This is a genomic window from Pseudomonas sp. SWRI154 (assembly GCF_014268645.1).
GTDB lineage: Bacteria > Pseudomonadota > Gammaproteobacteria > Pseudomonadales > Pseudomonadaceae > Aquipseudomonas > Aquipseudomonas marvdashtae.
Map to the genome: position 1 here is coordinate 173,014 of NZ_JABWQW010000009.1, position 43,351 is coordinate 216,364.

Annotated in this window: 41 protein-coding genes (1 of these 41 cut by a window edge); 24 read left to right on the plus strand and 17 right to left on the minus strand. The window is 57.8% G+C overall.

Annotated features, from left to right (window positions below; translation table 11 throughout):
• Positions 1-1,872 carry the 5' portion of a type VI secretion system Vgr family protein gene (locus tag HU806_RS10950; RefSeq protein ID WP_186611389.1) on the minus strand. 198 nt of this gene lie to the left of the window's left edge, so 1,872 of the gene's 2,070 nt are visible here — the first part of the coding sequence; it begins with the start codon at positions 1,870-1,872; its stop codon lies off the left edge, out of view.
• 432 nt (positions 1,873-2,304) lie between these two features.
• Here HU806_RS10950 and tssA point away from each other — a divergent pair, with 432 nt between their 5' ends.
• The 16 genes from tssA to HU806_RS11030 all read left to right on the plus strand — a co-directional run bounded on the left by tssA (position 2,305) and on the right by HU806_RS11030 (position 22,490).
• Positions 2,305-3,861 (plus strand): type VI secretion system protein TssA, encoded by a 1,557-nt coding sequence (gene tssA, locus HU806_RS10955; protein WP_186611390.1) that lies wholly within the window; start codon positions 2,305-2,307, stop codon positions 3,859-3,861.
• Positions 3,862-3,894: 33 nt separating this feature from the next.
• Positions 3,895-4,398: a type VI secretion system contractile sheath small subunit gene (tssB, locus tag HU806_RS10960; protein ID WP_186611391.1), complete on the plus strand. Its 504-nt coding sequence runs from the start codon at positions 3,895-3,897 to the stop codon at positions 4,396-4,398.
• Between the two features lie 25 nt (positions 4,399-4,423).
• The gene (tssC, locus tag HU806_RS10965) at positions 4,424-5,899 is read left to right on the plus strand and encodes a type VI secretion system contractile sheath large subunit (protein ID WP_186611392.1); all 1,476 of its coding nucleotides are present in this window, start codon (positions 4,424-4,426) and stop codon (positions 5,897-5,899) included.
• A 14-nt stretch (positions 5,900-5,913) separates the two neighbouring features.
• A complete protein-coding gene (gene tssE, locus HU806_RS10970; protein ID WP_186611393.1) occupies positions 5,914-6,327 on the plus strand; it encodes a type VI secretion system baseplate subunit TssE in 414 nt (137 codons plus the stop codon).
• Between the two features lie 5 nt (positions 6,328-6,332).
• Entirely contained in the window at positions 6,333-8,120 is a 1,788-nt protein-coding gene (gene tssF, locus HU806_RS10975; RefSeq protein ID WP_186611394.1) for a type VI secretion system baseplate subunit TssF, read from the plus strand.
• The gene (tssG, locus tag HU806_RS10980; RefSeq protein ID WP_186611395.1) at positions 8,084-9,097 is read left to right on the plus strand and encodes a type VI secretion system baseplate subunit TssG; all 1,014 of its coding nucleotides are present in this window, start codon (positions 8,084-8,086) and stop codon (positions 9,095-9,097) included. Before tssF ends, tssG begins: the two co-directional genes overlap by 37 nt.
• Position 9,098: 1 nt before the next feature.
• A complete protein-coding gene (gene tssH / locus HU806_RS10985) occupies positions 9,099-11,684 on the plus strand; it encodes a type VI secretion system ATPase TssH (RefSeq protein ID WP_186611396.1) in 2,586 nt (861 codons plus the stop codon).
• 5 nt (positions 11,685-11,689) lie between these two features.
• The gene (locus tag HU806_RS10990) at positions 11,690-13,210 is read left to right on the plus strand and encodes a sigma-54 interaction domain-containing protein (RefSeq protein ID WP_186611428.1); all 1,521 of its coding nucleotides are present in this window, start codon (positions 11,690-11,692) and stop codon (positions 13,208-13,210) included.
• A gap of 55 nt (positions 13,211-13,265) precedes the next feature.
• Complete coding sequence (locus HU806_RS10995) at positions 13,266-13,406, plus strand: type VI secretion protein (RefSeq protein WP_186611397.1); 141 nt, start codon at positions 13,266-13,268, stop codon at positions 13,404-13,406.
• Between the two features lie 18 nt (positions 13,407-13,424).
• The gene (tagH, locus tag HU806_RS11000; RefSeq protein ID WP_186611398.1) at positions 13,425-14,609 is read left to right on the plus strand and encodes a type VI secretion system-associated FHA domain protein TagH; all 1,185 of its coding nucleotides are present in this window, start codon (positions 13,425-13,427) and stop codon (positions 14,607-14,609) included.
• 5 nt (positions 14,610-14,614) lie between these two features.
• On the plus strand, positions 14,615-15,115 hold the full coding sequence (gene tssJ, locus HU806_RS11005; protein WP_186611399.1) for a type VI secretion system lipoprotein TssJ: 501 nt from the start codon (positions 14,615-14,617) through the stop codon (positions 15,113-15,115).
• On the plus strand, positions 15,112-16,443 hold the full coding sequence (gene tssK, locus HU806_RS11010) for a type VI secretion system baseplate subunit TssK (protein ID WP_186611400.1): 1,332 nt from the start codon (positions 15,112-15,114) through the stop codon (positions 16,441-16,443). The genes tssJ and tssK overlap by 4 nt, the downstream gene beginning before the upstream one ends.
• Positions 16,444-16,448: 5 nt before the next feature.
• Complete coding sequence (icmH, locus tag HU806_RS11015; RefSeq protein WP_186611401.1) at positions 16,449-17,312, plus strand: type IVB secretion system protein IcmH/DotU; 864 nt, start codon at positions 16,449-16,451, stop codon at positions 17,310-17,312.
• Between the two features lie 14 nt (positions 17,313-17,326).
• Complete coding sequence (gene tssM / locus HU806_RS11020; protein WP_186611402.1) at positions 17,327-20,809, plus strand: type VI secretion system membrane subunit TssM; 3,483 nt, start codon at positions 17,327-17,329, stop codon at positions 20,807-20,809.
• Positions 20,809-21,537, plus strand: coding sequence for a PP2C family protein-serine/threonine phosphatase (locus HU806_RS11025; RefSeq protein ID WP_186611403.1), 729 nt, complete (start codon positions 20,809-20,811; stop codon positions 21,535-21,537). The genes tssM and HU806_RS11025 overlap by 1 nt, the downstream gene beginning before the upstream one ends.
• 80 nt (positions 21,538-21,617) lie before the next feature.
• Positions 21,618-22,490, plus strand: a complete 873-nt coding sequence (locus HU806_RS11030) for a serine/threonine-protein kinase (RefSeq protein ID WP_527251144.1) — start codon at positions 21,618-21,620, stop codon at positions 22,488-22,490.
• Here the strand turns inward: HU806_RS11030 and HU806_RS11035 are convergent.
• A complete protein-coding gene (locus tag HU806_RS11035) occupies positions 22,479-23,570 on the minus strand; it encodes an aminopeptidase (protein WP_186611404.1) in 1,092 nt (363 codons plus the stop codon). The genes HU806_RS11030 and HU806_RS11035 overlap by 12 nt on opposite strands.
• Before the next feature lie 58 nt (positions 23,571-23,628).
• Between HU806_RS11035 and HU806_RS11040 the strand changes: the two genes are divergently transcribed.
• Both HU806_RS11040 and HU806_RS11045 read left to right on the plus strand, forming a co-directional pair.
• Positions 23,629-24,042 (plus strand): PA0061/PA0062 family lipoprotein, encoded by a 414-nt coding sequence (locus tag HU806_RS11040; protein WP_186611405.1) that lies wholly within the window; start codon positions 23,629-23,631, stop codon positions 24,040-24,042.
• Between the two features lie 38 nt (positions 24,043-24,080).
• Positions 24,081-24,509 (plus strand): PA0061/PA0062 family lipoprotein, encoded by a 429-nt coding sequence (locus HU806_RS11045; RefSeq protein ID WP_186611406.1) that lies wholly within the window; start codon positions 24,081-24,083, stop codon positions 24,507-24,509.
• A 6-nt stretch (positions 24,510-24,515) separates the two neighbouring features.
• Here HU806_RS11045 and HU806_RS11050 read toward each other — a convergent pair whose 3' ends face one another.
• Both HU806_RS11050 and HU806_RS11055 read right to left on the minus strand, forming a co-directional pair.
• Entirely contained in the window at positions 24,516-24,749 is a 234-nt protein-coding gene (locus HU806_RS11050; protein ID WP_186611407.1) for a DUF1161 domain-containing protein, read from the minus strand.
• 134 nt (positions 24,750-24,883) lie between these two features.
• Complete coding sequence (locus HU806_RS11055; RefSeq protein ID WP_186611408.1) at positions 24,884-25,315, minus strand: OsmC family protein; 432 nt, start codon at positions 25,313-25,315, stop codon at positions 24,884-24,886.
• A 236-nt stretch (positions 25,316-25,551) separates the two neighbouring features.
• On the opposite strand from HU806_RS11055, the gene HU806_RS11060 reads away from it, so the two are divergent.
• Positions 25,552-26,553: an LLM class flavin-dependent oxidoreductase gene (locus HU806_RS11060; protein WP_186611409.1), complete on the plus strand. Its 1,002-nt coding sequence runs from the start codon at positions 25,552-25,554 to the stop codon at positions 26,551-26,553.
• 52 nt (positions 26,554-26,605) lie between these two features.
• Here the strand turns inward: HU806_RS11060 and HU806_RS11065 are convergent, their stop codons facing one another.
• Positions 26,606-26,827, minus strand: coding sequence for a DUF1161 domain-containing protein (locus HU806_RS11065; RefSeq protein WP_186611410.1), 222 nt, complete (start codon positions 26,825-26,827; stop codon positions 26,606-26,608).
• Positions 26,828-26,942: 115 nt separating this feature from the next.
• On the minus strand, positions 26,943-27,158 hold the full coding sequence (locus HU806_RS11070; RefSeq protein ID WP_003177209.1) for a dodecin: 216 nt from the start codon (positions 27,156-27,158) through the stop codon (positions 26,943-26,945).
• 156 nt (positions 27,159-27,314) lie between these two features.
• On the opposite strand from HU806_RS11070, the gene HU806_RS11075 reads away from it, so the two are divergent.
• Positions 27,315-27,641, plus strand: coding sequence for an ElaB/YgaM/YqjD family protein (locus HU806_RS11075; protein ID WP_186611411.1), 327 nt, complete (start codon positions 27,315-27,317; stop codon positions 27,639-27,641).
• Here HU806_RS11075 and HU806_RS11080 read toward each other — a convergent pair.
• Positions 27,614-28,531: a LysR family transcriptional regulator gene (locus tag HU806_RS11080; RefSeq protein ID WP_186611412.1), complete on the minus strand. Its 918-nt coding sequence runs from the start codon at positions 28,529-28,531 to the stop codon at positions 27,614-27,616. The genes HU806_RS11075 and HU806_RS11080 overlap by 28 nt on opposite strands.
• Positions 28,532-28,643: 112 nt before the next feature.
• On the opposite strand from HU806_RS11080, the gene trpB reads away from it, so the two are divergent.
• Together trpB and trpA are read left to right on the plus strand one after the other, a co-directional pair.
• Positions 28,644-29,876, plus strand: a complete 1,233-nt coding sequence (gene trpB / locus HU806_RS11085; protein ID WP_186611413.1) for a tryptophan synthase subunit beta — start codon at positions 28,644-28,646, stop codon at positions 29,874-29,876.
• Positions 29,876-30,688, plus strand: coding sequence for a tryptophan synthase subunit alpha (gene trpA / locus HU806_RS11090; RefSeq protein WP_186611414.1), 813 nt, complete (start codon positions 29,876-29,878; stop codon positions 30,686-30,688). Before trpB ends, trpA begins: the two co-directional genes overlap by 1 nt.
• A gap of 71 nt (positions 30,689-30,759) precedes the next feature.
• Here the strand turns inward: trpA and HU806_RS11095 are convergent, their stop codons facing one another.
• From HU806_RS11095 to HU806_RS11140, 10 genes are all read right to left on the minus strand, one after another.
• Positions 30,760-32,721 (minus strand): DUF7844 domain-containing protein, encoded by a 1,962-nt coding sequence (locus HU806_RS11095; RefSeq protein ID WP_186611415.1) that lies wholly within the window; start codon positions 32,719-32,721, stop codon positions 30,760-30,762.
• Positions 32,718-33,038, minus strand: a complete 321-nt coding sequence (locus tag HU806_RS11100) for a DUF2388 domain-containing protein (RefSeq protein WP_003187020.1) — start codon at positions 33,036-33,038, stop codon at positions 32,718-32,720. Before HU806_RS11100 ends, HU806_RS11095 begins: the two co-directional genes overlap by 4 nt.
• 26 nt (positions 33,039-33,064) lie before the next feature.
• On the minus strand, positions 33,065-33,373 hold the full coding sequence (locus HU806_RS11105; protein WP_186611416.1) for a DUF2388 domain-containing protein: 309 nt from the start codon (positions 33,371-33,373) through the stop codon (positions 33,065-33,067).
• A gap of 106 nt (positions 33,374-33,479) precedes the next feature.
• Positions 33,480-33,797 (minus strand): DUF2388 domain-containing protein, encoded by a 318-nt coding sequence (locus HU806_RS11110; RefSeq protein ID WP_186611417.1) that lies wholly within the window; start codon positions 33,795-33,797, stop codon positions 33,480-33,482.
• A gap of 337 nt (positions 33,798-34,134) precedes the next feature.
• Complete coding sequence (locus HU806_RS11115) at positions 34,135-34,350, minus strand: DUF1127 domain-containing protein (protein WP_003187014.1); 216 nt, start codon at positions 34,348-34,350, stop codon at positions 34,135-34,137.
• Positions 34,351-34,669: 319 nt separating this feature from the next.
• The gene (scpC, locus tag HU806_RS11120) at positions 34,670-36,163 is read right to left on the minus strand and encodes a succinyl-CoA:acetate CoA-transferase ScpC (RefSeq protein ID WP_186611418.1); all 1,494 of its coding nucleotides are present in this window, start codon (positions 36,161-36,163) and stop codon (positions 34,670-34,672) included.
• 197 nt (positions 36,164-36,360) lie between these two features.
• Entirely contained in the window at positions 36,361-37,797 is a 1,437-nt protein-coding gene (locus tag HU806_RS11125) for an NAD(P)(+) transhydrogenase (Re/Si-specific) subunit beta (RefSeq protein ID WP_186611419.1), read from the minus strand.
• Entirely contained in the window at positions 37,797-38,120 is a 324-nt protein-coding gene (locus tag HU806_RS11130) for an NAD(P) transhydrogenase subunit alpha part 2 (protein ID WP_003187010.1), read from the minus strand. Before HU806_RS11130 ends, HU806_RS11125 begins: the two co-directional genes overlap by 1 nt.
• A gap of 15 nt (positions 38,121-38,135) precedes the next feature.
• Positions 38,136-39,257 (minus strand): Re/Si-specific NAD(P)(+) transhydrogenase subunit alpha, encoded by a 1,122-nt coding sequence (locus HU806_RS11135; protein WP_186611420.1) that lies wholly within the window; start codon positions 39,255-39,257, stop codon positions 38,136-38,138.
• Between the two features lie 429 nt (positions 39,258-39,686).
• Positions 39,687-40,586: a LysR family transcriptional regulator gene (locus tag HU806_RS11140; protein ID WP_186611421.1), complete on the minus strand. Its 900-nt coding sequence runs from the start codon at positions 40,584-40,586 to the stop codon at positions 39,687-39,689.
• A gap of 157 nt (positions 40,587-40,743) precedes the next feature.
• On the opposite strand from HU806_RS11140, the gene HU806_RS11145 reads away from it, so the two are divergent.
• Both HU806_RS11145 and HU806_RS11150 read left to right on the plus strand, forming a co-directional pair.
• Positions 40,744-41,925: an acyl-CoA dehydrogenase gene (locus tag HU806_RS11145; protein WP_186611422.1), complete on the plus strand. Its 1,182-nt coding sequence runs from the start codon at positions 40,744-40,746 to the stop codon at positions 41,923-41,925.
• A 13-nt stretch (positions 41,926-41,938) separates the two neighbouring features.
• Complete coding sequence (locus tag HU806_RS11150) at positions 41,939-43,159, plus strand: CaiB/BaiF CoA transferase family protein (protein ID WP_186611423.1); 1,221 nt, start codon at positions 41,939-41,941, stop codon at positions 43,157-43,159.
• Positions 43,160-43,351 lie beyond the last annotated feature (192 nt).

The following is a 43,351-nucleotide window of genomic DNA, read 5'->3' on the forward strand; positions in this document are numbered from 1 at the left end:
GGCGCCGCCCAGCTGGATTTCGCTGCTGCTGAAGATGCCGCCATGACCGATGACGATATGCTCGCCCCCGGCACTCAAACTGAGGGTTGCACCTGCTTCGAGGACCACATGGGCACCCGCCTTGATATGCACTTGCTGGCCGGCCTCAATGGCCAGCGTCTGGTCGGAGTAACTGCGGCGGTTGGTGGTGTGCAGCTGGTCGTTGCCCTTGACCTGGACGATGCGATCAGCAGCGATGGTCCGATGTTCATTGGCCTGCAGCTCGGAAATGCTGTTTCCCTTGATCGTTTCCCGACGCTCGTTGCCAATCTCCAGTCGGCTGTCATGCTCGATTCTTTGCTCCATGTCGCGCTGGGCTCGGAGGTAAATAAGCTCTTGTCCGGCCCGGTCCTCCAGCTGCAGCTCATTGAAGCCCTTGCCACCAGGGGAACTGCGCGAACGAAACACTGTTCGAGTCTTGTGGGCGGGCAGCGGATAAGGCGCAGGATTGGCGCTGTTGGTCAGGCATCCGCTGATCAAGGGTTTGTCGGGGTCGCCTTCCATGAACGTCACCAGGACTTCCATGCCCACCCTCGGGATCGTGACCGCGCCGTAGCTGTTACCGGCCCAGTTGGACGCAACCCGCAGCCAGCAACTGCTGCGCTCATTAACCTGTCCTGCGCGATCCCAAAAGAACCTGACCTTCACGCGACCAAACGGGTCGCAATAAATCTCTTCGCCTTCCGGACCGGTGACGATCGCCGTCTGGCTACCGGTTATCCGCGGCTTTTCATGAAGCCGACGGGGACGAAAAATCGCATCCCATGGCGTGGCGACGAAGCGGTTCCGGTAGCCTTGGTTGCGCGCCCCTGGAGGTTCGGCATCGCCGCCCATGCCTTCCTCAAGCACTTGTGGCTGCCTGCCTTGATGGTGCACTTCAGTCAGCAGCCAAAGGTCATTCCATTCCTGGCGCGGGTGTTCACTCAGCGTCAGGAAGTGGCCGGTTACCAATTCCGGCTGGTCACTCGTGCCCTCGACTTGGCAATAATCGGAGCGATGGCGTTCCAGCGCTCGCCGACTCAACAACTTGCCGCGCTCTTCCTGGTTAAAGCCACCGGGGTAATCGTAGGCCTCCAGGTCCGGAAGGATTTTTTCAATGGCTGGCTGGTATTTCTGTTCGAGGGCAATTGTCGCTTTCTGAAAATCGTAATCGCGGCGAGTGACCCGACTGGTTCGGGTTTCCAGCCGTACATTGAAGTGCTGGATCACTGGCTCTTCGCCGACCAGACCGCTGCCTTGCTTATAGGGGGTAGGGCGGCCGAGCCTTGGAAACACGGTCTGGTCATCGCCAAACACCAACTGATGGCCAGACTCGCTGTGCTGGAAATGGTAGTGAAGACCTTCTTCTTCACATAGCCGCGCGATGAAACCCAAGTCTGACTCGTTGTACTGTGCGCAGTACTCGCGTGGCGGATAACGAGAGTTCAACAGGAAGCGGTGTGCATCGCCAAGGATGCCGTGCTCTTTGAGAATCGTCGCAATGATCTGTGGAACGCTGGTTTGCTGGAAGATGCGTTGATTGGTGCGGTATTGCAGATAAGCCAACCTGGGAACCAACTGCACGCTGTAATGGGACAGGCGCTTGCCAGAGTCGTATTGGGCTACCCGATGAATCTGCCCATGGATGCCGCGACCCTGGTGATCAAAAACAAGGAAAGCTTGTTTATGTAAGAGGTGCTCAAGCGTGATGTTTTTTTGTTCACTGACGAGGTCCACATCGAATTGATAAGGGGCGCTGATCGCTTCGTTGCCTTCAAACTTCAATACCTGAAGATCATGCCCAAGGTCCGGTATCTTCAGATGTAAACGCGGTAAATCATTCAGAGGGGGCATGTTTTGTACCTTGCTTCTGCTGGGCTCCTGATCTATTGAAGCAAGCCGTGGGAGGTTTGATGCGCCTCCAGGCGAAAAAAGAAGAGTATGTAAGAGCGTTCTTTATCGTTGATAGGAAGAAACGATTTGAATCGATTCTATGTTGGGAGGGTATATGCAGGGTTGGCAAAAAATAGTAGCGGTTCTGTGCAAGTAAAAAATTCTTATGGCTTTGCCTGTTTTTCAGATTGGTTTCGTATTTAGAGAAAAGTCCTACATTTTTATTTTTTTAAACGCGGCATGCTTTCCGTCGGATGAAAAGCTGTGGGTCGATGCCTCGTCTGAAACCGTTGTTGGTATTGAACGAAACTTCCTACAAGTCACAGCGAATTCTATTTCTGGTTTTCGCAATCAACTGAGTCATAACACCCAAGCACCTATTGAAGGCTGTAAATGTCGTATTCCGAAAAACTTTCCGCACATTATCTGTCGCTCGCCAAATCTCCGGTCTCCGGCCAGAGCTTTGCGGGTGCGGACGTGCGTTTTTCGGATGAGTACGAAGCCCTGGAGAGCGAGCTCGGCAAAGCCCAATCGATACATGAAAACAGCCAAGTCGATTGGTTGAAGGTCCTTGAGCAAAGTGAAGCCTTGTTGCGCACCCAGTCGAAAGATTTGCGAGTGGCGGCATGGCTGACGTGGGCGTTATATCAGCGTGAATCCTTTCTTGGGCTGCTCGCTGGGCTGGGTCTCTTGCGGTATCTCTGCAAGAGTCACTGGCTTGAGCTCCACCCGGCCAAGGTTCGTACCCGCGCAGCCAGCCTCCATTGGCTCGTGCCGCGGCTGGAGGCGGCGCTGGGCAATCATGTCGCGATACCAAAGCAGTTGACCTTGTTCCGGGATCTGGCGGAACACCTCGAAGAACTGGACGCTGCCTGCACCGCTCATCTGGGCGATGACGCACCTCTGTTACTGCCGCTGTGCCGGCGTCTCAGGAAACAGGTGCAGCACGCCAGCGAAAATCAGCCGCAGTCCGGCGCTGTCGGGACGGTGGTCGCTCAGGTCAGACAAGCCGCGACCCAGCTGTTCAACCCGGGCGCCCCGATCGAAAATGAAAAGGATGCCCACAAGGCGCTACGGGCCCAGCAGGATAATGCTCGTCCGTTGTGCACGTGGTGGCTCAAGCAAAAAGCAACCGACCCCCGAGCGCTGCGCCTGAGTCGGACCTTGCTATGGCTTGGGGTTGACGCTGTGCCCGAGCGCAACGCCGAGCAGATCACCCTGTTGCGTGGGCTTCCTGGGGACAGGCTCAAGGCTTATCAGGAAGGCCTCAAGCAAGGCAACTACGCGGATCTGCTGGTAGAAATCGAGGCCAGCCTGGCGAAGGCGCCTTTCTGGTTCGACGGTCAAAGGCTTGCCTGGGAGTGCCTGCAAGGGCTGGGTGCAGAACTGGCCATGCGCGAAGTGGAAACGCATTTTGCATTATTCATCCAACGCCTACCGAGTGTGATCGAATTGCGTTGGCATGACGGCGAGCCGTTCGCCGATCCGTCCACCCGGGCGTGGATCGCTGCCCAGGTCATGCCTCGTCTGGGAGCCCCCGACCCTACGCCCCATGCCGACGTCATCGATAGCCATGCGCCATGGGAGCGAGCTTTGGAAGAAGCTCAATTGAGCGTGCGCAGGGACGGTCTCAAGCCTGCGGTCCGGTTTCTCAAGCAAGAAATGCGCAACACCGACGGTGGGCGCGCTCGCTTCCTTTGGCGGTTCGCGATGGCACGTTTGTGCTTCTCCGCCAAGAAATACGAAGTCGCCAAAGTTCAGCTCGAAGTGCTCGACCAAACGCTACAGGACGCGGGCTTGAATGCATGGGAACCCGACCTCGCATTGCAGGTGCTGCATCTGTTGTATCGATGTTGCGAATTATTGCCTCAGAACCACGTCGTGCGTGAGTGCAAGGATGAAACCTACCGCAGGTTGTGTCATCTCGATCTCGAACGGGTAATCGAATAGGCCTGTAGGCCACCATTGTAAGGAAGGAAAGTCATGGCCAAAGAAGGCTCTGTTGCCCCAAAAGAACGCATTAACGTCACCTTCAAACCCGCTACAGGCGGTGTTCAGGAGGAGATTGAGCTGCCGCTCAAACTGATGGCGATCGGCGATTACCTACACCGTCAGGACGAACGCAAGTTTGAAGATCGCAAACCTATCAGCATCGACAAGATGACCTTCGACGAGGTGCTGGCCAAGCAAGAGCTTAGCTTGGTCCTCAGCGTCCCGAACCGTCTTCAGGAAGGAGGCGACACCGAGGAGCTCGCCGTGCAATTGCGGTTGAACTCGATGAGGGATTTCAACCCCGCAAGCTTGGTCGAGCAAGTGCCTGAACTTAGAAGATTGATGGAGCTGCGCGACGCGTTAGTCGCTCTCAAAGGGCCGTTGGGCAATGCACCGGCGTTTCGTAAAGCTATCGAAAGCGTGCTTGCCAACGATGAATCCCGCAGTCGCGTACTGGAAGAGCTGGGCCTGACGGCCCCAACCCCGGCCGTTTGACTCTCTAAGCCAAGGAAGACAATGCATGAATACCCTAGTAGCGCATCAACAGAACCGAGAGAACGGCGAGCATGGCATTCTGGAAAGCATCATTGCTCAAACGCGCCTGACGCCTGAGGACGACGCTTACGACATTGCCAGGCGTGGCGTGTCAGCCTTTATCGAAGAGCTTCTCAAGCCGCAAAACAGCGGCGAGCCAGTAAAAAAGGCCATGGTCGATCGCATGATCGCCGAGATCGACGTCAAGCTCAGTCGTCAGGTTGACGAGATCCTTCACCATTCAGACTTCCAGGCGCTGGAGTCAGCGTGGCGCGGTCTGCAGTTGCTGGTCGATCGCACCGATTTTCGCGAGAACATCAAGGTTGAGATGCTCAACATTTCCAAAGGCGATTTGCTGGATGACTTCGAAGACTCGCCAGAAATCATGCAGTCGGGCCTATACAAACACATCTATACCGCCGAATACGGTCAGTTCGGCGGGCAACCTGTGGGTGCGATTGTCGCGAACTACTTCATGTCCCCAAGCTCGCCTGACGTGAAGCTGATGCGGTACGTATCCAGCGTGGCCTGCATGTCTCATGCGCCATTCATTGCCGCAGCCGGCCCGGAATTCTTTGGCCTGGAAAGTTTCGCGGGCTTGCCGGATCTCAAGGACCTGAAGGACCACTTCGAAGGCCCGCACTTCGCCAAATGGCAGAGCTTCCGGCAGTCGGAAGACGCTCGCTATATCGGTCTGACCGTGCCGCGATTCCTCTTGCGAAGTCCTTATGATCCGCAAGAGAACCCGGTCAAGTCGTTCGTCTATAAGGAGACTGTCGCCAACAGTCATGAACATTACCTGTGGGGCAACACCGCCTATGCGTTCGGGACCCGCCTTACCGATAGCTTTGCCAAGTTTCGCTGGTGTCCGAACATCGTCGGCCCCCAGAGTGGAGGCGCAGTTGAAGATTTGCCGCTGCACCACTTCGAGAGCATGGGTGAAATCGAAACCAAGATTCCAACCGAAGTATTGATCTCCGATCGGCGTGAGTACGAGTTGGCCGAAGAAGGCTTCATCTCGTTGACCATGCGCAAAGGCAGCGATAACGCGGCGTTTTTTTCCGCCAGTTCTGTACAGAAGCCGAAGTTCTTCGGCATCAGTGCTGAAGGCAAGGTGAACGAGCTGAACTACAAGCTCGGAACCCAACTGCCGTACATGATGATCGTTAACCGCTTGGCCCATTACGTGAAAGTGCTACAGCGCGAGCAGCTCGGTTCGTGGAAAGAACGTACGGATCTGGAACTGCAACTTAACAAGTGGATTCGCCAATACGTTGCCGATCAGGAGAATCCAAGTGCCGAGGTCCGCGGTCGCCGGCCCCTGCGTGCTGCCCAAATCGTTGTCACTGATGTGGAAGGGGAGCCCGGTTGGTATCGCGTCAGCCTGAACGTGCGCCCGCACTTCAAATACATGGGTGCCGACTTCACATTATCGCTGGTTGGCAAGCTGGACAAGGCGTGAGCGGAGCCTGACCCATGACTGGCTATGGCAGCCTTTTCGAGCGTTTGAATGGCGATATCGAAACACGTGCGGGCATGAGTCGAGAGGCATGTGGGGTGGCTTCCGTGGCTGCCCATCTGGCGAAGATGCTTAGCACCCGTGCAGGTAGCGTGCAGACGGCGTCCGATTACGGATTGCCAGACCTGAACGATATGCGCCTGAGTCTGCATGACGCCCGTAGCCAAGCCCGTTATGCAATCCAGATGTTTATCGAGGCTTACGAGCCGCGGTTGAGCAATGTGTGCGTCACCGTAATGCCGAATCGTGCCGATCCGCTTCGTCTGTCCTTCAGCATCGACGCCTTGCTGAAGATAGAAGGTCTCAAGCGGCAGGTAAGTTTTTCCGCATGCCTGGATGGCAGTGGGCAAATCAAGGTCAGTCAGGGATAGCCGTCATGTCGTTCAATCATTACTACCAGAGCGAACTCACCGCGCTTCGCCAGTTGGGCCAGCGTTTTGCCGAGCGCAATCCGGCCCTGGCACCGTATCTGGGGCAGGCTGGGCGTGATCCCGATGTGGAGCGATTGTTGGAAGGAGTGGCTTTCCTGACGGGGCGTCTACGCCAGAAGCTAGATGACGAATTGCCGGAGCTTAGCCATTCCTTGATGCAACTGCTGTGGCCGAACTATATGCGGCCGTTACCGGCTTTCAGCATCCTCCAGTTCGAGCCGCTGCAGCGAACGGGGCCCGCGCTGCGGGTAGAGCGTGATACGCCGGTCGAGAGTAAGCCGATCCAGGAGGTGCGCTGCAAATTCCGTACGTGTTATCCGACCGAGGTGATGTCACTGGTTCTGACCGGGCTCAGTCATTCGGTAAAGGGCGACGGTTCTCTGCTAAGCCTGCGTTTGCAGATGCAATGCGACGGCCATCTTGGTGAACTTCAGCTGAGCCGTTTGCGGCTGCATTTCGCCGGAGAGCGTTACATCAGCCAGATGTTGTATCTGAATTTGATACGCAATCTGGACAATATCGAGCTGGTACCACTGGATGGCGACGGTCGGCCCGTGAGCACTTCGGATGGCAGCCCCATGAAGTTCAGGATCGCAGCCAAGCAAGTCGAGCCGGTCGGGTTTGCCGAAGAGGAGGCTTTGGTTCCGTATCCGCTGAACACCTTTCGTGGATATCGCTATCTACAAGAGTACTTTGCTTTTCAGGACAAGTTCCTCTTCGTCGACGTTAACGGCCTGGACGTGCTCAATGTTGTACCTCAAGACACCCTGAAACAAATGCGCGGGTTTGAGCTGCGCTTTGATATTCGCAAGGGCGGCGCCCAACGGCTGCGTCCCACGCTGGATAACGTGAAGCTCTACTGCACGCCTATAGTCAATCTGTTCAAGCATGACGCCCAGCCGATTCGCCTGGATGGAAAACAGGATGAATATCTGCTGCTGCCCGCTCAATACGAACCGGCGCACTGCGGCGTGTTTTCGGTTGAAAGTGTCACCGGCTGGAACCCCGGTGGCTTGGGGTACCGAGCCTATGTGCCATTTGAGTCTTTTGAACACGACTCCAGTTTCGACGTGCCAGGTAATCGCGCTTATTACAGTGTTCGACAGCGCCCATCGCTTCTTCACGGAGGGCTGGATACATGCCTGGGCTTTGGCGTCCGGGACAACCCGGCGCACGAAACTCTGTCGATTGAACTGGTGTGCACCAACCGAAACTTGCCGTGCCTGCTCAAGCCGGGTGATATCAACCAGCAAGGCGAAAAAAGCGCGGAATCGCTCGGCTTTCGCAACATCGGGGTAGTCACCCCAAGCTATGCACCTCCATTGGATCGAGATTTCCTTTGGAAGCTCGTCAGCAACATGTCGCTCAACTATCTGTCACTGGCTGACGTCAGCGCGCTCAAGGTGATACTCGAAACCTACGATTTTCCGCGCTACTACGACGAACAGACGGAGAAGGTCAGCAAGCGTCTGCTGGATAGCCTCAAGTCGATCAGACATCGCCATGTCGATCGGCTCCATCGTGGCCTGCCGGTTCGGGGGTTATGTACGGAGCTGACAATCGACCCGCAGGGATATATCGGCGAAGGCGACCTGTTCGTCTTCGCTTCCGTTCTCAACGAGTTTTTTTCGCTCTATGCCAGTCTCAATTCGTACCACGAGTTGCGGGTGAACAGCACACAGGGAGAGGTGTACCAATGGTTACCCCGCATGGGACAGCAGCCGCTTCTTTAAGCGCGCTGACGAAGGGTATACGCGAATACTCGTTGTTTCAGGCGGTGTTGCTGATTATAGATCGGCTGCGCGAGGCCCATCCCCACCTGGACGACGAAGCACTCTACGACCTGTTGGAGTTCCAGGCTAATCCGAGTCTTGGATTTCCTGCCAGCGATATCGAGCGGGTGGTGTTTTTTGAGGAGCATGGGCAGACGCGAGCTCGTCTGAGCCTGAATCTGATCAGCCTGGTAGGCACGGGATCACCATTACCGGCGTTCTACGTAGAGCAAGCATTGAGTGAGGGGGATGATAATCCGACTCGCCAATTCCTTGATCTTCTTCATCATCGGCTGCAACGGCTGATGCTACCGATCTGGCGCAAATACCGTTATTGCGCCAGTTTTCAAAATGGCGCCCGGGACCCGTTTTCCGAGCAACTGTTCGCCCTGATAGGCCTGAGGGGCGAAGACATACGCAAGGCCACTCAACTGAACTGGAAGCGGCTGCTGCCCTACCTCGGCCTGTTGAGCCTGCGGGCTCACTCGGCGGCCTTGATAGAAGCGGTACTGCGTTATTACTTCAAGCACCCCGAGCTCAACCTCGAACAGTGCGTCGAGCGCCGGGTGAACATTCTGGGCGAGCAGCGCAGTTGTTTGGGAAGCTCCAACAGTTTGTTGAGCGAAGACTTGGTGCTGGGCGAACGGGTTCGTGATCGCAGCGGCAAATTCCGGATTCACATCGGTGCGCTGGATTGGCGGCGTTTTCATGAGTTTCTGCCGATCGGCGTGGGTTACCAGCCACTGTGCGCATTGGTGCGATTTATCCTGCGCGATCCCCTCGAATATGACATTCGCCTGGTCTTGCGACAGGAGGAAATACCGGAGCTAAGCATCGGGGAACGAAACACCTGCCGCTTGGGGTGGACCAGTTGGCTGGGGCATGAACACGCCGATGGCGTGGTGATTCTTGGCAGTAACATCATCAGGAACCAATGACATGATCAACATAGACCTCCAGCAGCTTATCCAGACGCTTGATGCTGATACACGAAGCGACTTGGAGCGCTCGGCCGAGCGATGCGTGGATCGTGGTGCGAACAAGATCCTGATTGAAGACCTGTTGCTAAGCCTACTCGAGCGTGGCAATGGCCTGCTTGGACGCGCCTTGCAAGATGCAGGGGTAAGCACAAGTGAGCTGACCGCTACTCTGCAGCCACGGACGGAACATGAAAGTTCACGTAGTCCGGTATTTGCCCCTGAGTTGATCCAATGGCTGCAGGATGCGCTTTTGTCGGCCAACCTAGAACTGGCTCAGAGCACGGTCACTGAGGCCGCTTTGATTCTGGCGCTGTTGAGTAACCCGGCTCGCCATGCAGGCACTCGTTACCAGCCCGTGCTTGCCCGTTTGAACATAGAACGATTGAAAGAATTCGCCTTGTCACGACAGGTTCAGCCGGGGGTAGGACATCTCGCTGTCCCGACCGAGTCGCTTTTGGAACGCTTCACCCACAACCTTACCCAGCAGGCCCGTGACGGAAAGCTGGACCCGGTGCTTTGTCGGGACGGGGAAATCAGGCAGATGATCGATATCCTCTCTCGACGCCGCAAAAACAATCCGATAGTGGTCGGTGAAGCCGGGGTCGGCAAGACTGCCATCGTCGAGGGGTTGGCCTTGCGCATCGCCGCCGGAGAAGTCCCGTCCGGGCTCGAGGGGGTGGAGATCCTTTCGTTGGACATGGGCCTCCTGCAGGCCGGCGCCAGTATCAAAGGGGAATTCGAACGTCGTCTCAAAGGAGTGATCGATGGGGTCAGGACCGCGGCCAATAGCACTATTCTATTCATCGACGAAGCCCACACGTTGATCGGCGCGGGTGGCGCCGCCGGCGGTTCTGATGCGGCTAACCTGCTCAAGCCAGCTTTGGCGAGGGGCGAACTGCGCACTATCGCAGCTACCACTTGGACCGAGTACAAGAAATATTTCGAGAAGGACCCTGCTCTTGCCCGCCGTTTCCAGCCGGTGCAATTGCACGAACCGACTGTCAGTGAAGCGGTGACCATCCTGCGTGGTCTGGCCCAGACCTATGAGGCGAGCCACGGTATCTATTTGCGCGATGATGCCGTGGTCGCGGCGGCGCAACTATCGGCTCGCTATTTGGCCGGTCGCCAGCTGCCAGACAAGGCTATCGATGTGCTTGATACCGCCTGTGCTCGCGTGCGTATCAGCCTTGCCGTCGCTCCGAAACGCCTTGAGCGCATGCGCGCAGAGCTGGTCGAAGGCGAGCGGCAGCTTCAGGCGTTGCGTCGTGATGCGACAGCGGGCTTGTCGATTGATCTTCAGGCTTTGCAGGCGCTGCAGGTGCAATTGGCAACCACTGAGGAGGAGCGCCTCGCGCTGGAAGCTCAATGGACTGAACAACGAATTCTGGCCGAGCGCCTGCTATCGCTGCGTCGGCAATTGGCTGCGGCGCGGGAAAACAGGACAGAGTTTCCTCAGGAGGTCGAAACGCTGGACGCGGCGTTGCACGAAACCTACGGCGAATTGGTGATTGCACAGGCCAAGGAACGCCTGGTCAGCTTTGAGGTGTGCCCGCGTCTGGTGGCCGAAGTGATCAATGCCTGGACGGGCATACCATTGGCTCAGCTGGCTTGCGAGCACAACATAAAAATCACGCGTTTCGCGGCTGATTTGCGTACTCGCATCAGAGGCCAGGAACCGGCCGTGCAGGCGCTTGATCGAGCGATGCGTGCGGCTGCAGCTGGCTTGAACAAACCCGAGGCTCCTGCGGGCGTGTTTCTGCTGGTAGGGCCCAGCGGCGTCGGCAAGACCGAAACGGCGTTGGCCCTGGCTGACCTGCTTTATGGGGGTGATCGCTTCATCACAACGCTCAACATGGCCGAGTTTCAGGAGAAACATACCGTTTCGCGGCTGATAGGCGCGCCGCCAGGCTATGTTGGCTTCGGCGAGGGCGGCATGCTCACCGAAGCTGTTCGACAGCGACCCTATTCAGTCATCTTGCTCGATGAGGTCGAAAAGGCCGACCCGGATGTGCTGAATCTGTTCTACCAGATCTTTGATAAGGGCCTGGCCAATGACGGCGAAGGGCGGGAGATCGATTTTCGCAACACGCTGATTCTGATGACGTCGAATCTGGGCAGCGAATGCATCAGCAAATTGTGCCAGAACGACGCACGACCGAGTGCCGAGCGCCTTGAAGAGGCTATTCGGCCTCTGCTCTCCAGGCATTTCAAGCCTGCACTCCTGGCGCGTATGTGTGTGGTGCCGTACTACCCCGTAAGCGGCGATGTATTGCGCGAGCTGGTAGAACTGAAGTTGGGGCGTTTGGGCGAACGGTTGAAGCGTCGGCAGTTGGGCTTCAGTTTCTGCGTGCGACTTGTGGACCACCTGGTCGAGCGCTGCACTCGAAGTGAAAGTGGCGCGCGGTTCATTGACCACCTGCTCGATTTGCATTTGATGCCTTGGTTGGCCGATGGCTTGCTGGCCGCCATGGAGGTCGGCGAACAACCGCGGCATGTACACGCCACTCTGGATGACCAGGCTCGCGTAGCCTGTGAGTTTGCTTGATGAGCATGCTTTTGGCTCATGTGTCGCAACCGCTGGCGTATGCCGAAGCCTTGTTGGGACAGCTTTCCAATCTTTCGAGATCAGTTGACGATGCGACGTTGCTCGGAGACTTCGTCCAGGGCGCGGCGCGGCTAAGCGGTTGTGAGCTGGCTCAGTTGTATTTGCTGGACGCCACGGGGCCTAGTCTCGAAATCAACAGTGAGTGCCTTGAGGGTCGGTTGCAATTTCGTGATCTGGCCAGCCTGCCTTGCAATTACTACGATGAACAGTTGCTGCAGTTTTCGCTATGCCAGGATCGTGTGGTATGCCTTGACGCGTTGAGCGGTAGCTTGCACAACACGCGTTTCCTACCGGTCAGCGCCGCGCCGTGGCAGTCACTGCTGTGCGTGCCGCTTGTCACGGCACCGGGCGTCATCAAAGGTCTGTTGCTCTGTGCCAGCGTCAAGCACATCGACCTCTGCGGATTTGCTGAATCCTTGAGACTACTGGGGGCATTTGCGCTCAGTCAGATTCATCTGTTGCAACGTCAGCATCGGCCTGCCAGCGAAAACCTGCCCATTGCAAACAACGTCCCGAGTGCTTCCGGTTATGGACTGATTGGTAGGAGCGCGGCGATGCGCCAGGCCTGTCTTTTGATCAGTAAGGTCATCAACAGTCCTTACACCGTCCTGCTGTGTGGCGAGACGGGCACTGGCAAGGAAGTGGTGGCCCGTGCTGTCCATGATTACGGTCCCCGTCGCTCCCAGGCGTTTATCGTCCAGAACTGCGCGGCGCTCCCGGAGCATCTGCTCGAAAGCGAGCTGTTCGGTTACCGCAAAGGGGCATTCACTGGTGCGGATCGAGACCGCACCGGACTATTCGATGCGGCGGACAAGGGCACGTTGTTGCTCGATGAAATCGGCGATATGCCCTTATCTCTCCAGGCCAAGCTGCTTCGAGTTTTGCAGGAAGGTGAAGTACGTCCGTTGGGATCCAACCACACGCATAAAATTGATGTTCGCATCATTGCCGCCACCCATCGGGACCTGAAGCTCTTGATGAGTGAGGGTAAGTTCCGCGAAGACCTTTACTACCGCCTTGCACAGTTTCCGATCCAGTTGCCAGCGCTACGCCAGCGCGGCCCCGACATTACCGAGTTGGCACGACACTTTGCCGAAAAGGCTTGTGCACTCTTGCAACGAGATCGTTTGGGGTGGTCCGACGCGGCACTGGCTCATCTGACTGATTACGGTTTTCCAGGAAACATACGTGAACTCAAAGGCATCGTGGAACGAGCCGTGCTTTTGTGCGAGGGCGGCGAGCTGCAGGTAGAGCATTTTGCACTGCACAACAAAAAACCACCCGACCAGGGATCTTTAAGCCTTCGCGAACAGATGGAGCAAATCGAACGCAACCTGGTGATTGATTGCCTGCGCAAGAACGACGGCAACCAGACCATTGCTGCCCGCCAACTTGGTCTGCCGCGCCGCACGCTGCAGTACCGAATGAGCCGTCTGAAAATACGCCGAAAGGATGCCAAGGATTGATCCTGTCCATCTCCATCCGTACCGATTTCATCATCCATTTTTCGAGGGCCTTCGAATGCCTGCTCGTTCATGTCCAATCGTCCTGCTGGCCTTCGTCGTGTTGTTCGGCCTCGGAGGTTGTAGCAGCAACTTCAAATTTTCCGACAGCGATTATCGCCCCCTGGGTGACCCGCAAGCGGTCAATCGCGGCAAGTGACCGCAAGGAGCGCCATCGATGGAAATAGTTTTTGAACTGCTGAAGGTCAAGCAATTCATTCCCCCTGATTTATGCCGTCAGACTTTCGGACCGGCTGGTGGCGTCATTGGACGGGGTGAGGATTGCGACTGGGTCATTCCAGACAGTGAGCGCCTCCTGTCCAAGCGTCATGCACAGGTGAGTTTCCGGGAAGGCATGTTTTTCCTGACCGACACCAGCGGTAATGGCATCTCCAACCGTGAAAATGGAGTGCGCCTTCCCAGGGGGGAGCCGATACGGATCAAGGACGGTGATGTCTACATCATGGGCCGATTTGAGCTACGAGCACGGCTGGTCGTTGATATGACGATCGGTGCCGGGACCAACAGTCCGGAACCGGCGGGTCAGCACATTCCGGACGATGCATTCCTTGATCTCGACCCGCTGAGAGCCCTGGATCAGCAGGAGAGTGTTTTCAGTGAAATAGATGAGTTGATCGATCCCTTTGCGATGCCCTTGCATGCCTTGGGACGTTCTGACCGGGCGCGGGTCGACACGGAAAATCTGCTCTTGCCGGAACTGGTCGAAGCCGTTGCCGAGCCAGCCCCATTTCCGCTGTCGGACACAGCCAAGCCAATAGACGAAGAGTTCTGGCAGCGCTTCGGTATGTCATTGGATATGGATCTCAGTGGTCTGGATGAGCAGGACCGTAAAGCATTGGCAATCAACGTCGCGCTGTTGTTCAAGCAAAGCGTCAAAGGCCTGCAGCAAAGTCTGCGTACCCGCTCGGACCTGAAGTGCGAACTACACCTCGCCCAGACCCCCATTCAAGGTAATCAGAGAAATCCGTTGAAGTACCGCGACGACGCTTTGGAGACGCTGTTGCAGCCGAGTACGGCTGGCAAGTCGACGGCCAGCGAGGTCATTACCTGTGCATTTCGTGATCTCCAGGCCCATCAATTGGCCCTGCTTAGCGCCAGCCGCGTCACGTTACGCGCAACGTTGGAGCATTTTTCCCCCCGGCAGATAGTTCTGCGCATGGAGCGAGAGAAGCGGTGGTTACTCAACACCGCTGGTCGGTACTGGCGAGCATATAGCCGCCATCATCAGGCGTTGTGTCAAGACGATGACTGGACCGAGCGCCTGCTGGCCCGGGATTTCGCTAAGGCTTATGAAGAACAGGTTCGCCTGATTTCCGCCCTGCAACATGACCCTCATGGATGACGTATATGTATCGCATCACCGTGCTTTTACTCAAGATTCTGGCGCTTGTTTCAGTGACCCCAATGGTTGGTTGCGTCACGTTGTCGCCGTTCTCGACGATGACCAAGCTCGACCTCACGCTGATTGCCAGCGATCAACTCAATCTGGATTTGAATGGGCGGCCATCTCCCGTAGTGGTGCGTTTGTTTGAGCTAAAGCATCCGGTGGCCTTTGAAAACGCGAACTTCTTCAGCCTTTATGAACGTGCTGGCGAATCTCTGTCAGCGGATTTGCTCGCCAGCGAAGAGTTGGAGTTGCGTCCAGGAGAAACCATCAGGCTCAGGCTCGACATTGCAGGCGGCGGTCGTTACGTCGGTGTACTCGCAGCGTATCGTGACCTGCCGCAGGCACAGTGGCGCTACACGCTGCCAGTCGCCGCGGTTCGAGTGACTGAAGTGAGCCTGGTCCTTGATCAGGACGGCATCGGCAACGCTCCTGTAAGCCTCGCCAGGGCAGCCGACCTATGAGTCACGATAAAGTCATCTGGCAGGAAGGGATGTTACTGCGACCCCAACATCTGCAGCACAACGATCGATATTTCGATCACCAACTGAAGGTTCGCACCCAATTGCTGAGCGCTTACGTCTGGGGCTTCCTGGCGCTGGAGATAGATGTGCAGTTCCTCAACATGAGCCGGCTGGTAATCAGCAAAGCTTCGGGCGTCCTGCCAGACGGCAGCTTGTTCGAACTGGACGGTAATACCGAACCGCTAGTTTTGGAGGTGCCCCCCAATACCTGTAACACGCCGGTCTATCTAGCGCTGCCACTGATGACCGGCAATCACATCGAGTCCCGGCGTCCAGGGCAGACAGAAGTGTTGGCGCGCTATACCAGCTATGAAATGCAGGTGACTGACTCCAATGCCGAAGATGCTTTTAGCAGCCAGGTCAGCTGCGGCCGTCTGAACTTTTGTCTTCTACTGGGTGAACAGAAGAGTGACCAGGTTTTCGTCAAACTCAAACTCTGCGAGGTGCTTGATACGACACCCGATGGCGTGATCAGGCTCAATACGGATTTTGTTCCTACGTTCATCCAGATTAAATCGTCCAGCTATCTGTCGTCGTGTCTCAAGGAAGTCATAGCCATGCTCGGCCACCGGGGCGAGAGCCTCGCTGAGCGGATTCGCTCCAACGGGAAAATGGGCGGTGCGCAAGTCGGTGATTTCATGATGCTGCAGATGATCAATCGCACTGAATTATTGCTGCGCCATTACCAAGACCTGGAGCAAGTTCACCCCGAAACGCTATATCGGACGCTGTTGGCTGTGCTGGGGGACTTGGCGGCGTTTTCCACGGATAGCAAGCGCCCGTCGTTTGACAACCGCTACCAGCACAGTGACCAAGGCGTGTGCTTTCGGGGCCTGATGCAATCAATTCGCCAAGTATTGTCGATGGTGCTCGAACAGCATGCCATCGAATTGCAATTGCAGGTTCGCCAGTACGGCATCAGCGTTGCGCCGATGCATGATTTTTCTCTGCTGGACTCGGCGTCATTCGTATTGGCAGCGAGCGCCAGTTGTGACAGTGAGGAGTTGCGCCGTCGCTTGCCATCGCATCTGAAGATTGGTCCGGTGGAACGCATTCGCGAACTGGTGAACTTGCATTTGCCGGGTATCAAGATCAGACCCTTGCCGGTGGCGCCGCGGCAGATCGCGTTCCATGCCAACAAAACCTACTTCATCCTCGAACCCACTGCCGAAGACCTTGTTCATGTAAAGCGCTCAGCAGGCTTTGCATTTCATCTTTCCGGCGAGTTCGGCGAGCTTGAGCTGAATTTTTGGGCCATCAGGAATTGACCGAAATGGATAAGGAAAATCCTCACGACGAAACAACTGTTCTGCTCGATCATCACGGGCGCCTTCCTGCTTCGGGGCCACTGACCGATGCTGTTGCGCCGCCGCTCATTAAGCAGCTGGAAGAGCGGATGATTTATGCCGCCTGCCAGCCTCGATCCCGAATTTTTATCACCAGCCTCAATCCCTTGGTCGCGGCCGCCTCCGGGTTGTTGGCGCAAGTGGTATTGCTCAAGCAGGGGCGCGATCGCGCCGAGCTGAACACGCTCAAGCAAGAGCTTTCCCTGGAATTGAAGAAGTTCGAAGCCCAGGCGTTGAGGGGAGGCGTTGAGGAGAGTCAGTTAGTTGCCGCCCGCTACGTGCTGTGCACTGTGCTTGATGAAGCAGTGGTGGTCTCGTCGTGGGGGCATGGGAGTGGCTGGTCGCAGATTAGCCTGCTGAGCAGTTTTCACAACGAAACTTTTGGTGGCGAGAAGGTCTTCCAACTGATTGATCGCCTGTCAAAAGATCCCGTCAAGCATTTGCACATGCTGGAGTTGTTATATCTGTGCCTGTCCCTTGGCTTTGAAGGCATGTACCGGATCAAGTCCCGCGGAGCACTTGAGCTCGAAGGCATCCGTGATGCCCTGTACCGTTCCATCCGCCAGGTACGTGGCGACATTTCTCAGCAATTTTCACCTCGTTTGGAGAGCTTTGTTGGCGTGCAGCATAGGCCCGTGCGCATTGTTCCTGCCTGGGCAGTGACGATTTTCACGTTGGTCTTTCTCGGAGTGATGTACTCGGGCTTCGCCTGGGTATTGGAAGAACAACGCGCAAACATACTGCAACTCTATCAATTGCCAGAGCCGGTTGTTGTTCAGCCGCTGCCTTAAGACAGGGACGTGTCATGAAAATGTTTTTCAGGGAAATCGAGGCCTGGTTGCGTCGGACTTGGGTCTGGACACTGTCATGCGTACTTTGCGTGGGGTTGTTGGTGTGGTTCTTCGGACCGCTGCTGGCGGTAGACGATTACAAATTCTGGGCGAGCCCGACGGCACGTCTCTTGACGATCTGCGTATTGTTCCTGGGGTGGGGCCTGGGCATGGTTTTGTTCAATGAGCGCGCTGATTCGAATAAGAAACCCCAACAAACCGACGCGCAATCGCCTCGCATTTTCGACCAGACCCGATCTGACGATGAGCGACGCGAACTGCGCTCGCGCTTCAGGCAAGCCCTGAGAGTATTAAAGACCTCGAGTCTTTACCACGACGAACGCGAGCGCAATGACTTGCCGTGGTATTTGCTAGTGGGGCCACTCGCCAGTGGCAAGACCAGTTTGCTCCGAAGCTCCGGTTTAGATTTTTCACTTAACCGGCTTGATAAAAAAACGTTGGCCGATGTGTCGGGCACGCGCAATTGCGACTGGTATTTCGCCCAACAGGCGGTACTGATCGATACCGCTGGACGTTATTTGAATCAGGCAGATACGGACGTTGACGCTAGCGCTTGGAATGTACTGCTTCAACTGTTGCGCAAGTACCGTCGTGGTCGGCCGTTGAGCGGCGTATTGGTAACGGTGCCTGTCGAATTTCTATGGATGGGAAGTGAAGACGAGGTTGCCACGCTGGCCTGTCAGATACGCGGCCGTCTGCAGGAAGTTCAACGGCAACTGCGTGTCGATGTACCTATTTATCTGGTGCTGAGCAAGGCGGACAGTTTGCCCGGCTTCAGCGAGTTCTTCGATACCCTGACACGGGAAGAGAACGACCAAGTGCTGGGAATGAGTTTTAGCCGAGACCAGCGCGGTAGCGACTTGGATGTGTTGCGAGCCGAGTTCGAGGCGCTGCTGCATAGACTCAACAGCCAGTTACTCATGCGATTGCACCAGGAGCGCGATATCGGACGTCGCGGGCTGATTCTGGATTTTCCACAACGGCTGGCACAGATCGGTCCTAATATGTGCTTGCTGGTCGACCTGGCTTTTAATGGCGATGCCCGCCCGCTCCGCGGTGTTTACCTGACCTGCGCGTCGCCGCCGCCCCGTCTTGTGGCATCGACTGGTCCTGACCATGCAAGACCTCGAGTTTCCAGCGATGCGCTGCCGTCGCGTGAAGGCCACAACGGCCGATTTATTCACCACCTCTTCACTAGGATCATTTTCCCGGAAGCCGGGCTGGCGAGCCCTGATCGGCGCGATAGAAGGCGTCTTTATTGGGGGCAGCGCGCACTGTATATCGGAGCGCTGACAACCCTTGGCCTTTTCGGGCTGTTATGGGCGAACGGTTTCTCAGCCAACCACCAACGTCTGGAGTCCCTGCGTACGATGGCACAACGCTGGGATCAGCAGCGTTCGGCCCAAACCGCCATTGATGATTCGATGGCGATGCTCGAGGCGCTTGATATCCGTTTCGAGGCCACAAAGGTTTTCCCTCCTGCGAAAGCGGTGCCTTTGTACGAGCGCATCGGTCTCTATCAAGGTGAGGCGAGCAGGTCGACGGTGCTCGGCGCATATGAGCATGAATTGCTGTCACAGCTATTGCCACGCGTTGCCAAGATGCTGGAGGGGCATATTCATGACAACCTGAATGAACGCGAGCAACTGCTCAACAGCCTGCGCGCATATCTGATGCTTGCCCAGCCCGAGCGCCGCGACAATGCATGGCTCAAGACACGGGTGGCCCGTGAATGGTCACAGAGATACCCCGGTAATACGGGATTACAGAGCGGATTGCTTGCCCATTTCGAGCGTCTATTGGAGCAACCGTTCATTCATAGCCTCAACGATTCGTTGGTGGTCCAGTCTCGGGAGACGCTGCGCAGTGAGTCGTTGGCGACTGTCGTCTATCGAATGCTTCGCGAGCAGGCCAGCCATCTGCCGCAATATAGGCTCAGCCAGCACCTGGGTCCGCAAGGATCACTGCTGGTGGGTGCTGATCATCTCATTCCCGGGTTCTACACCCGTCAAGGGTACGAGCAATACTTCTCCGTTCAGGGCATGACGCTGGTCACCGGACTGCTGCGTGACAACTGGGTCCTGGGTGGGGACGGAAGCCTTAGCGGCATGGATTTGCGTCGTCTGCGGATCGAGTTGGAGCAGTTGTATTTTCATGACTACGCCGACGTCTGGGGCGAAGCGATCGGTCAGGTAGGGTTGCAACCGGTCCGAGGCGCAGGCGAGGCTGCCGAGCAACTGGTGGGCTTGACCTCAGCTCATTCACCCGTCCTGCAACTGCTGGTACAGGTGCGTGAAAACACTCGGATCCCGAGCGTTGCCGAGCGCATCGAGGATGCTGCGCAAGTGGCTGGGAACCCTATTCAGCTTGCAACAATCGCCAGTAAGGTCTCCGGTTCGGTGGCAAGAGATTTGCCGGACACTGGCCAGAAAGCCTTGCAGCGGCGCTTTGAGCCGTTGCACCGTCTGTTGGACGCTGATAACGGTCCTGCAGCTGACCTGACCCTGGCCCTGCGTGCCCTGGAGGACACCCAATTGCAGATGGCAAGCTTGGCACGTGCTAGCGCACCGGAGCATGCCGCATTTGAACTGGCTAAAAGTCGAATGGGCGGCCAGCGCGATGCCTTGAGCAATCTGCGCAGCGCGTCGGCACGTTTGCCACGCCCGATCAGTGGTTGGTTTAGCGGGTTGGCCGAGGATAGCTGGCGCTTGGTGCTCAGCGATTCATACCGCTACCTGAACCAGCGTTATCAAAACGAGCTGTACAGTTTTTACGGTAAGGCAATCAATAAGCGATATCCCTTCAGCGCCCTCAGTGTCAGCGACGTAGCGATTAGCGATTTCCGGGAGTTTTTCAAGGATCAGGGCGTTGTCGACCGATTCTTCGAGAGCTATATGCGTCCTTTCGTAACTGGTCAGCCGGGGCACTATCGACTGCTTAGCGTTGACGGCCAGAGCTTGCCCATGTCCAGGGCTTATCTAGATCAGATGGCGACTGTGCATACCATTCGCCAGAGTTTTTTTGTGGATAATCCTGCTGAGCCCCAAGTTCAGTTCAAACTAGAACCCTACACACTTGACCCGGCAGTGAGCCGATCCGAATTTCGCTTTGGCGACAAAATACTGGAGTACCGCCACGGTCCTATACAGCCCATGACCTTCACATGGCCGATCGAGGCGCAGGATGGCCGGGCATCTCTTTTGTTGGAGAGAATGGCTGGAGGGCGCGGTATCGGCATCGAGAAAAATACCGGGCCGTGGTCGCTGTTTCGTTTGCTCGACATTATGCAAACCGAATATCTGACGGGTCGCGACGTACGCGTGCTCAAGGCCGATCTCGGCGGCCTGCGAGCGAACTACTTATTGATGAGCCAGCGCACGCCGAACCCCTTTGACATGGCCGTGTTACGGACATTCAAAATGCCGGTACAGCTCTGATGCATGACGCCAGCCGCTGGCGTAGCGCCGCGCGTACGGACCCTGGAAAGGTCCGCCCAAGGAACGAGGATACTTTCCTGGACTGCCCGGAGCGGGGGTTATGGGCGGTTGCCGACGGGATGGGTGGTTATCCGGGCGGCGATATTGCCAGTCACTTGATTGTAGCCAACCTGGCCGAGCTACCTCTTTGCCCAGATATCGGGCAGCGCTCGAGAGCCGTGCGCGAATGTCTGCACTGGACCAATCGGCGGTTGAGCCAGGAACTGACCGTCACGGCTGAAAATCCACTGGGTACCACAGGAAGCACAGCAGTGGTGCTGCTGTTGGAAGGCAATCGTGCCGTTTGTATCTGGGCAGGCGACAGTCGTTGTTACCTCTGGCGCGGACAACGGCTCTATCAATTATCCAAAGACCACTCGCTGCGCCAGCGACTGATCGATGAACAACACTTCAGCCTCGACGAGGCAGATGCCCATCCTGCGGCCAAGGCGTTGACCCGTGCGGTGGGTGCCTCTCCAGAGTTGAAGTTGGAAGTGCTGGAACTGAAAGTCCAGCGCGGCGATACGTTCCTGCTGTGCAGCGACGGCTTGTATCAGGAAGTCAGCAGCGCAGCGCTCGGTGACGCAATGGGTTTGAGTTCGCCGCACCAGATAGTGGAGCGTCTCTTTGCAGGCGCTCTGATTGGTTCGGCACGGGATAATCTGACGGCTGTGGTGATCTGCAGTTGAATAACCCTACCGTGACTCCAGACATCCCAAGTGTTGGCCAGGACCGTCCCATTTGTTTTGCCGTTGCATCATCCGCTGCGATACCGGGCCAGCAACACGTCGGCGACGTACCGAAAATATTATCGGGACGTTATTGTCTTGAACGCATGCTCGGGGCGGGCGGTATGGGAGTCGTGTATCGCACCCGAGATTTGCTGTACGAACAATTCGGAGACCCAGATCCGTACATTGCGCTGAAAATGCTCAGGGAGGACTTTGACGAGTCGCCCGACGCAAGCGCACTGCTCTATAGCGAATTTGCCCTGACCCGTCGCCTGTTTCACCCCAACGTGTTACGTCCATACACTTTCGAGGTGGACGCCGTTCACAAGCAGGCGTTTATCACCATGGAGCTGATGCGCGGCTTGACCCTGGACAAATTGCTTTGTGAACGTCCACTCGGTTTGCCTTGGCCTGAGCTGAAAGCGATTGCTCTGCCGCTGCTCGATGCCATGGCGTATGCCCACCACCGAGGCGTACTGCACGGCGACGTCAAGCCTAGCAATATCATGTTGAGTGAAGAGGGGGTGCGACTTTTTGATTTTGGCTTGGGCCTGGCCGAAGAAGGCCCTCTGAAAGACTTGCCCTCCTTGAATCGGCAATGTCTCAAGGCCTGGACCCCAGGCTACGCCGCCCCAGAATTGCTTGAAGGCGCTTCCCTGTCAGCCCGCGCCGATCTCTATAGCCTGGCTTGCGTACTTTATGAACTGGCATGCGGCAAACATCCCTACCGGCGTTTACCTTCAAACCAGGCGCGCGATGCCGGGCTGGAGCGCCAACTCAAGGCACCGCGCAACCTGCCCAGGCGCTGTTGGCCGTCGCTGCGTACGACGTTGGCCTTCGATCCCGAACGGCGCAGCCTCAATGCGGCGCAACTTCGTGAGGTTTGGGCGGGTGGTTCGTTATGGTGGTAGGGGCTTGCTTGCACTGAGCGCCTTCAAGGCTGCCTTGCGCTCATCCACCGGCAACCGGCCAAGGTTTTCCACCGCCGCATAAAACGCGACCCAATCCCCATTCTCACGTTCGAACAACGCCGCAAACGCCGGCACCCATTGGTCATACAGACCGAAGGGCAGTAGCCGTGCGTTGTTCAGTGGCGCGTAGACCCACGCGTCGTAGCGCTTGTCACCCGCCCACTGGGTATCGCGCATTTGCGCGTAGTCAGCGCGCAAGCGTTCGAATTGCGCAGCCTTGCGCTGGCGCATCTGTTCGTCCGGCAGCGGTTGGGCGTAGAGGGTTTCCAGCCGCTGGCGGGTGTCGAGGATCAGTTGGATGAATTGGTCGCGTTGGCGCACCTTGTTGCCATTGTCCGGCGCCAGCCCGCGATGGGCGCGCCATTGCCTTGTGCCTTGCTCCTCGACGAAGGTGGCAAAGGATTCGTTGAATTCCGTGTCGTCCTTTACGTAGACCCGCTGGTGCGCCAGTTCATGAAAGATCAGCGTCGCCAGGCGCTCGTCGCCCCAGTGCAGCATCGAACTCAGGATCGGGTCGTTGAACCAGCCCAGGGTCGAATAAGCCTCCACGCCGCCAATCGATACATCCATACCCTGCAAGCGCTGCAACGCGGCCTCGCCTCGGGCGGCGCTTTGGCTGTAGTAGCCGCGATACGCGACGCAACCGGCGATGGGGAAGCAGTGGTTTTGCGGTGCCAGGGAAAATTCCTGCGTGGCGAAGACATTCCAGACGACGAAGGGGCGATCGATGTCCGCGTACAGGCGATAGCTTTTGTTGTCGGGCAGGTGCAGGTGGGCGCTGGCGAACGCCCGGGCCTCGCGTGCCTGGGCCAGATGGGCGCGCAACGTTGGGTCGCGGGCGGGGTCGGCGATGACCCGGTCGATCGGCTCGCGGGCTTGCAGCAGTCGCAGTTGTCCGCTGGCGAGCTGGCTGTAGTAGCTGACGCTGGAGCAACCGTTGAGTAACAAAAGCACGAGGGCGGGAAACAAAATCCGGAAAACACGGTCGAGTAACCGATGGCGTGAACGCTGCCTGATCAATTGGAATCACCCCGGGAAAGTCTGCCCCAAGACTATCCCGCTTGCCCGGAGCTTCGCTATGCGCATGTTGATGCTGACGAGTGGCCTGTTGCTGCTGACCGGTTGTGCCGGTTTGCCCGATCCTGATCCGTCCCAAGCGTGGATCGATCTTGCAGACCATCAGAACACGGCGTTGCAAGCGTTGGAGGTCGACGCCAAGGAATCCATCGACCGGCGTTATTTCGAAGTGCAACCCGGCAGCCATGAGCTGACGGTGCGTTATCAATTTGCCGTGGAGCCGGGCAACATCGGCCCGGATGCCGAGCCGCTGTGGCGTGATTGCCGGTTGAACGTGAAATTCAAAGACTTCAACGCGGGCCAGCGTTATCAACTACAGGCCGGCAGTATTGGTTTCCGTCCGTGGGCCAAGCTGTATGACCAGCAGCGCAAAGTAGTGGGCCAAGGCACGCCAGCGGGCTGCCAGCAAAGCTGATCGGCGCTATGCTCAGGGCCTGACTTCAGGAAATCACCATGCGCCTACCCACGCTGTTATTGGCTCTCATGACTTTGAGCGGGTGTGCAACGAGCCCATTGCCCGAGATCGACCCGAACATGGCCTGGGTCGATTTCGCCACCCCAATGCCGGGTGGAAAATTGGTGATGGCTGAAAGGCTGGATGGCCAGCGATTGCGGGACGGGCGATTTTTCCAGGTTTCGCCGGGTAGCCACGAATTGGAGGTGCGCTTCGATTTCGAGGTGTTCGGCGGCGGCGGTGGGCTGGGCATGATGAGCGAACCGAAAGAGCGGTTGTGCTACCTGATCATACGTTACGACCATTTCGAGGCCGGCCAGCGTTATCGTCTGGAGGCTCGCAACCTGGCGTATTCCCCCAGCGCCCGGCTCTATAACGCCAAGCGTGAGATCGTTGCCGAGGATCGGCAAGCCAATTGCCTGATGTAGCGCGGCCTAGCGGTCGTTCTTTTGGTAGATGATTTTTTTGCTGCCGTTCTCGCAGCTGCCCACCACCATGTTCTGGTCATGGACTTCATCATTGGTGACGATTTCCAGCGTATAGGACGCCACGCCCTGAGCCTGGATCTTGGCTTCGATCTCGGCCTTGAGTTCTTCGCAGGGCTTGGGTGCCGCGAGGGTCGAAGTGGCCAATGCGCAACCGATGACTGCCAGGGCGAATCGTTTCATGCTGGAATTCCTCGATACAGCGCGCACTGCCTGTGCGCTGAAACTGCAGGCCTGCATTCGATCATAATTGTCTTCGGGTAAATAGATGCCCATAAAGAAGACCGCAGCCTGGAGGCTGCGATCTTTTCATTTCATCAACTCACCAGCGTGGCATCCAGGGTGATCTTGGCATTGAGAACCTTGGAAACCGGGCAACCTTCCTTGGCTTTATTGCTCAGCTCTTCGAATTGCTGCTGGCTGGCGCCGGGAATCTTGGCCTTGAGAATCAGCTTCACCGCCGTAATCGCAAAGCCGCCGTCAACCTGGTCCAGTGTGACTTCGGCGTTGGTGTCGATGCTGTCGGCCTTGAGCCCGGCGTCGCCGAGGATCATCGAAAATGCCATGGAGAAACAGCCCGCGTGGGCCGCGCCGATCAATTCCTCGGGGTTGGTGCCCTTGCCGCCTTCAAAGCGTGCCTTGAAGCCATAGGGCGCTTCACGCAACACGCCGGTTTCCGTGGAGATCGAGCCGATTCCGGTCTTCAGGTCACCTTCCCAGTGAGCCGATGCTTTCTTGACGATAGCCATGTGTGCCTCCTGTTGATCCGGCGCGAGGGTTCGCGCCTGGGTATTTTTCAGTGCCAGGATTGTGAGGATAGACCGACCGATAAAGTTCATCCGGTCGATTAGCCGACTAATTTGGTAGGAAAATTCTTCACTACTATTGAAACTCGGGTATATGCCCACATTGCATGTAGCACACCTATAGAAACGGCAGGCTTTCGTCCGTAGGAAAGCTCATACGCCGTTGGAGATGCCGGCCCATGAAACAGCTATCCGAAGTTAAATTCTCTACCCTTGACCTTGTGCCCGTTCGTGCTGACGGCAACGCCGCCCAGTCGCTGCGCAACTCGCTGGACCTGGCGCAGCACGTGGAAAAGTTCGGCTACACCCGATTCTGGGTGGCCGAGCACCACAACATGGACGGCATCGCCAGCTCCGCGACCGCGGTTCTGCTGGGTTATCTGGCAGGGGGCACTTCGACCATTCGCGTGGGCTCCGGCGGGGTAATGCTGCCAAATCACGCGCCGTTGGTAATTGCCGAACAGTTCGGCACGCTTGAGAGCCTCTTTCCGGGCCGGATCGACCTTGGGCTGGGACGCGCGCCCGGCTCCGACCAGATGACCGCCCGGGCGCTGCGTCGCGAGCGCTCTGGCAGCGCCGATGATTTCCCTGAAGATGTGACCGAACTGATGCGCTATCTCGGCCCGCGAACGCCGGACCAACGCATCATCGCCATGCCCGGCACCGGGACCAACGTGCCGGTGTGGTTGTTGGGTTCAAGTTTGTTCAGCGCGCAGCTGGCCGGTGAGCGTGGTTTGCCGTACGCCTTCGCCTCGCATTTCGCACCGCGTTTCATGCACGAGGCGATCCGCATCTACCGTAACCATTTCAAACCGTCGGCGGTTCTCGACAAGCCCTATGTCATGCTCGGCGTGCCGCTGGTGGCGGCGGACACCGACGAGCAGGCCGACTACCTGGCGACCTCGGTGTACCAGCGGATCCTCGCGTTGATGCGCGGCCAGAGCCTGGTGCAACGTCCGCCCGTCGAAACCATGAACGGCCTCTGGCTGCCCCATGAGAAGGAAGCCGTTGGCGACTTCCTCGGCCTGGCGATGATCGGCGGCCCGCAGAAGATCCGCGCCAAGTTGGAGGTGCTGATTGAGCAGACCCAGGCCGATGAGCTGATTTTCACCAGTGATCTATATGAGCACGCTGATCGTTTGCACTCATATGAACTACTGGCGCAGGTGATGAAAGACTGAATCGCGAGCATGAAAAAGCCGACGCATGCGTCGGCTTTGATGTTTGAAAGAATCACTTTTTGTAGATGATTTCTTTCGCACCGCCCTCACAGGTGCCAACGACTTTTCCGCCAGCCGCTGCGCCTTTATCGACGATTTCCAGCGAATAACCTGACACGCCCTTGGCGTCCAGCTTCGCTGCAATTTCGCTTTTCAACTCTTCGCAGGGCTTACCAGCCGCAAACGCACCGCTCGCAAGGCTCAGCAAACCCAGGGCCACCATCAACTTTTTCATCGCTCGCACTCCTTGGTCGGATCATAGGACAGCTATGAGACAGGGCGACGCGCTGATTCGATAGCGCATCGCCATTCCCTATGGCACTCCGCCAGTGCGCTTAGTTCACCGAGCATCAGCTATTGGCGATCCGGAATCCGACCTTGATGGTCACCTGGAAATGCGCGGCCCGGCCGTTTTCGATGTGGCCGCGGGTTTCCGTGACTTCGAACCACTCCAGATGCTTGAGGCTTTTGCTGGCCTCGGCCAAGGCATTGTTGATGGCGTCTTCAATGCTGGTGGGAGACGAGCCGACCAGCTCGACTTTTTTGTACGTGTGATGATCACTCATGACGTTCTCCTTGGTTGTTTTTTACAGCCTAGCAGCGATTTTTCGCCTTACTTGTGTCGCCGTTTACGCTGTGAAAGTTCAGATTTACTGCACTTTCCCAAACGGTCGGAGTCCCAACTCTCACACGCTACTCAACCACTGCAGGAGAGAGCCACTATGGCCAGCACTTCGTTACGCAAAGCCTCGTTGCAAAGCATGGAAGCGGAGATCGAGAGTCTGCTCAAGTCGTTGGAAAGCCTGAAGGACGACGCCTCGGACGAGTCGCGTAAGACCCTCAAGTCGCTGAAGGCAAATGCCGAAAGCGCACTGAAACATTCTCGGCATCTGCTGAGCGATGCCTATGAAGAGGTCAAGGTGAAAACCCGCGAAACCGGGATCGCCACGCGCGACTACGCTCAAGAACACCCTTGGACCACCGCCGGTGTCGCGGTCGGGGCGCTGGGTTTGTTGGCCGCCTACTTGCTGTGCAAACGCGGCGACTGAATCGATGGGTTCAGCTCTTGCCTGAGCCATTGCGCCAATTGCCGGGCGCGCCCATCGGCGGCGCGCTTGGGCAGCCATAACGCCAACCGCGCCGAGGTTTCGCTGAAACCCCACGGCGCGGCCAGGCGACCGGCACGCAGGTCTTCGACGACCAGCGGCTCGGGGGCAATGGCCACGCCGAGCCCGGCTACGGCAGCCTCCAGCAAATAATATAAATGCTCAAAACCTTGCCCGAACTTCAACGCCTGGGGTTCAAGGGCATTTTGCCGTGCCCAGGTCGGCCAGGCCTGGGGACGCGAAGTGGTGTGCAACAGCGGTTCGCCCAGCAGCGCGCTGGCCGGCGCATCTTGCAAGTGAATGAATCCGGCGTAACGAGGGCTGATGACCGGGCCGATTCGCTCGCTGACCAGTTCATACACCTGCATGTCGGCCGGCCAGGGCGGCTCGGCGAACACCAGCAATGCGTCTAGCCCCGGGCGCCTGGGGTCCAGGTCGCCCTCGCCGGCGGACAAGTGCAAGCGCAAGTCCGGCAGGTCGGCATTGAGCCTGCCCAGGCGAGGGATGAACCAGCGCGCCAGCAAGCTTCCCGAGCAGCCCAACACGAACGGAGCGTCCGCTGTGCTTTGCGTCAGCTCTGCGCAAACGGTGCGCAGGCGCTCGAACGCGTCGGCACTGGCGTCACGTAGGCGCAACCCTGCATCTGTGAGTTTAAGGCCACGCCCATCCTTGACGAAAAGGCTGACGCCCAGGTGCTCTTCGAGCACCTTCAGTTGCCGGCTGACGGCGCCGTGGGTCACATGCAGCTGTTCTGCCGCTTGGCTTACGCTGTTCAGGCGGGCGGTGGCCTCGAAGGCACGCAGGGCGTTAAGCGGCGGTAAGTCATGGCTCATGGTATCTGTGAGTTTTCCTGACAGGTTGCGGCGATCTTATCGGTTTTCAGGGCGAGATGTCAGGGGTAGAGTGAGCCTCATTGTCTTTCTACGCATTCGCCTGGAGCGCCCGATGACCCAGTCTACGACCCCTTTCAACCTTAGTAGCGGCCCTGATGCGAACGGTATGTTCGGCGCCTTCGGTGGCCGTTATGTGGCCGAAACCTTGATGCCGCTGATTCTCGATCTGGCCCGTGAATACGAAGTGGCGAAGGAAGATCCTGCGTTCGTCGAGGAATTGGCCTACTTCCAGCGCGACTACGTCGGTCGTCCGAGCCCGCTGTATTTCGCCGAACGCCTGACCGAGTATTGCGGCGGCGCGAAGATCTATCTCAAGCGTGAAGAGCTGAACCACACCGGCGCGCACAAGATCAACAACTGCATCGGCCAGATCCTGCTGGCGCGGCGCATGGGTAAGAAACGCATCATTGCCGAGACCGGCGCGGGCATGCACGGCGTGGCCACTGCCACCGTCGCGGCGCGTTTCGGCCTGGACTGCGTTATCTACATGGGCACCACTGATATCGAGCGCCAGCAGGCCAACGTGTTCCGCATGAAGCTGCTCGGTGCCGAAGTCATCCCAGTGGTCGCCGGTACTGGCACCCTGAAGGATGCGATGAACGAGGCACTGCGCGACTGGGTGACCAACGTTGACAGCACGTTCTATTTGATCGGCACTGTGGCAGGTCCGCATCCGTACCCGGCAATGGTCCGCGACTTCCAGGCTGTGATCGGCAAGGAGACCCGCGATCAACTGCAAGCCCAGGAAGGCCGCTTGCCGGACAGCTTGGTGGCGTGTATCGGCGGCGGCTCCAATGCCATGGGCCTGTTCCATCCGTTCCTGGATGACAAGAGTGTCGAGATCATTGGTGTCGAAGCTGCCGGCTACGGCATCGAGACCGGTAAGCATGCGGCGAGCCTGAATGGCGGCGTGCCGGGCGTGCTACACGGCAACCGTACCTTCCTGTTGCAGGATGACGACGGGCAGATCATCGACGCGCATTCGATTTCCGCAGGTCTCGACTATCCCGGTATCGGCCCGGAACACGCGTGGTTGCACGACATTGGTCGCGTCCAATACACCTCGGTCACGGACGCCGAAGCCCTGGAAGCTTTCCACAAATGCTGCCGCCTGGAAGGGATTATTCCTGCGCTGGAAAGCGCCCATGCCCTGGCTGAAGTGTTCAAGCGCGCACCGAACTTGCCAAAGGATCACCTGATGGTGGTCAACCTGTCCGGTCGTGGCGATAAAGATATGCAAACCGTGATGCACCATATGGAACAATCCCAGCAGGAGAAACACTGATGAGCCGCCTGCAAACCCGTTTTGCCGAACTCAAGGAACAGAATCGCGCTGCCCTGGTGACGTTTGTCACCGGCGGCGACCCGGACTACGACACCTCGCTGGCGATTCTCAAGGGACTTCCTGCCGCTGGCGCCGATGTGATCGAGTTGGGCATGCCATTCACCGATCCGATGGCCGACGGCCCGGCGATCCAGTTGGCTAACATCCGGGCCTTGGGCGCTCAGCAAAACCTGGCGAAAACCCTGCAGATGGTTCGTGAGTTCCGCAAGGACAATACTGATACGCCGTTGGTGCTGATGGGTTATTACAACCCGATCCATCGTTATGGCGTGCAGCGCTTCATTGGCGAGGCGCTGGACTCCGGAGTCGACGGCCTGATCGTCGTGGACATGCCGCCCGAGCACAACAGTGAACTGTGCGAACCGGCCCAGGCGGCTGGCCTGGACTTCATCCGCCTGACCACGCCGACCACCGATGACGCGCGCTTGCCGACGGTGCTCAACGGCAGTTCGGGTTTCGTGTACTACGTGTCGGTGGCGGGCGTAACCGGTGCCGGTGCTGCGACGCTGGAGCATGTCGAAGAGGCCGTCGCACGCCTGCGTCGCCATACCGATTTGCCGATCAGCATCGGTTTCGGCATCCGCACGCCGGAGCAGGCGGCGGCCATCGCACGACTGGCTGATGGGGTGGTGGTTGGTTCGGCGCTGATCGACCATATCGCCAGCGCCGATACGCCGGAGCAAGCGATTGATGGGGTGTTGAGCCTATGTGCTGCCTTGGCTGATGGCGTGCGCAAAGCGCGTATCGACTGATTCGGATCAGCATCAAAAAAGGGGTTCAGAACTGGGTTCTGAACCCCTTTTGTTACTTTAGGAGTGTTTCGTCAGGGTAGCTCCAACCCGCCTCCGGCCTTGTGCAGCTTGCGCAAATGCTCGCCGATCGCTTTCACATTGGCCTCGCTTGCAGCAATTTCAGCGGCGCGGCTCGGTTCCAGCAACGCCCGGACTTCCTTGTCCAGATCACCTGTCAGTGTTTGCAGCTGTTTCTGACGCAAGCTGCTTTCGGATTCCAGGCGCTGCCACTCGCTGGGTTGCGGTAACCCGTAGCCGCCGGTGCCTAGCAGTTCAGCCGGACGGCTCAGGAAGCCGCTGTTGGCTAGAATCTGTTGCAACGTCGCGTTAGCCCGTTCCATGCCGCCGTTCTGCAGTTCACGGGCTCCGAGGTAGCGTTGTTTGACTTCATCCTGCGCCAACAACAATTGTCGACGATAGCTGGCCTGTTCCAGCAGCAACAATGCTGCGCTGGTGCGCAGGTCGGCCTGTTCGAACCAGACGCGGCGTTCGGCGGCATCCAGGGCCAGCCAGTCCTCAACCGTTTGTTGCTTGATAGGCAGATGCTTCTTCAGCACCTCGAACATCGCCTGGTACCGCTCACGGAATGAGTCGAAGCGGTAGCCCAGGCGCAAGGCTTCCTTGGGATCATCCAGCACGCTGGTATCCGCCAGGCCCCGGCCCTTGAGCACTTCCAGCAGGCCGTTGGGCATGATGCTGTCCAGGCCCTTGAGCTGTTCGTTGTTGCTGCCGCTGCGCAGTAGCTTCAAGCTTTCCACGGCGCAGTTATTGGACAGGAAGTAATAACTGCCGTCGTAGCTCCAGTGCATTTCGGCGGCGTGTTCGACCGTTTCTTCTATCTCAGTGCGCGACAGGTTCAGCGGTACAGACGCCAGGCTGCGCAATTCGGTCTTGGTGTATTCATCGATCACTTGGGCGAGCGGTAGCACGAACAGGCGCGACGGGTATTTGCCCACCAGTCCGTCCCAACTCGACAACTGCACGTCGCCCACAAAAGCGCGGTACGACAGCACCAGGTGTTGGTCCAGGTCCAGGCGGCAGTCCGGGCCACGCGGCCGGTCCGGTGCGCAAATCACCAGCCGGAGCATGCTGTGGCCCCAGCGGCTGACCCAGTTCTGGTTCGCTTCGGCCAACAGGTAGTCAATGGCATAGACCCGTTCCGGATCGACCTTGCCCAGTGGCGTCTTGGCGAAGTCGTTGCCGGCATTGAGGAAGGCGAACGATTTTGCGCAGGTGTCCTTGGCGGCGGGGGCCCAACCAAAGTGTTCCTGATAATAGCGATACAGCGCGGGACGTCGGCAGGCATAGCTGGAGTCCAGGAGAAAGTACTCCATGTTGACCGCGACGAACTCCTTGGGGCTGCTCGTCTCGTAAAGGTCCGGGCTGCGGACGACTTGACGATTGTGCTGCTCCCGTTCACCGCGACGGCCGACGTATTGCGGCCAGCCCGCCAAGTCGAGCAAGCGAGGATCGTCGCTCAGTGTAAAGCGGCGATCGTTCTGGCCTCGGCATTCATCAGGCAGGCCGATCAGCCCGGCGCTGCTGTTGCGTCGAGTGCAACGCTGGATCAGCACACGCTCGGCATCCGGCCATAGACGCGAGCGGTCATAAATGTGGGTTAGTTCATGCAGGACCGTGGCGAGCATTTCCCGCCGTACCGTGCCGTGGGGGCGCTGGGTCTTCTGTGTGGCGGCGCTGCCGTCGGTGAGGCTACCCAGCAGGTTTCGGTTCAGGTCCAGCTGTGACACCAGCGAGGCCTGGCCGTAGGCATTGGCGGGCATTTGGTCGGTCCAGCCAACATCGATGCGGCGGTCCAGTCGCTCGATGAAGCGTGGCGGCAATGCCTGCATGGCTTCATCGAGCAGTGCCTGGCTGGCCTGCTGCTGTGCCGGCGTCAAGTCGTCGGCATTAAGGTGTAGCTGCAGGCCGGCCTGGGCGGTGCTGCCGATAAGCAGCATGACCCCGGCCGTCAGCCAGGCGGCGAGCCGCCTCACAATGCGAGGATGGCTTCGGCGAGAACCTGGTCACTGGCGTCGCGCGCTTCCGGCACGCGTGTACGCAAGGTATCGAAGGCGGCCTCGAGATGAGCGCCACGAATTTCGCCATTGCTGGCGACGAAGCTTGCTGCGTCGTCGTGGGCTTCGCGAACGATCTTCGAATCACGGATGGATGTGGTGGTGTCGGAAGTGAAATCGATCGTGCGCTGGGAAGCGCGAACGATGATGTTACTGGTGGCTACCAGGGTATGTGCCTGGGCCACATCGGCCAACACCAGCAGGCCTAGGGCGGCAGCAATCAGCGGGCTACGCATGGAACGACTCCGGAAAATGAAGATAATTATTGGACGAGAATTGCCTGTGCCAGTTCAAGGTCGCTGGCGTGAAGTTTTGGCTGGGTTCGGCGCATGTAGTCCAGGGCCGATTCCAACCGTGCACCTCTCAGCTGTCCGTCGCTGGCAACGAATACCGCAGCGTCATCGCGGGCGGCGACGATAAGTTTATTGTCGAAGGGCGCAGAGGTCACCAAGGATGTGGCGTAGCCGCTAGCCACCACTTGCTGGGTGGTCACATCGAAGGCGTGGGCCGGAACAGACCAGCAAAAAACCACTAGGCAAGACGCGATAAATGGATTTGGATAAAAACGCATGGTACTCGACGGTTGATGGCGAGCCGGAAGGCTAGCGCAAACCTGCGGGCCAGAGCCAGTGCTGAAACATCGGAACACCATTGCGCGCCCGATGTTTCATGTTGCCTCAGATCACCAGAATGGCCTGGGCCAGTTGCGCGTCAGTGGCGTCGATCTGGGGGGCCTGCTGGCGAATATAGTCCAGCGCACTTTCCAGTTTCACACCACGGATCGCGCCTTCGCTGGCCACGAAGCTGGCGGCGTCATCTCGCGCGGCCTGGACGATCTTGTTGTCCCGCAGTGATGAGGTTGCATCGGAGGTGACGTCGGACGTGGCCTTGAGCGCGCCAACAATGGAGTCTGTGGTAACGATGAAGCTGCTGGCGTTGGAGTGGGCGGACACGGCCAGCAGGGCAACGGCGCTGAGCAGGCGAAGACGGATCATGGTGAACTCCTTGGGAATTGAGGTTATGCGGGTGCAGGTAGCTGGAAGAAGAGACGCAGGCTCGACTCGCTTCGCCACGTTCGTATCGATATTAGGACAGAACGCGTTGGCTGACAGCCTGGAATTAACCCGTTATACCGCATGCGACTCGCACCGGCTGCGTTGTGGATAAACTGTACCTAACAATCTGTTAAATTAAATAACTGTTATGGTTTGGTCGATTTACCGGAATCTGCCCCGTAAACGACAAGACCCGTCGCGGGTTCCCGCGACGGGTCTTGTTTATTCAATTCGGTGCTGGCAGTGGACCCGGTGGGTCAGGGCCAGCGACGCTGAGTTAGCGCCAGAACGGCTTGCTCAGCTCTTCGTAACGTTGGGCTTCGCTGATACCGGCGTCAGCCAGCAGGCGCGAATCCAGACGAGCCAGTTGATGGCGGCTGGCAATGCGACGCTGCCACAACATCAGGTTGGCGATAACGCGAAGAGGCAGGGAAGCCTGGTTTTTTTCAGCTTTGTCTTCGAAAAACAGCTCGGAACTGAGTGTACGTTCCATGGTTGACATCCTTCCGCTTGTGGCGGGATTAGGTAGTGGTTTAACTGGTGCCCATGATCTGCTCGTTTGGCCAGCGACTGTAGATACAGTTCATTTGTATTGTGCGAGACCAGTTAACTGTTAAACCGTGGTGTACTGGTCGATAACGAGGCAACTGTACTTGTCGGCACCACTATGGTGCATTTCTGCTACTCATTCGTGGTTTTGTGAGAAAAGACTGTAGGAAAACACCGGTACAGCAGTACAGTTTTTTTCGGGTTGCGCGCGAGCGGTGGACTCCAATCAAAACTGTATTTGCGTTAGCTGTGTTCCAGCTGTATCAGACCGCCAACATGCGTCCGGTCTCTTCGAGGTTCAGGTGCCAACTGAGTGCATCGCGCAGGATGTGCGGCGTATGCCCACCCAAAGCGCACGCGGCGTTGAAATAGTCGTTCAAGGCCTGGCGGTAGGAAGGGTGCACGCAATTGTCGATGATCACGCGTGCCCGCTCCCGTGGCGCCAGGCCCCGCAGGTCGGCCAGGCCGATCTCGGTCACCAGGATGTCGACGTCATGTTCGGTATGGTCCACATGGCTGACCATCGGCACGACGCTGGAAATGGCCCCACCCTTGGCAATCGACTTGGTGACGAAAATCGCCAGGTGAGCATTGCGGGCGAAGTCCCCTGAGCCGCCGATGCCATTCATCATCCGCGTGCCGCAGACATGGGTGGAATTGACGTTGCCGTATAAGTCGAACTCCAGCGCGGTGTTGATACCAATGATGCCCAGACGGCGCACGACCTCGGGATGGTTGGAAATTTCCTGCGGGCGCAGGACCAGTTTTTCCTTGTACTTTTCCAGGTTTCCGAACACGTCGGCATTGCGTCGACCCGACAGGGTGATCGAGCTGCCGGAGGCGAAACTCAGCTTGCCGGCGTCAATCAAGTCAAACGTCGAGTCCTGCAAAACCTCGGAGTACATGGTCAAGTCCGAGAACGGCGAATCGATCAGGCCGCACATCACGGCGTTGGCGATGTTGCCAATCCCGGCCTGCAGCGGCCCGAGCTTGTTGGTCATGCGCCCAGCCGAAACCTCCTGTTTGAAGAAGTCGATCAGGTGATCGGCGATGGCCTGGGTGTCGCTGTCTGGCGGGGCGACGGTAGAAGGCGAGTCCCCTTGGTTGGTTATGACTATGGCGGCAATCTTTTCCGGCGGGATCGGAATCGCGGTGCTGCCAATACGGTCGTCGACTTTCACCAAGGGGATCGGCGTGCGAGTGGGGCGATAGGTCGGGATATAAATGTCGTGCAACCCCTCGAGATTCGGGTTGTGAGCCAGGTTGATCTCGATGATCACTTGCCGGGCGAAGATGGCGAAGCTGGCTGAGTTACCCACCGACGTGGTCGGTACGATATGTCCTTGCTCGGTGATGGCCACTGCTTCGATCACGGCAATATCGGGCAATTTGAGTTGGCCGTTGCGCAGTTGCTCGACGGTTTCAGAGAGATGCTGGTCGATGAACATCACCTCGCCTGCGTTGATTGCCTTACGCAACGTGCTGTCGACCTGGAACGGCATGCGTCGCGCGAGCACACCGGCCTCGGTGAGCTCCTTGTCGAGGTCGTTGCCCAGGCTCGCACCGGTCATCAAGCTGATTTTAAGCGGGGTGACCTTGGCACGCTCAGCCAGGGCGTGGGGCACTGCCTTGGCTTCTCCGGCGCGGGTAAAGCCACTCATGCCAACGGTCATGCCGTCCTCGATCAACAAGGCGGCTTCGGCAGCGCTCATCACTTTATTCAACAACGAAGGCAGGCGGATGCGATCACGGTACATGGAGGGTCGTCTCGGGCTGGAAGCTGGATGCGCAGTCTAGAGAATTCGCGCTTTGCCCGACCCGCTACAAAAGTCGCATTTAAGGCGTCTATTACGGGGGTTTCAGGCAAAACATTGTTGCCGGATCGGTAATGCTTTGCCTTGATATAAATCAAAACGCCCCGACAAGGCGGGGCGTTTTTGGCGAAACGGGAGAGTTATTCCACCGCTTTGACCATGTCCTCGATCACCTTTTTGGCGTCACCGAACACCATCATGGTCTTGTCGAGGTAGAACAGTTCGTTGTCCAGGCCAGCATAGCCGCTGGCCATGGAGCGCTTGTTGACGATGATGGTCTTGGCCTTGAAGGCTTCGAGGATCGGCATGCCGGCAATCGGCGACTTTGGATCGTTCTTCGCCGCCGGGTTGACCACGTCGTTGGCACCCAGCACCAGCACCACGTCGGCCTGGCCGAACTCGGAGTTGATGTCTTCCATCTCGAACACCTGGTCGTAAGGCACTTCGGCCTCGGCCAGCAATACGTTCATGTGCCCAGGCATACGACCAGCCACCGGGTGGATTGCGTATTTAACGGTCACGCCACGGTGGGTCAGCTTCTCGGTCAGCTCTTTCAGCGCGTGCTGCGCCCGGGCAACCGCCAAGCCGTAGCCCGGCACGATGATCACCGTGTCGGCGTTGGTCAGCAGGAAGGTCGCGTCGTCAGCCGAACCGGATTTCACCGGACGGGCTTCTTTGGAGCCTGCCGGGCCAGCCGCATCTGCGGTGTTGCCGAAACCGCCGAGCAATACGTTGAAGAACGAACGGTTCATCGCCTTGCACATGATGTACGAGAGAATCGCACCGCTCGAACCCACTAGCGAACCGGCAATGATCAGCATCGAGTTGTTCAGCGAAAAGCCGATACCCGCCGCGGCCCAACCGGAATAGCTGTTGAGCATCGAGACCACCACCGGCATGTCCGCGCCGCCGATCGGGATGATGATCAGCACGCCCAGGATAAAAGCCAGGGCCAGCATCAAGGCGAACGCGCCGAGGTTGCCGGTGAACATGAAGGCCAGGCCCAGGCCCAGCGTCGCCAGGCCCAGGATCAGGTTGAGCTTGTGCTGGCCACCAAACTGTACCGGTGCGCCTTGGAACAGGCGGAACTTGTACTTGCCCGAGAGCTTGCCGAATGCGATCACCGAACCGGAGAAGGTGATTGCACCAATGGCTGCGCCGAGGAACAGCTCCAGGCGGTTACCGGCCGGAATCGAATCCCCCAGTTGCTTGACGATGCCCAAGGACTGCGGCTCGACGACCGCCGCGATGGCAATGAACACCGCCGCCAGGCCGATCATGCTGTGCATGAACGCCACCAGTTCCGGCATCTTGGTCATCTCGACGCGCTTGGCCATGATCGAACCGGCCGTACCGCCGACCAACAGGCCGACGATGACGTAGCCGATGCCGGCGGTCGCTAGCTCAGCGCCCAGCTTATAGATGAGACCCACGGTGGTGATCACCGCCAGCGCCATGCCGAGCATGCCAAACAGGTTGCCTCGGCGGGAGGTGGTCGGGTGCGACAGGCCTTTGAGGGCCTGGATGAAACAGATCGACGCGATCAGGTAGAGCGTCGTTACCAGGTTCATGCTCATTACTTGGGCGCCTCTTCTTTTACGGCTTTCGGGGCTTTTTTCTTGAACATCTCAAGCATGCGGCGTGTCACCAGGAAGCCACCGAACACGTTCACGGCGGCCAGGGCCACGGCGAGGGTGCCCATGGTCTTGCCCAGAGGTGTTACGGTCAGCGCGGCGGCGAGCATGGCGCCGACGATCACGATCGCCGAAATGGCGTTGGTCACCGCCATCAATGGCGTGTGCAAAGCAGGTGTAACGTTCCAGACCACGTGGTAACCGACGTAAATCGCCAGCACAAAGATGATCAGGTTGTAGATACCGGGGGAGATAAGCTCTTCCATTGTCTGAATCCCTGCTTAGGCGTTTTTGCGGATGACTTGGCCGTCGCGGCACATCAGGCACGCGGCGACGATGTCGTCTTCCAGGTTCACGTCGAACTGACCTTCCTTGGTGAAGACCAGCTTCAGGAAGTCCAGCAGGTTACGGGCGTACAGCGCCGAAGCATCGGCCGCAACTTCACCGGCGAGGTTGGTCGGGCCGCAAATGGTCACGCCATTCTCGATCACTACCTGATCGGCCACGGTCAGCGGGCAGTTACCGCCCTGGGCCGCCGCGAGGTCGATGACCACCGAACCCGGTTTCATCTGCGCCACGGTTTCCGCGCTCAACAGCGTCGGTGCCTTGCGGCCCGGAATCAATGCGGTGGTGATGACGATGTCAGCCTGCTTGGCGCGCTCGTGCACGGCCTGGGCCTGGCGCTGCATCCAGCTGGCAGGCATGGGCCGGGCGTAGCCACCGACGCCGACGGCGCATTCACGCTCTTCGTCGGTTTCGTAAGGCACGTCGACGAACTTGGCGCCGAGGGATTCGATTTGCTCCTTCACCGCAGGGCGCACATCCGAAGCCTCGATCACGGCGCCCAAGCGCTTGGCCGTGGCAATCGCCTGCAACCCGGCCACGCCCGCGCCCAAAATCAGCACGCGCGCCGCTTTCACGGTACCCGCGGCGGTCATCAGCATCGGCATGAAGCGCGGATAGTGGTGAGCGGCCAGCAGCACGGCTTTGTAACCGGCAATATTCGCTTGAGACGACAGCACGTCCAGGCTTTGGGCTCGAGAAGTCCGTGGCGCGGCCTCAAGGGCAAAAGCGGTAATGCCGCGTTCGGCCAGCTTGGCGATGGTTTCGTTGTTGAACGGATTGAGCATGCCCACCAGAACGGTGCCACTCTTGATCAGCGTCAGCTCGCTGTCGCTAGGGGCAACCACTTTGAGAATCAGCTCAGCGCCAAACGCATCACTGGCGCTGCCAATGGTTGCACCCACTGCCTCATAGGCACTGTCGATAACGCTGGCCTTGATACCGGCGCCGCTTTGCACAGTGACTTTATGGCCTTGGCCGATCAACTTCTTGATGGTTTCCGGGGTAGCAGCAACCCGTGTTTCACCCGTTTGGGTTTCGAGGGGAACACCAATGTGCACGTCAAATCTCCTGCGTGATCTTATTGAGTAAACCCAGGCACTTCGGATGGTGCGGCTGGGGCGGCCGATCAGCACGATCCCGCTGGAAGGCGGGGCGCGGCATTTTGCAGGCGAAAATACAGCCCTTCAAGGGATTATGACGGGTGACGGAAAATTAACTACAAGTCACCCTGTGACCGAATGTCGCAACCCCTGGGGCTTGTCCCTTGAAAGCCCTGTGAATATTGGGTCATCGGCAAAAAAGTCATACTTTTCCATTGGCAAGCTGAATAAGCGGTCATGAGGTACGCAATATGGCTCAAAGCCACGTATCTAAACGCTTGTGGGACGATTGTTCCTATTTGATAACAGTTTGGCTTTATGCGACATAAACGTATATCTGTAGCGCTGTGATTTTGCTGACTACGAGGTCAGTATTTTAATTTGTCTTTAATTTTCAGCTAGATAGTTGTCCGCTTGTTGGACTAGCCAGTCGCGAAAAGCCTGGAGCGATGCGGATTCCACTTTTCGTTCCGGGATCATCAGGTAATAAGCCTTGATGCTCGACAATCCGTTGCGGTTTGCGACGACCAGGCGTCCTTCGGCCAATTCTCGCTGAATCAAAAACGGTGGGATCAGCGCAATGCCCATGTCGTGCATGGCCGCTTGGGCCAGCATGGAGAATAGTTCATAACGCGGGCCTGTCAGGTCGCGTGGGATGTTTAGCTCCTGGGAATTGAACCACTGCCGCCAGGCATAGGGTCGCGTGGTTTGCTGGAGTAGTGGCATTTCGGCAATGGCGGCCGGCGTCAGTGTCTTCTGGTTGCCCAGTAAGGTGGGGCTGCATACTGGCATCGGGTTCTCACCCATTAGCTTGTGGGATTCGGTGCCGGACCAATCGGCATCGCCGAAGTAGATGGCCGCGTCAAACTCGGTGTCAGCAAAGAGAAAGGGGCGCGTGCGATTGGTCAGGTTGACCGTGACTTCAGGGTGCTGCTTCTGAAAGTCCTTCAGGCGCGGCAATAGCCACTGGGTGCCGAACGTTGGAACGACCGCTAGCTCGATAACGTTCGCGCCGGTATGGCCCATGACTGAAAGGGTGTCGCGTTCGACCGCGTCCAATTGCGTCGCAACCCGACGACTATAGGAAAGGCCTGCCTCGGTCAGTTTGACGCCACGCCTCGAACGCCGGAACAACTCAACGCCGAGAAAGTCCTCCAGGCTGGCGATCTGTCGGCAGATGGCCCCTTGAGTGAGTGACAGTTCTTGCGCAGCCTTGGTAAAGCTTTCGTGTCGGGCGGCGGCCTCGAAACTGATCAAGGCGGTGGTGCTGGGGATTTTGCGACGCATGTACGGCAACCTCACTCATGGTGGGCTTGAGCGGCTTCAAAAGCCCTTTCGGAGTGAGAAATTAGCACAACCGCATGCGCAATCCTCGTTTGCTCCTGTGGGAAACCGCGCCTAGGATCATTCCACGACTTTTCATTTCATTGCTGAGGACTTTTTCATGGCTGGTAAAGCGAGTTTCAACTGGATCGATCCACTCTTGCTGGACCAGCAGCTCACTGAAGAAGAGCGCATGGTTCGCGACACGGCCGAACAATTCGCCCAGCAGAAGCTTGCGCCACGAGTCCTGGAAGCGTTCCGCCATGAAAAAACCGATCCGGCGATCTTTCGTGAAATGGGGGAGGTAGGCTTGCTGGGGGCAACCATTCCTGAGCAATACGGCGGCAGTGGCTTGAACTATGTCAGCTACGGCCTGATTGCCCGGGAAGTGGAGCGTGTCGATTCCGGCTACCGTTCGATGATGAGCGTGCAGTCCTCGTTGGTCATGGTCCCCATCAATGAGTTCGGCACCGAGGCACAGAAGCAGAAGTATCTGCCGAAGCTGGCCTCCGGGGAATGGATCGGCTGCTTTGGTCTGACAGAGCCGAATCATGGTTCCGACCCAGGCGCGATGATTACTCGCGCACGGAAGGTGGACGGTGGCTACAGCTTGACGGGTAGCAAGATGTGGATCACTAACAGTCCAATCGCCGACGTCTTTGTGGTCTGGGGTAAGGATGATGCGGGTGATATCCGCGGCTTCGTCCTGGAAAAGGGCTGGAAGGGCCTGAGTGCTCCGGCCATTCATGGCAAGGTCGGTCTTCGGGCTTCGATCACTGGCGAGATCGTCATGGATAACGTATTCGTCCCGGAAGAGAACATATTTCCAGATGTGCGTGGTTTGAAAGGGCCATTCACTTGCTTGAATTCGGCGCGTTATGGCATTTCCTGGGGCGCATTGGGCGCCGCCGAGTTCTGCTGGCACACCGCTCGTCAGTACACGCTTGATCGGCAACAGTTCGGACGCCCGCTGGCGGCCAACCAGTTGATCCAGAAGAAACTGGCCGATATGCAGACCGAAATCACTCTCGCCCTGCAAGGATGCTTGCGTCTGGGGCGTATGAAAGATGAGGGCTCGGCTGCGGTTGAAATCACCTCGATCATGAAGCGCAACTCTTGCGGCAAGTCCCTGGATATTGCGCGTATGGCGCGGGATATGCTCGGCGGTAATGGCATCTCCGATGAGTTCGGCATTGCTCGTCATCTCGTGAATCTGGAAGTCGTGAACACCTACGAGGGCACGCATGATGTTCATGCGCTGATCCTGGGGCGTGCGCAAACCGGTATCCAGGCGTTCTATTAATAGGAGAACGACCATGGGCGCGCTTTCGCATCTGCGGGTATTGGATTTATCCAGGGTGCTGGCCGGGCCTTGGGCTGGGCAGATCCTGGCGGACCTGGGGGCTGACGTCATCAAGGTCGAGCGTCCCGGTAATGGCGACGATACACGCGCATGGGGGCCGCCCTTTTTGAAGGACGCCCATGGCGAGAATACGACCGAGGCGGCCTACTACCTGTCGGCCAATCGCAACAAGCAATCCGTCACTATCGATTTCACGCGTCCCGAGGGGCAAAAGCTGATCCAGGAGCTGGCGGCCAAGTCCGACATCCTGATCGAAAACTTCAAGGTGGGTGGGCTTGCGGCCTATGGTCTGGATTACGACTCGCTGAAAGTGATCAACCCGCATTTGATCTATTGCTCGATTACCGGGTTTGGCCAGACGGGACCGTACGCCAAAAGGGCCGGGTATGACTTCATGATCCAGGGGCTGGGCGGCTTGATGAGCCTGACCGGCCGGCCGGAGGGGGATGAGGGCGCTGGGCCGATGAAAGTTGGTGTTGCGCTGACCGACATTCTTACAGGCCTGTATTCGACCGTTGCTATCCTGGCAGCGTTGGCTCACCGCGATAATGTGGGTGGAGGGCAGCATATCGATATGGCATTGCTGGATGTTCAAGTGGCTTGCTTGGCTAACCAGGCGATGAACTACCTGACTACGGGCGTTGCGCCGAAGCGATTGGGGAATGCGCATCCGAACATTGTGCCTTATCAGGATTTTCCTACGGCCGACGGTGACTTCATTCTTACGGTGGGTAATGATGGCCAGTTTCGAAAATTCGCTGAAGTTGCCGGTCAGCCACAATGGGCCGATGACCCTCGGTTCGCGACGAACAAGATGCGGGTGGCGAATCGGGCACAACTGATTCCGTTGATCCGCCAGGCGACGGTATTCAAGACGACGGCTGAATGGGTTGTTCAGCTTGAGCAGGCCGGAGTGCCGTGCGGGCCGATCAACGATTTGGCTCAAATGTTTGCTGACCCTCAGGTACAAGCTCGCGGATTGGCAATAGAGCTGCCTCACGCGCTGGCTGGCAAGGTGCCGCAAGTCGCGAGCCCGATTCGTCTATCCGAAACGCCTGTCGAATACAGAAGTGCGCCTCCATTATTAGGGGAGCACACGCTGGAAGTGCTCCAGCGAGTACTGGGAATGGACACGGCGACCGTCACGGCTTTCAAGGGCGCAGGCATTTTATGATTTCCTTCTATATAGAGGGCGCTCCTTGCAAGCTAGGCGGCCAGGGTTTTCGGGGGCTCAAGCAGCTCATTGAAAGAAAAGCGAAATAAAGGGTTGACGGCAAATCCTGGGTGTCTATAATTCGCCCCACTTCCGGCGCAGTCGAAACGGAAAACTCCTTGAGTTTCAATGAGTTAAGTAGGTTTCGATGTA

Bases quoted from the DNA above. Each gene is read 5' to 3' on its own strand.
- tssF (WP_186611394.1), top strand. From the start codon at position 6,333: ATGTCGTTCAATCATTACTACCAGAGCGAACTCACCGCGCTTCGCCAG.
- HU806_RS11105 (WP_186611416.1), bottom strand. From the start codon at position 33,373: ATGCGTTTTTATCCAAATCCATTTATCGCGTCTTGCCTAGTGGTTTTT.
- HU806_RS11055 (WP_186611408.1), bottom strand. From the start codon at position 25,315: ATGGCTATCGTCAAGAAAGCATCGGCTCACTGGGAAGGTGACCTGAAG.
- tssG (WP_186611395.1), top strand. From the start codon at position 8,084: ATGGTTACCCCGCATGGGACAGCAGCCGCTTCTTTAAGCGCGCTGACG.
- HU806_RS11115 (WP_003187014.1), bottom strand. From the start codon at position 34,350: ATGGAACGTACACTCAGTTCCGAGCTGTTTTTCGAAGACAAAGCTGAA.
- tssA (WP_186611390.1), top strand. From the start codon at position 2,305: ATGTCGTATTCCGAAAAACTTTCCGCACATTATCTGTCGCTCGCCAAA.
- HU806_RS11100 (WP_003187020.1), bottom strand. From the start codon at position 33,038: ATGCGTAGCCCGCTGATTGCTGCCGCCCTAGGCCTGCTGGTGTTGGCC.
- tssC (WP_186611392.1), top strand. From the start codon at position 4,424: ATGAATACCCTAGTAGCGCATCAACAGAACCGAGAGAACGGCGAGCAT.
- HU806_RS11050 (WP_186611407.1), bottom strand. From the start codon at position 24,749: ATGAAACGATTCGCCCTGGCAGTCATCGGTTGCGCATTGGCCACTTCG.
- HU806_RS11110 (WP_186611417.1), bottom strand. From the start codon at position 33,797: ATGATCCGTCTTCGCCTGCTCAGCGCCGTTGCCCTGCTGGCCGTGTCC.
- HU806_RS11075 (WP_186611411.1), top strand. From the start codon at position 27,315: ATGGCCAGCACTTCGTTACGCAAAGCCTCGTTGCAAAGCATGGAAGCG.
- HU806_RS11080 (WP_186611412.1), bottom strand. From the start codon at position 28,531: ATGAGCCATGACTTACCGCCGCTTAACGCCCTGCGTGCCTTCGAGGCC.
- HU806_RS11025 (WP_186611403.1), top strand. From the start codon at position 20,809: ATGCATGACGCCAGCCGCTGGCGTAGCGCCGCGCGTACGGACCCTGGA.
- HU806_RS11140 (WP_186611421.1), bottom strand. From the start codon at position 40,586: ATGCGTCGCAAAATCCCCAGCACCACCGCCTTGATCAGTTTCGAGGCC.
- HU806_RS11065 (WP_186611410.1), bottom strand. From the start codon at position 26,827: ATGAAAAAGTTGATGGTGGCCCTGGGTTTGCTGAGCCTTGCGAGCGGT.
- HU806_RS11145 (WP_186611422.1), top strand. From the start codon at position 40,744: ATGGCTGGTAAAGCGAGTTTCAACTGGATCGATCCACTCTTGCTGGAC.
- tagH (WP_186611398.1), top strand. From the start codon at position 13,425: ATGGAAATAGTTTTTGAACTGCTGAAGGTCAAGCAATTCATTCCCCCT.
- icmH (WP_186611401.1), top strand. From the start codon at position 16,449: ATGGATAAGGAAAATCCTCACGACGAAACAACTGTTCTGCTCGATCAT.
- HU806_RS11125 (WP_186611419.1), bottom strand. From the start codon at position 37,797: ATGAGCATGAACCTGGTAACGACGCTCTACCTGATCGCGTCGATCTGT.
- tssK (WP_186611400.1), top strand. From the start codon at position 15,112: ATGAGTCACGATAAAGTCATCTGGCAGGAAGGGATGTTACTGCGACCC.
- HU806_RS10995 (WP_186611397.1), top strand. From the start codon at position 13,266: ATGCCTGCTCGTTCATGTCCAATCGTCCTGCTGGCCTTCGTCGTGTTG.
- trpB (WP_186611413.1), top strand. From the start codon at position 28,644: ATGACCCAGTCTACGACCCCTTTCAACCTTAGTAGCGGCCCTGATGCG.
- trpA (WP_186611414.1), top strand. From the start codon at position 29,876: ATGAGCCGCCTGCAAACCCGTTTTGCCGAACTCAAGGAACAGAATCGC.
- tssH (WP_186611396.1), top strand. From the start codon at position 9,099: ATGATCAACATAGACCTCCAGCAGCTTATCCAGACGCTTGATGCTGAT.
- tssB (WP_186611391.1), top strand. From the start codon at position 3,895: ATGGCCAAAGAAGGCTCTGTTGCCCCAAAAGAACGCATTAACGTCACC.
- scpC (WP_186611418.1), bottom strand. From the start codon at position 36,163: ATGTACCGTGATCGCATCCGCCTGCCTTCGTTGTTGAATAAAGTGATG.
- HU806_RS10990 (WP_186611428.1), top strand. From the start codon at position 11,690: ATGCTTTTGGCTCATGTGTCGCAACCGCTGGCGTATGCCGAAGCCTTG.
- HU806_RS11060 (WP_186611409.1), top strand. From the start codon at position 25,552: ATGAAACAGCTATCCGAAGTTAAATTCTCTACCCTTGACCTTGTGCCC.
- HU806_RS11070 (WP_003177209.1), bottom strand. From the start codon at position 27,158: ATGAGTGATCATCACACGTACAAAAAAGTCGAGCTGGTCGGCTCGTCT.
- HU806_RS11130 (WP_003187010.1), bottom strand. From the start codon at position 38,120: ATGGAAGAGCTTATCTCCCCCGGTATCTACAACCTGATCATCTTTGTG.
- tssE (WP_186611393.1), top strand. From the start codon at position 5,914: ATGACTGGCTATGGCAGCCTTTTCGAGCGTTTGAATGGCGATATCGAA.
- HU806_RS11040 (WP_186611405.1), top strand. From the start codon at position 23,629: ATGCGCATGTTGATGCTGACGAGTGGCCTGTTGCTGCTGACCGGTTGT.
- tssM (WP_186611402.1), top strand. From the start codon at position 17,327: ATGAAAATGTTTTTCAGGGAAATCGAGGCCTGGTTGCGTCGGACTTGG.
- HU806_RS11045 (WP_186611406.1), top strand. From the start codon at position 24,081: ATGCGCCTACCCACGCTGTTATTGGCTCTCATGACTTTGAGCGGGTGT.
- HU806_RS11150 (WP_186611423.1), top strand. From the start codon at position 41,939: ATGGGCGCGCTTTCGCATCTGCGGGTATTGGATTTATCCAGGGTGCTG.
- tssJ (WP_186611399.1), top strand. From the start codon at position 14,615: ATGTATCGCATCACCGTGCTTTTACTCAAGATTCTGGCGCTTGTTTCA.